Genomic DNA, 56,770 nt, shown 5'->3' on the forward strand with positions numbered 1-56,770 from the left:
CATTTACTTAAGGGCGTGATCTTGTATATTTTAGTTATGATATCTATACCCATTCTTCTGACGGAGAGTCTTTTCCTCTTAATCCCTATTAAGATAAAACTTTGAAATAATCTTCTTCTGCTAAGCTTCTACTACTTTTAACAAGTCCTGTTGATCTAGTTTATATACAACTAGATATATGTCTGAAATTCTTCTTAAGTCTGCATTATCCCCTCTCATCATTACACTTATTAAGCTTGAGTTAGAGTCCCTTAATGATCTTCTTACAGTTGTCTCGGCAATTTTATCTTCTCCGTCAGTCAGTATGATAACTTCACTAGCTCCTTTTACATGTCCGTCCTTTATGTCCTCACAAGCTGAAATAACAGATCTGCTTATGTCTGTTCCACCACCTCCTCTAATTTTCCCTATATACTCAATCATCTTTATTACATCCTTGCTTTTGGCATTCTTTATAACCTTTATTAACGGATAGGGTATATTGTCAAAGAATCTGAGGTAGAAATCTCTATTCTCCCTCCTAGCTCTACTGTAAAGTGCAAGGGCTACTGCTTTTGCCCAAAGAATTTTCTCTCCATCCATACTACCAGACTTATCTAGTAACAAATATATAGGACCTAAGCTTTCTTTAATTTGCTTCTGATAGAGAAGAAGCTGACTTTCGGCCAACTTCACGTCAAATAGTTCCTCTGGCATGGCTAGTTCTGAAGGAACTAGTCTTTCTAAATCTGAACCCTCTTCATATCCGAAAAGCTCTCCTCTAGAATAACGTGTAGTTTTCTTCTTTGTAAAACTTCCTAATTTCGGGATCCCACTCAGAAATTCTAGAATTTTCTTTATTTCTGTGTTTCTAGCTAACCTTAGAACCTCATGTATATCGCCTTCAAAATTTAATGAACTTCCTATTCCAGCACCATTTCCTCCAACTATTCTTTGCATACTCCTTACTGAGTTAGCATCCTCTTCAGCTTTAGATAGGGCTTTTTCGTGAACTTGTTTCATCATTTTCTGCAGATTTTGACTTTGTTGCGAGTTCTGTTTTTGTTCGTTATTGCCTTCTTTTCCAGAGTTTCCTTTCATTAAACCATTAAGAATCTGTTCTGCCGCTTCCCTTTCTTCGGCAGATTGAGAGGTTCTCTTAATTTTCTCAAGCTCTTCGATTAGGTTTTGGACATAACTAACAGATAATGCCATACTTACAGCTGAGTTAGCTATAGAGTAATTCCTATTTCTTAGGACAATGTCGGAAGAGAGCATCATATTTAGGAGAGAGTGCTTTATCATGTCTTCCTTGTTAAGATCTGATTTTGACTTCAGTATAGGTAAAGGAAGATAATGTGTATAATATGTGTCTACTAGGAAATCTGAATCCATGTTCAATTCTTTTCCTGAAATTCTCTTTATTGTATAGAGAATTCTATCCCCTCTATACTTGGTTATAGGATCCTCATAATCTATTCCAATAAGATAACCTGTCATGAAAAAATCCCCAGCTTTCTAGCAACTTTATCCAAGAGTTTATCTATCTCGTTATTTACTTCCTTTGAGAACTCCTCTACTTTCTCATCTCCACTCTCTTTACCTAAGGCTGAAACTCTATCCTTAGTAGCCTTTAAACTTCTTATTATATCAACCAGTCTTGGATCTGACTCGTTTGCTGCATCAACATATTTACCTGCCTCTTTTATATTACTATATATTTCGTTTAGCTCTCTCATATACTTTATTGGTGTCTTCAGTTCTTCAGATAGAAGAGCTGAAACTTTCTCAAAGTCATCAATCTCTCTCGGTGCAATGTACTTCAATACGATCAAGTCTTCCTCAGTCGCCTTTAACCTCGCATTTAAAAGCGCGTGAGCAGCGACTATTTTTAATACCTTACCCTTTCTTCTATCGCTTAAGTGAATTCCTTTCTCTTCCAACATAGCATATAGCTTAAGTAGCTTGTTCTTTACTTGAGAAAGATCAACCTCTGTAAGATAACTATAAATTGCTTCCAGATCACTTACGCTCATAATAGGAGAGCTTACCTTCCATTTATTTGAAAATTCTAGATCCCATGCAGAGTCAATTAAGTTTCTCCACATCTCTTCTCCTACTGGTCTAGCGTAATGTCTTAGAAGCAATCTATCGTATAATGCCTCAAGTTCAGGTTCGTCTGGCACTCTATTGCTGGCACTTATTAACGTCTTTAGAGGGACATCTATTACGTTATATCCATCATAGATAACTCTTTCGTTAAGTAATGAGAGTAATGCGTTAAGTATAGCGCTATTTGCGTTGAATATTTCATCTAAGAAAGCTAACTCACTTTCTGGAAGTCTATCCTTAGTTATTCTTTTGTAAATACCTTGTTTAAGCGCACCAATATCCAAAGCTCCAAATAATTCTGCGGGTTCTGTATACTTAGTTAGCAAGTACATGAAAAACTTTGCATGCAATAGATCAGCAGCTCTCCTAGCTAGTGCAGACTTAGCTGTACCAGGCTCTCCTATCAATACTACGTGCTCTTTTGTTAGAAGCGCAAGAGTAATTACTTTAGCCTCCTCTTCCCTTCCCACAAATGGCATCCAAAGGGCTTCAAGGAATTTTCTGGGGAGTTCAAGTACTTTATTATCCACTATTGCTCCCATATAACTTATAGTTTGCATAGCTTATAAAGAAAGGTTAAGTTATAATCTAACGAAAGTTATGAATAGCTTACGAAGTTTAGTGTAGACTAAAAATTTTTCCATACATGTTTATGTTTAGAATTGACACAAATTTATGAAGAGAATTACTAACTAATGTGTTATGGAGCAAGTGCGATTTTTTATTCAGTATACTACTTTCTTTTTATAATTCTTAGTGAAAGGGAATAAAAGAGTTCTAAGCTAAACATCAATTATTCTAGAGATCTTTAGATTTGTTCCGCAACACAAAGCATAAACAAGATTTAAATATGTGATTTGCCTTAATTATTTAACAAATAACGTGAGTTCGGGAGTTATGGATGAAAAAATAGGTAACCTAAAGGCAGGAATAGAAAATGTAAATGTAACCGCACGTATTCTTCAAGTAGGAGATGAGAGATCCATTCAGACGAGGAATGGACCAAGAACTATAAGAGAAATAATGGTAGGGGACGAAACTGGTAGAGTAAAGCTGACTGTTTGGGGATCAAGAGAAGAGGAATTAAAAGAAGGCCAAGTAATAAAGATAGAAAATGGATGGACAACCGCATTTAAAGGTCAGGTCCAATTAAACGCTGGTAGTAAGTCAAAGATCTCTGAGGTAGAAGATGGACAAATACCAGAAGCTGATGAAATCCCTGAAAATATACCAACCGATAATTCACCACCACCTAGGAGAAGTTTTAGAGGAAGAGGAGGCGGTGGTTTTAGAGGAAGAAGACCTAGAGATGAGGAAGAATGAATTTTCTAGATGTAAAGGATAGAAAACCACAAAAATCAGGAGAATTTATAGATAAGGCTGAAGAAGGAGATAATTATATAATTAAATTATCGGAGGATAAGGTATACGAGGTAGCTCCGATAGCTTACTATATATGGGCAATGTGTGATGGAGAAAAGACTGTGAATGATATAGTTGAAGAAGTAAGTAAAGAGGCAAATATAGAGTTCGACCAGTTAAAGGATCCCATAGTTCAAGTATTAGAACAGCTTCAGCAGGCTACGCTTATAACGTTATAAGGTATTTTTACATTTAATTTTTTTATGAGAGCTATTCTTCCGGATAATTCCTTATTGTCAGTTGAGGAAGCTCTATCCAAGTTTGTTCAAGAGATGCCTCCAAAAAGGGAAATTATTGAGGTTAAAATTGATAATGCGTTAGGGTTGGTAGCTGCTGAAGATATTTGGTCGAATATAGATTTACCTCCTTTCTCTAGGTCTACTGTTGATGGATTTGCCGTTAAATCTTCTGATACACCAGGTAGTTTCAAGATTATTGGAAAGATAGGAATAGGTGAAGCTAAGGAATTAAGAATTGAAAAAGGAGTTGCCGTAGAAGTGGATACTGGGTCAATTTTACCATATGGTGCAGATGCTGTAGTAAAAATAGAGGATACAAGAGTTAACAATAATATTTTTTTTATAGATAAAAAAATTCCATTTGGTCTAAACGTAGCTTGGGTTGGTAGTGATATAAATAGGAATAGCATTATAGTTAGGGAAGGAAATAAAATAACTCCTGAAATAATATCGCTCCTTGCCTCAACTGGAATTTCAGAAATAAAGGTCTTTCGCCCTCCAAAAATCTATATTGTGAGTACTGGAAATGAGTTAATTAGCTCTGGTGAAGAGTTATCCATAGGTAAAATCTTTGAAAGCAATTCATATTATTTGTCAGCAGTTTTAAGAAAAGACGGTTTCATTCCAGTAGGAAGGGAAGTAGTTAAGGATTCCAAGATCGAAATATGGGATGCCATAAATAGAGGATTAGAGAAAGCAGACGTTGTTCTAATTACGGGAGGTACAAGTGCGGGTGAAAAGGATTACGTTCATCAGATAATAAGGGAAAAAGGTAAAATCGTAGTTCATGGTTTGCGGATTAAGCCTGGCAAACCGGCTATTCTAGGTATAATTGAAGGTAAACCGGTATTTGGAATTCCAGGTAATGCAGTAGCAACTATAATGATTTATGGTAAATTAATAAGAAACTACTTAAGTCAGATGGTAGGCGAGAGAACTTATGAGGAAGAATCAACTATAGCCAGACTTTTATTGCCAGTTAAAGCGGACTCGAAACGATTTACATATATACCAGTGTTTCTTGTAGACGGTTACGCTATTCCAGTAAGATTTGAGAGTTATATGATAGGAACATTTACTTTAGCTGATGGATATATAGCTCTTAATCCCGGAGAGGAAAAAGCAGAAGATGAGGAGGTTAAAGTTATATTAAACTCTAAGGAAAAGGATCCAGTGATCTTAGGGGAAGAAGATCCAAGGTTAATGAATTTACCATTTAGGAAAATTCTATTAGGTTCATATCCGGCATGTAAAGCTTTAGAGAAGGGGATAGGGGATATTCTAGTTATAAGCTCTTTTACGTGTAATCCAGAAAAGTATAATTTTTCTATATCTAGAAAAATAGTATCGAATGGAACAGGGGATGAGATAGGTTATGATGATTGGATCGGCATTAGCAAAATAGTAAAAAATCCTTCTGTTAAATTAAAATCACCATCAACTGCTCCATACTTTTTAGGTAGAGCTAAAGTGATAGCCCCTGAAGGATATATAACAGGAGAAGAAATAAATACAGAGACATTATACATTATAGTGAAAAAGGGTAAGGAAAAATTCTTGGAAGGAATTTTTAGATAAGACTTCTGCAAGGTAATCTTAATATTATATTAAGAGAACTCTGACTATGTCCATACTTAGTAGAGCCTTTTCAAGTTCTGCGAATTTAGGTTCTGGATTTGACATTCTATCTGTTGCACACAATGCATTCTTTGATGAGGTAATCGCGGAAACGTCAGAAAAAAAAGGAGTAACAATAGAATCAAATTCAGGAGTTCCCCTTTCAGTAGAAGAAAATTCGGCCGGATATGCCGTCAAAACGTTACTTGAAGAGTTAGAACTCAAAGAAGGGATAAAACTAAAGATAAGGAAAGGCATTCCATATTCTCTAGGTTTAGGAAGTAGCGGAGCGTCAGCAGCAGCTGCTGTAGCGTCTGTTAATGAGTTACTTGAACTTGGTCTTTCAAAGGAGAACTTAGTTAAATATGCGATGGCAGGAGAAATAGCGAGCTCTGGTTCGCCTCACCCAGATAATGTAGCAGCAAGCATATTTGGTGGCGTGGTAGCTGTAACCTCAACTAATCCGATCTCAGTAATAGAGGTTCCAGCTAATATTCATGTTAAATTTCTCCTAGTTATACCATCAGTAAAAGTGGAAGAAAAAACTAAAAAAGGCAAGGGAAATGCTTCCTCGAGAGATTCCTCTAAAGTCCTACGTTTCTAATTCTAGATACTTATCGTCTCTCCTTTTAGGTTTCTTTAAAGGAGATAGAAATCTTATAAGACAAGGTTTAAACGACGATATAGTAGAAAAATCTAGGGAACCTCTTTTTCCTCACTATAGAAAAATAAAAGATATAGCATTAAAGTTAGACGCAGTGGGTAGTTGTGTAAGTGGTGCAGGTCCTTCGATTCTTGTAGTTTACGATGAAAAAACCAGGATAGATGAAATTGAAAAGAAATCCATAGATATATGTAAAGAATTTAATTTACAATGTACTCTAAAGAGGGCTGAAATAGCCGGAGGTGTAAACGTTGAAAGAAGGAACTAATATAGTAAGGGAAGATATTGATGAAGAGACCGGAGCTATAACTACACCTATTTATCAAACAACTGCCTATTCATTTCCCCAAGGAGAAAAATATAGGTACTCTAGGGAACTTAATCCAACAGTTTTGGAATTGGGAAAGAAGATAGCAACATTAGAAGAAGCAGAAATGGGAATTGCATTTTCTTCAGGGATGGGAGCAATCTCTACGACATTACTAACTATTCTAAAACCTGGATCTTCTTTGCTTGTAACTATGGACATGTTTGGAAGATCTTTGCGCTTCTCATCAGATTTTCTTAGGTCTTGGGGAGTTAACGTTGAGGTATCTAAGCCTGGAAATGAGAACCTGTTAGAAATAGCTAAATCTGGAAAATGGAATGCAATATTCGTTGAGAGTATAACAAATCCATTGCTAAGAGTGGTAGACTTGGATTCTCTTTCTAAAATATCTAAAGAAAAAGGAAGCGTATTAATAGTAGATTCAACTTTTGCTACTCCGGTAAATCAGAAACCACTTGAATTTGGAGCAGATATAGTTGTCCATAGCGCATCAAAATTTATTTCAGGTCATAATGATGTAATTGCAGGTTTAGCTGCTGGAAAGGCTGACATATTATCAAAGGTTGATTTAATGAGAAGAACGTTAGGGACATCTCTAGAGCCTTCACCAGCATATCTAGTTATAAGAGGAATGAAGACATTAAAAGTTAGAATGGATGTAATAAATAAAAATGCCGAAATAATAGCGGAATTCCTATCTGATCATTCGAAAGTAAATAAAGTGTATTATCCAGGTTTAAAAAGTCATCCAGACCATGAGATAGCTGTCAAAATGTTAAAAGGTTTTGGAGGAGTTGTCAGTTTTGAAGTGAAAGGAGGAAAAGATGAAGCTATTAAACTTATGAAATCTACAAAGATTATAATACCGGCCCAAAGTTTAGGAGGAGTTAACTCTCTAATTTCTCATCCAGTTACGATGAGCCATAGAACTCTTACACTTGATGAGAAGAAGACTGTTGGCATTACTGATTCCTTACTCAGATTATCAGTTGGAATAGAAGATGTTAATGACTTAATAGATGACTTAGATAGATCATTAAATAGCTTAAGCTAAATAATAGCCTTTATTTCTCTTTTTATCTCATCTTCTAACATAGCCTTTATTTCTTGCCTGTGAAGTCTTGTTAAATGAAGGAAAAGTCCTCTCTTTGTAAAAGGTCCCTTATTACAAAGTTTACAATAAAGCAAGTGGTTATTCTCATATGAGAGCCAAAATGAAACCTTATCAATTACCCTTTCCGCCATACTCTTAGAGGAAAAACCTACAGCTTTTACTACTTCATCATCCTTTAACTTTATCAATGAAGCCTTTTTTGCCGTTATATCAATTAGCTTTTCCGCCGTTATTGCAATTCCGCTGTCCATTTTTTCCTCACTGCCGCAATACCTATTGTTAAAACCAGTAAGCTTAGTAAGTTATTTACTTTTTCTCCGAAGTTATTTGTCTCTAGGTAATTAGAGAAATAATTTATATCTACGCCCAAAGATCTTAATACTCGTTCTATTCTTACTTCTAAGTCTGCATAGTCATATATTATTTCTCCATGTTCGATGGAGTTTTTAACCTCTATAGCTTCATCTAGAGTTGTTCCAAGTTCATTTTCACTGATTTCAGGGAAAATTCCTGTTAATTTCTTTTTTATCTTGGAACCTAAGACTTCAGCTAGTCCGGGCTTATAATTTATAGGAAGCATCTCATTTATCCATGCATCAACGTATTTTATCACTGTTAGATCAACATCTTCTGATTCACCTTCTAATTCCTCAACTATAGATGCTGCAGCAACGATATGGGATAAGGCACTACCAACCCTCATATCTTGAGGGAATGTCTGTTTAACTCCTGTATCAATGCTCAACTTTTCCACTATTTTTCAATCTGTACATTTGTCTGTTTAAAGGCGAAGTTCATATAATACATTCTAATGAATCGGCTTATTTCCAAGAACTGGCATGAGAATACCTTAAGTATAGATGGCAAAACCTTTTAAAGTAATAGAAGTTTTCCTCTTTTTCTTTGGCATCTCTCACAAGATCTGAAGTCTTCTGCCCTTTGTATCATATTTAACTTGATACATGTTCAAGTTGTAAATTTCTCTCTCTTTGATAGAATATAATCTTCCAAAATACAGCATTACAAAACATTTTTATTTTATGGCAATAACTCTATTTCGTGGATTCCCTTAAGCTTCTAAAGGAGGAATATGGAATATCCGATGATGAATTAGATTTCGCTATAGGAAGAGCAAAGGGAATTGTACTTGGTTTTGCTATGGAATTTAGGGCAAGAAAAATTCTTGAAGATATGAATTTTGTTAATGTTAAGTCTGTTGATCTTCCTACGCATGATATAGAGGCTGAAAAGGATGGAGAAAAATTTTTCATAGAGGTAAAGGCAAGCAAGAAATCGCCTACTAAGGAATATAGCGCGTATAAAATAGCAATGATAGCAAAGCTTAATGGAACGCATCTTACTCTTTTAATGAGACCAAATCCAAACCTTCTTTATACTAAAGATATATTAAGCGAGCCTAAGAGAATTTTATTAGAATTCTTTAAATTATTATTTTCTAGTGATTATGAAGATTTAGAGCTATTTCTAGAGGACTACAAGAAAAGAAGTATTGTGGCATCATACGGTAAAGTAATTCAACACTATGTTCAGGAAATGAAGTTAGGTTCACTTGAGGTCCTTAAACCTGTTCTTTGAAAACGCTATTAACTCGGCTTCAGCCTTATCAAGATATTTGTAAACAGTTGAGTGTTCCTTCCCATCTATTAACATTTCAATAGCCCTTCTAGCTATTGGTACTTGCTCTACTAAACCTAAAATAGCTATGCTATGCTTACTTATGGAAATATTGCACCCTGTGTATTCTTGAATTATTTTCTTTGCCTTACCATTCTCTCCTATGACTCTTCCTTTTATTCTTCTTATGACTGAGGGATTATTCCCAAAGCTCTTCTTCAAATCTATGATATCGAGGTAATATTCATCTGCCAATAATTTTAGAGCTTCATCTAGAGTAAAATCCAGATCTATCGCGTTAAATACGGATACCACTTTAATTGCTTCATATGCATTACCCTTTGGATTTACATTGAAAGTCTTCAATCTATCATCATATATTATTTCTATATCAGTCATCTGTTCAAGCTTGGTCGCGATATTCCTAGCCTCATTAAGCTTCTCGTCTGAAACAGTTACAAACATTTTTCCTCATGTAGATATCCATACACGCTTTAAAATTTCTTCAGAATCATCAACCTCTACTCCACAGCTTTCAAAAAATCTATTTATATTATCTATATCTCTTTTTAGTAACAGTTGAGAATTTTCATGGTCTATTGTTACACTCTGGCTAACATCTATAATGTACTCTTTATTATTCCATATCATTACGTTATATTCACTCAGATCTCCATGCACTAAACCAGCCTTTTTAACCATCAGTTCAACTTGAAGCAAAATGTTATCGTAAAGCTCACGTGAAACTTCATCCTTAGATATCTCCTTAAGAAGAGGTGCCCTTATTCCATTATCGCCTATAAATTCCATAATAAGAATATTTTCTCTTACACCTATAGGTTTAGGAACTATTATCCCGTTATCATGCATTATACTGAGATTCTTGAATTCCTTTTTTGCCCAAATGGATATTATCTTCCTTGTATTTGATGTTTTTAAATTTGAGAATCGTCTATCTGAGAAAGCATATCTCTCAATTGCTCTTTTTGAGGCCGATGTTGTTGTATAATAAATTTTAACTGCGTAAAAATTTCCATTGTAAGTTTTTGCAGGATATACTCTAGCTTCCTTACCTGAAGATACGGCTCCCCAATATTCTTCTATTTCATATTTTCTTGCTAAATCTTGAAGAATAAGAAAAGTTTTTGCATCAATTGTAGAATCAACTACTTTAAAAAGATCTTTATCCTTTAATCTCTTTTCCTCTTTTCTTTTTTCCAAGCATTCTAGCCTCTTAATTGATCTATTATATCCCTTGTAACAACCTTTTCTTCAATTAGCCTTTTTAACTCATCGTTCATATATCTATAGGTTATATCTCCTTTATCAGACTGAAAATCCCATGGTGCTACTAGAACTACATCTCCTTCCCTTATCCATACTTTCTTTCTCATTCTTCCAGGTATCCTAGCAGTTCTTTGCTTTCCATCTACACAAAGTACAACTATATGCTCAGCACCAAGCATTTTTTTCACTACGCAAATTACTTCTCCTTCCGAAGGCTTTACCACTTCTCTGACTGGCGTTGGTTGTTCTTTTTTAGGCAATTAATTGACCACCATCTTAATAACAGTTAACACGAATAAAAAACTTACAGAGTTGCTACTTAGCCCTAAAAAGGGCTATTTGTTCTTACTCTTATTTTTATTCCTACGATCTAAGCAGTTTAACTCAAGCCGGGAATGTGGCGTACCAAATCTAAAGATCATTGAATAAATTGACGCTGGTTCAGAATTCTTTTTATCTCTATGGAGGTCAAAGGCAACGGTAGTTCACAACATGTTAATTATTATAGTTGATAATAAATATTTTTATACATTATTTAGGATGGTTATAAATAGTAAATTTTCAATTTATTATTATTAACCTTTACTAAATGAAAATAGCGAGACATTTATACCTCTTTTCTATATAAATTAAATGATATGGCCTTTAAGTTAAGGAAAACAGCCAGTAATAGGCAAGAGAAGTCAACTAAAACCTCTATTTCTCTTTATCTCTCGTTCTATAATCTTGGTATTGTTAAGTCTATAGCTAAAGGAATTCAGGGAAAGCTTCTAAAGGCTGGGATTAGCGAAGATCCTCAGCTATATGCAGCTAAACTATTCTTCTTTTTGCTATTGTCGATAGTAATGGCTGTCTTTCTTACTGCAATTGGTATATTTATTTTTGTAAAATTCTATCTTCTATTTAGGCTAGCTAAATATCTAGTTTTATCCATGATGATGATAATGTTTGGTATAATAATTCCGCCTACAGCGTATTTGGCAATAACAGCGAATATTTCTCAAACTATTGAAAATAGGAGAATCGGCTATGATGCGGAGGTAGCTCCTTTCTCTTCTGTGTTTATAATATTCTTGAAGGCAGGACTTGCTCCAAGAATAATGTTTGAAAAATTATCTAAATCATCAGCGTTCAATTTCGTCACTCAATATTCAACCTATCTTACTAAAAGAATGAGATATCTTGGCGAAGGTGTAGAAGATGCCATAGCAAACTCGGTAAAGACTTCTCCTTCTAAGTTATTAACTGATTTCCTAATGACATACGTTACTGCAGTGAGGACAGGTGCACCAGTAATTGAGACAATGGAGTCAAAGGCAAAGGATATCTTAGAACAGTTAAAGCTAAAGGCTAGTTTAGCTTCTGATAAGCTTTCTGGAATAGCGGAAGTATACGTAATTTGGTTATCTTCAGGATTTATAATGTTCTTCCTGACAATTATTCTTCAAGGGGTATTTCCTCAACTTCACTTTATTCCAGACTCGATCCTTGGAGTCTTAGCTGTAGTTGTTCTTCCCTTGATCAACTTGATCTTTGTTTATGAAGTGGAACAAATCCAGCTAAGATTTCCTGATAAGAAAGTTAACTATAGAATATTTTACATTTCATTCGCATCTGGAATCGTAGTAATGCTTGCTATATTAGCAGCTGAACATCAGCTCGTAGAGTTCTTTACCTTATCAGGGGGTCTTGCTGATGTAATTCCTGTTTCTGTAGCGATTACTATAGGATTACTAGTTGCTTCTTTACCTCCAGCTATTATATTAACGAGAAAACTAAGGGCTGGAACGGGTTATGATCCATATGTTGTAGGTTTTCTGAGGGCCATTTCAGAAGGTGTAAGAGCAGGCCTACCTCCTGAGACTGTAATTAGGAATATAAAGGATGCCGCAGAGATGGGAAAGTTGAGAACTATTTTACAGGAAATATATGGATATATGAGACTTGGATATCCATTAAAAGATGCATTTAAAAAAGGTTCAGAAAAAATTATGGACTTCTCCTCGAAAATCGCATTAGTGTCCTTAGCAGACATGATTGAAATAGGTAGTATGACTCCAGAGACGGTTGAAAGTATAGCCGATCAAATAGATGCTCAGATCAAAATAAAAAGGGAATATGATGAGAAAGTGAAAATTCTCCTAGCGACACCGTATGTCGGAATAGTGTTAGCCTTAATAGCCTCCCTCATTTTAGGTTCAGCAATACTCGGATTAATAAGTGGTAATTCCGCACTTACATTTAGTTATGGGCCTTTGGCTTCCGCATCTGTATATCTACCTAAGGCAATATTTATCACAGCTATTTCATCTATATTTAATTCATTCTTTGCTGGATTTCTAGTGGGTAAACTTTCCTCGGGTAAAATAGCTTATGGTTTCCTTCACTCTGCTATATTAGTAGCAATAACTCTAGTGATGCTGATTGTTCTAGTTCACGTTCATTTCAACTTTATGTCATCATCACCTGCAAGCCTATAACTTATATAGAAGTAAAACAACTCTTTTTTTATGGATATTAAATTTCCAAAGGTATTTAATTCTGGTAAGGCTTCTTCTACAAGTGTCAAAGTGAAAAAATCGTTATTTAGAGATACTAAGCTTCCAATTACTTTAGTTCCATTATCTGCTCCAATTGAGGAATTAACGGAAATAATTTCCGATTATGAAATTGATATTCTAAATTTTTTACCAGAGGATATTAGGAAGTCATTTGAAAGATCTAGTATTGAACTGGCAATCGCTAAGCCTCATGTATTTATTACATATGATCAAGAGAAGGGAACATATAAATATGTATTAGTTGAACCACCTATAGATATACAAACGTTTGATCTTTACACTTTTTTGATCACAGAGATAGAGAGATCGCTTCTAGATAGATCTGATATAATAGATCTAGGAAAAATTATCCTTGAATCGGATATAAAAAGAAAAGATCTCAAGATAATTGAGGGAGAAAGAGGTGGAATAAAGTTACTTAGTACTAGAGCAAAAGTAGGAACTTACTATCTTTTGAGGAATATGTTTGGCTATAATATTTTGACTCCGCTTTTAGCGGATTATAAAATAGAGGACATCTCTTCCTCCGGATTAGATCTACCGCTTTTTGTATATCATAGAGACTTCGAATATGTTCCTACTAACATTACAATAAGGGAAAAAATGGGAATAGTTGACTTAGAGGTTAACGGAAGAGAACTAATGGATGAACTTGTTTTAAGGCTAATATCGTTAGCTGGAAAAACAATATCAATAGCTAATCCAATCGGCGATGGAATACTTCCAAAAGGAGATAGAATCGCAGCAACGTTTAGGACTGAGGTTAGTGCTAGGGGTTCATCTTTTGTAATCAGAAGATTTAACGATAGGCCTATAACGATTCTAGACTTGATAAATTCTGGAGTTTTATCGCCACAGGTAGCTGCATACTTATGGTACGGAATTGACTTAAGGATGTCTTTCATGGTTATAGGAGTAACTGGAGCTGGAAAGACAACAATGATGACTTCAATCCTTAACCTAGTTAAAGATTCAATGAAGATAGTTTCAATAGAAGATATTCCAGAGATAAAATTAGCTCAAGATAATTGGGTTCAACTATATGCGAGAGAGAGTTTTGGTACAGGTAAAGAGGTTAGTTTGATGGATCTATTGAAATTATCTCTACGATATAGACCAGACATGATTGTCGTAGGAGAGATAAGAGGTGCTGAAGCATACGTTCTATTTCAAGCTTTATCTACTGGACACGGAGGGGCTACAACATTCCATGCATACGATACAGATAGCGCCATAAAGAGGTTAATGAACGAACCACTAAACATACCGAAGGAATGGGTTCCAATGATGAATATGGTAATAAGTGTTAGGAGGCTACCAGTATTTATAGGGGATAAACTTGTCCTTAGGAGAAGAGTTGTTGGTATAGATGAAGTAGTGACGTGGAGTGATTATAGAAGGGTAGTTAATTGGGATAGTAAGCTAGACAGTCACATCCTTGATCTAGATAGCGCTAAGGTATTCAGGACAAGGTTAGAAGAGTTAGGAAAGGGCTTAGATGAGGTAAAGGCAGAAATAGAGAGAAGATCAATGTACCTTAAGTTGCTTGCATCTTCTAAAGATATAGTTCAAAGTCCAGATAGCTATAGACTTGTGAAGAAATATATTGTCAAGTATAGCATAAGGCCAGACGAGGCATTTTCGGAAGCTATGAGAATGTCATCAATTAAGGCTATTACTCCATGATGAATATGGATATAGATAAAAGAAAAAGCATGATACCTTGAAGTAAAGAACCTAAGTAAATATCAATAAAAGAAAATAAAATGAGTAAATATTGGAAGATGTATAATAGAAAAGGTTTTACATCTTTTCGTTTATCTTTAGGAGTAACTTTCCAATCGCTTTTAATTCTGATCAAACCTTGAATATAGCCAAAGAACGAACCCCATATAGTTGCAGTAGCTGTTCGAAAATCACCTTTTGCTTTAAGTATTAATGAATATATGCCAATAGATATAGAGTATAGAATAATAGTAACTAAGAGTATAAGATCTGGTATTTTGACAATTGGATCTATAGTTGAAGTTAAAATAAGCATAAAAAGGAAAAACGAATAAATTCCCCATTGATTAACATAGATTATTCCTTCAATTCCCTTTAATCCAAATTTTGCTAATCTAAGAGATGAAAAAAGTAGTTCACCTGACCCATATGCCCATCTCTTTATTTGTTCATACAAGTCAAAGATACCAAGAGGAGAAAGAGTTGACACTTCTATATCATGTATATAATCTATTTTTATACCGTGCATTACACATCTGATTCCAAGATCCAAATCCTCAGTCATTAGACCTTCTCTCCACATTAATTTTTTCATTGCGTCTCTTTTAATTGCTAATGCAGATCCATTAGGAAAAATAAATAGACCCTTTTCCCATCTTGAAAGAAACATTGATTTCATCGAAAAATCTGTTGTTTTTGCGTAAGCCATTCCTAAAGGAGAATTTAGATTTCTAACGCTAAGTTTTAGTGCAATTGCCTCTCTGTCTTTTAGCATTACAGCTATTTTTGATAAAAAATACCTATCAACTCTAGCTTCTGCATCGAGGAAAACTAGATATTCTCCTGAGGCTTTGCTTATCCCAAAATTTAACGCTCCTGCTTTTCTTCCTTTTCTCTCATCTCTTCTAAATAAGTGTATTTTATTTCCCTTAACTTCAAGGAGAATTCTCCTGAAGTAATCTTCGTCATCGTCACTGATAACTATTACTTCGTAGTTTTCATAATCTAAGCTAGACAAATTCTCAAAAAGTTCTTCGATTATATCAATGGGTTCGTTCTTAATTGCAACTATTATTGATATTTTAGGACTCCTATTCAGAGATTGATATTTATATAGAATTTCCTTTACGCTCTTATAATAATATACCTGCAGAAGGAACCAAGACGATGAAAGAATGGAAGATATAATGAGCAGAGTAGAAAATAGCAAAGATAAAATTAAAAAACCCATTATTTATTTATCCTCTCCAGGCCTGACTTAATCTCGTTAATAGCTTGTTGGTAAGTTCCCCATCCTGAAATTTTAACCCATTTACCGGGCTCAAGTTCTTTGTAATGCTCAAAGAAGTGAATTAGCCTGTTCTTCACCGCTTCAGGTAAATCATTTATATCCTTTATTTGTGAAAATGTTGGATCTACTTTCTCTTTAGGTACAGCCACGATTTTTCTATCTATCCCTTCCTCATCTTGCATAAATATCATACCTACTGGTCTAGCCTCTATAACAGTTCCTGGAAAGAATGGGTAATTACTAATAACTAGAACGTCCAATGGATCGCCATCTTCGCTTAATGTACCAGGAATAAATCCATAGTTGAACGGGTAAACCATGGAAGTGTAAAGAATTCTATCAACTTTAATTATGTCCTCCTCCTCATCATACTCGTATTTTATGTTCGAACCCATTGGTATCTCTATAAAAACATTGACTAAACCTGGCGCTTTTGAACCAGCTGTTACTTTCATGAGGATTATAGTGAAATCCAATAGTTTAAAATTTATCTTAGTAAGTGTCAAGTAGGAGAAAGACTTCAATCGATGAAGATTAGATAGATTAATTATAGAAGATATATATAAAAACTCCTTTTATAAAAATATTCTTTTTTTCGCTATAAGATCAGTTTTGACTAATGTTCAAGCGAAATGGAACATTACTCATGCAACAATGAAGTTACAACTGAAAGCCTCGCTCTTCAGAGCGGGGAGGAGGTCAGATGGTGGATCTCTGTTCAAGTGTTATGTGTGCCCCAATCTTGAGATGATGTTAGAAGATCGATCAAAAGGCTGGAGTTAGTTCACAGAATGTTCAGCCCGTTTTTTCATTTTGTAAAAAATTATACACACCAATGCTCTTCCATAGATCTCCTAGTAAGATAAAAGGTTCTGAGTTTAAAAAATTTCTAATTTCTACAGCATAGCTATCACCAATCTCAGAGACATCATATCCTTTCTTTGAATATCGTTTCGTCTGCAGATAAGTAGATAACCTGTCAGAAAGTCTAGCTATCTTTCCTTCTAAAGTTATTGTTTTTTTATATTCTATAAAGAGGTCTTCTCCAATTCCTAAACTTTTAAAGGCGTCTAATTCTGCACTATATTTATCAATCCTTTCTGAAGCCCATTTAGGGAAATCCCCCAGTAAACTTTCTCCCGCATCATGAAAGAGCGCTATAGTTGATGCTCTTTCAGGATTAACTTGGATCCCCTTTTCCTTAAGTTTTAATCCAATAACATAAGCTAGAACGGCACTTTCAAAGCAGTGTTCTGCAACAGTTTCACCTTCACTTCCTGGAATTCCTTTTTGCATCCATCCGGTTCTAACTAAGTTTTTAAGTGCTATAAGCATCTTCTCGATTTCCATACTTAGATGTTATTGCATACAAGTTTTAAGCTATCCATCATCTCTTCAATATCTGAAGTCCAAAACCTTATCATAGCTTCTTTACCCTTCATTCCTCTATCGAAGATTATCTGAGGGACTCGTCCGTAATTCTCTTTAATATATTGAATAATCCATTGCATCGTTTTACCTTCACCATGTTGAGGTTCTTTTTCTCTATTAATTTCAATAGTTTCATATCCAATATCTTTAAATATCTTTAAGATATTTTCATCAAATCTTAAGTTAATAAGTGAATTTGCATTCTCTTTAAAATTTATAATAGATAAAAGCATTCTGGCTGTATGTGTCGGATTTCCAAAGACTGCTGGAAAACCTACTTTTACTTTATTGTTCCAACTCTTACTAATCCGACCTCTGTAAGTTGCTATATCGTTAATTCCGTCTACGTATTGAGGGGGTATAGAGTGTGCAAAGTTTGATTGAACCTCGGGTATTAGCGTCCAAAAGCGTTGAAGTCCTTCTATAAAGTCTCCAAACTTTATCATTTCTTCAATAACTGAAAATTTAAATGATTTCTTTTCTAGGGATACTAAAGGATCTATTGGGCCTATTCCTTTACCTATATTTAAGCCGTGTAAAATAGCATCTTGAAGAACTCTTCTGGCCTCAAAGAAGGCATTTTCAACGCTCTTACCTTTAGCTATTTCTGCAGCAATAACTGTAGAAAATACACTACCCGTCCCATGAGTATCCTTAACATTAAGTCTTGGATATCCAGCCTTTACCACTTCCTTTCCATTACAGAGCACGTCAAAACTATAATCTGAACTAATATGTCCTCCTTTAACTATTACATACTCTATTCCAAACTCATCTCTAATCTTTTTACACGCATGTAAAGCGTCCTCTAATGAACTAATGTTCATTCTGGAGAGAAAAGATGCCTCAATAGCATTTGGAGTCAAAACAGTGGCTTTTTTTAAAATTATTCTCTTATAATCATCAAGATCATTAATCAGTTGAGTTCCATCTTTAGCGTGAATTACTGGGTCAACTACTATATTACTCGATACTTTGTCCTCTATTACCTTAAATTGATGGCTATTATATACCATTCCTATTTTTGTTATTTTAACCTCAAAATCTTGGAAAATAATTTCTATCTCCTTAGATAGAAATAGTGGATCAACGGGTATTATGCCAAAGATTCCCATAGTGTTTTGTGCCGTAATTGCTGTTGGTGCGAGTACTCCATGTACACCTCTAGACTCAAAAGTCTTCACATCAGTCTCAGATCCTGCTCCATTACCTGTGTCTATTCCAGCTATTGAGAGACCTACTGGCTTATTCACCCCTTTTCACCCTTGTATTACCCGCGACCACCCAAAAGTCTCCATCATCTCTAACCTCTAGTTTCCATATACCAGTAGTATGTTTTACTAATTCAATTCCTTCTTCTATAGCACGTATTGCGTCCTTCCTTCCCTTGCCTAAACACATAATTAATATAACGTCATCCCCAGGTTTCATATTAGATATCGCGTGGATTATTTTAACCTTAATTAAGTCTGGATATTTTTTAAGTAAGCTTTCCTCAATCTCCATCAATCTTTTTATTGTATAATCTTCATAGCTTTCATATCTAAGCTCATATACTTCATGATTATCAACCTTTCCTTTTACAAAACCTAGATAAGTTACCATAGATCCGGCTTCAGGAGGCGCTTGAGATCTAAAATCCTTTATTTCTTTTAAAAAATCGAATTTTCCTTTAATTAATTCACCTCCTGCAGGTGGGGGTAAAATCGCTATTTCATCTCCATCAGCTATTTCTTGTGAAATCGATCCGTTGACTAGAACTGCGATATTTGTTCCTGCAATACCTTTTTCTAAAATTTCTTCCATTTTCTTTCCATATTTGTTGATTAGTTGTTTTTTTAAGCAAACAATATCTTTACATTGGGTTTCAATGATCTCTTCATTTTTCCCAGTAATATCCTTTATAAATGCAAAGTACTTAATTCTTATCTTCATATTACTCTCTATCCTTTTTTCCGTTGAAAATATAAATGAACTCCTCTGAGGATGACAAGATTTTGAACCTGTTAGGCACAAGTAGTTCAAATAGTTTATATCGAAAATTGGATGAAATAGAAAATATGCTTAGAATAGCATTAAACGAAAAAAAATCTAGAGAAAGGACAATTTGCGAAGAAATTCTTGATAAAGGATTCATAGTAGTTGAAAGAGTGAATAAAAATGTTCATCCAAATCTTAAGATAATAGAGCTGGATGGAAAGTATCTGGTTACATTTTTGGATACTATTCAGATTCTAGATCTATTTTTTGAGAAGGGAGGAGCAAATCCTGAAGATATTATACCAAAGAGATTACATCCCTTCCTTAGTTATCTAAAGAGAAATGGGTTAATATATTATGATGGAAAGAGACAAAAATATGTTTTTATAACTTAAAACTAATTTATTTTTTAAAATCTAAGTAAACTTTTATGTTGATGTATATTTCATGATATGAAAATCAACAGTTATACTCATTATCTAGCCAAAAATAATAAAATCCCTTTGTCACGATATAGGCGAGTTTAAAATATGGTAATTATATAATTAAACTAGTTAATCAAGGTTCAATGAAACTCTCAATATATATGATATACATATTCCATTTTCAGAATTAAAAATAATAATTTAATATTTCTTAGATTAACTATCTTATTCATTAAATAAGGGCTAATCTAACTTTGAGAAAGGTAAAGCATTATTGTCAAGAAATGGTTAGTTCGTCTATCTATATAAGAGATATTTATCTCAACTTTGTGGGTAAGCCTTTCTCATCCTAAGTGTAGCCTATTCTTATAAATATATCCTGAATTGCGTTTTCTGTTGGAACCTTTTTTATCGCTTCTAGTATACCCTTTTTAAATTCTTCTTGACTTACCAAGTTTCTTGCTTCATAATCTAGTTTTGGCGAATTAAGTATAGAAGGAATCAACGAATTTATAGTCTCAGATAAATCTATGGAAACTAAATAATCGACGACTCTCCTTACTTTTTCCTTAAGTAAAATGTTATCGTTTAAAAGGCTCTTAAAGTAACTCTTCAAAGAGAAGTCCTTATTTACGTTATCGCTTAAAATAGATAAGAATCTTTTCCTAATTATTGGAATTATAATTAATATAAAGTAATTTTTTCCTCCCATATTCCAATCAATTACCCTTTCAGCAATATCATCAGCTGATGATATAATTCCTTCTATAAGAGATTGTCTAGCCAGTTCAACTATTTCTTGATCTTGCACCTGAATATTTTGAAGTGTCATAGTAGTACTTGTATTCTTTAAAAACTGAGAGTATACTGAATTTGTTGAGAACTTCCAAGTGGAAAATGGACATATAGTCAACACGTCCTTTTTAGGTGTATTAACTTGTTTCCCCATGTATGTTGTTATAGAAAGTCCTGCACACTCCTTGTCATCCCCTTCTATTCCTAGCTTTCTTGCCCAACATCCTGCATGAACTTTACCCTTAATGTGGGGTTTTATAACTTCATAAGCGAGTATTCCTTGATCTCCCGATAGCCTATTATATACATAAAGGCCTTCAGGACATAGAAAGTAAACTCTTACAGCGTTTAATTTTTCTTTCTTATCTAATATGGATAAAACCTCTCTTTTTGCCCCCTCAATATCACCTGAGTTATACTTGTCAAATCCACAACACCCCTCTACGATTTTTATTCTAGGGGAATATTGAGAGCTTAGTTCATTGCCATTACTTAACAGAAAGTCCATAAAACCTTCAAGGCCTATTGGATCATATTTAGCTGCACAACCTACAAAAAGAATAAAAATAGGCTTATTTTTGTAAGTTGCTTCCAGCATATTTTCTAATTCCTTAATTTTATGAGAAACACTAGTTGGTTCAATAGAAAACGCCATTCTATTTTTTCCTAATCTAGGCAAAGCCTCTGTAAGCTGCGAAATGTTTATCTTTTCTGGGCATATATCTTCATCATTTTTACAGCCAAAACAGTACTCGAATTCAGTTTCAGCGGATATTAATCTCATTATTTTGCCTACAGGAGAGAGGTAAATATCCTTCGTAGTTCTATACGCAAGGCATGAGTCGAGGCATAAACCACAGTTAATACATTTTAACGCATCATTATACAAGCTAGAGAATTTTAAGTCTGAAAAGTTTGCCTTCTCAAAGACTTTCGGAATTTCTGGTTTTTTCTTAAACTTTGACATGATTGTTTTATGCACTTCATTATAGTTACTGTTGGAAGGAAATGGAAGTACTGATGGATTCTTATTTAAAAATCCAAGAAAAGCCTCTATTTCATTAAAACTAATTGTACCGAAAGTTACGAAATATTTTGACGGTGAATTAAAATTTATTATATACCCAAATTTCTTTTCCATAGGAGCCTTGTTGATTTCATCGAGGCTTATTGCTCTAACAGCTACTGGTATCTTCCCTTGAATAAACAAATTGCTAGAAAGAGCAAACAGGTCTTTTATTACTTGAATTGAGGGAATTGGAGTACCTTCGCTTCCATTAACAAAAGGGGAATAAAGTGAGGGAACGTAGTACTTTGTAGTTACTTTTTCTCCCTCGTAGAGTAGAATGGCAGACCAGGCAAAACGATTTTCGCTTTCTACTTCTAGCAGCTCTTGATAGTTAACTACTCCTATCTCAGATATACCGTTCTCTTTTATAGTTCCTAGTTCTTTTTTACCCTTGATAAAACCAAACTTATAACTTCCAAAACCAGATCCATTTGTGTGTATAAAACCTCCTACAGTTCCCTTGTCATACAATGGGAACAAAGATGGTAAAACTCCATATCTTTCCATAATTGATATCAATTTTCCGTATTCTATTCCAGACGGTACTTCAGCAAAGCTTATTCCATTCCTTTTTTCTACAAGTTTGAAATAAGTTCCATCAGGAAGAATTTCTGGAGCTCTTATTAATTTAGGCTTTTTATATTGAACAAGTTCTCCTGACATTGATGTAAGGTTTCCTATAACTATATCTTTTTCATCTTCTATATAGTACTTTTTAATAATATCAGGACCATTGTAGGTCAATGCCCTGCTGAAGATAGAAGCGTCAAGAATCAACTCTGATCTCCTCTCTCTTTACTAAAATATAATAACTTTTTGCCTAAAAAGGTCATTGTGACATCGATATTTGTACCAATAAGTATTTCTGGCATTTGGTACCCAGTTTTATCAAAAAATCCAATAGAATCAGGTTCCATAGGTATCGGTCTCGTTTTAGATCCATATATAGAGGCTAAAGTAATCAGAGGGGATCCTGAAATAATACTAAATGGAGAAAAGATTTATTTTCCTAACGTTTACATTTTGAAGACTTTAGGAGGAGTTAAGGTAGAGATATCGACTAATATTCCTCTGGGTTATGGTTATGGGATGAGTGCGGTTCTAAGCTTAGCTTATGCATTAGGAGCGTCAAATCTTTATAACGTAAAAGAGGAGAAAGCGATAAGAACAGCTCATATAAGTGAAGTGATAAATGGAAATGGACTTGGTGATATTGAAGCTGAATACATTGGAGGCGGACTTATTTATAGAGAAGTTCCAGGATTTCCAGGAAAAATCAGAAAAATTGACGTTGAATTCAATAGGCAACAGATATGTTCTAAACCAATTGAAAGAATGGAAACCAAGGGGATAATAAAGAATAATCCTAAAGCTCTTCAGTACATTGATGAATTTCTAAGTAATCCAAGCATTGAGAACTTCTTCAATCAGGCAAGAAAATTTACAGAAGATCTAGGCATGTTCTCTCCTTATCCCAATTCTTTTCGAAAGAAAGGATTAATAATTAGAATGGGAGAATGTAAGTCTCAAGGATGGATAGTCCACAATCTAGCGAAAATTGGGGCTCATCAGGAATAATTCCTGCTAATCATCCTAGAAGAGAATCTCTTCTCATTAGAGAAAAACTAGTAGAAGCGTTAAGGGAAAACATTCTAACAGAACACGGTCTAATTGCTCATGGGAGGGGAGAGTGCTTTGACTACCTTATAGGCGAAACAACAACTCCTTTTGCTAAAAGATCAATTGAGATCTCTGCTTCCTTATTGTTATTAGCTAAGAAACCAGTTATTTCAGTTAATGGTAACATGGCAGCATTAGTTCCAGAAGAGTTGGTAAAACTGGCTAATGAAATTCCAGCAAAGCTTGAAGTAAATCTTTTTTATAGGAATGAAAAAAGACTTAAATCAATCAAGGAAAAACTACAAAGAGCAGGAGCTACTGAGGTTCTAGGAGTTGAGGATGAACAAGTAACAATTCCAGAACTCTTTAGTGAGAGAAGAAGGGTAAGTAAGGAAGGAATATTCTCTTCAGATGTCGTTCTCTTAGCGTTAGAGGATGGAGATAGAACAGAAGCGTTAGTTAAAATGGGGAAGAAAGTTATATCCATAGATCTTAATCCGCTTTCTAGAACTTCCATTTTCTCTACAGTAACTATAGTTGATAACGTTACAAGGGCTATCCCTCTACTATTAAGTAAAGTTAAGGAAATGAAGACCTGGGATAGAGAAAGTCTTGTTAATTTATCAAAAAATTTCAACAATAGGGAAAATATAGCTATAGCCCTTTCATATATCTCAGAAAGAATTACTGCATTATCTGCTGACTTTAAGGGAAAAGGAAAGAGTATATAATAAAAACTATGTTTATATTTATTCCTTATAATTTTCTTTAAACGGGAATTTTCCGGTTTTTACATCTTCTGTAAAACTTTTAACTGCACTCAATATTTGCTCCTTCAAATTTAGATAAGGCTTTGCGAAGTATGGGATAAATTCTCCTAATCCTAACACGTCATGTATGACAAGGACTTGTCCATCACAGTGTGGTCCTGATCCGATGCATATCGTTGGTATTTTTATTGTATCTGTGATTTTCTTAGCTATATGGGACAAAGTGTTCTCAATTACTATAGAAAAAGCTCCTGCGTCCTCCAACGCTTTCGCATCAGATACTAGTTTATCTTCGTCCTTCATAATCCTATATCCACCTATTCTTAGGACTCTTTGAGGGGTCAAACCAATGTGCCCCATCACAGGTATCCCTGCCTCAACAATTTTACTTACTTTTTCCTCTATTTCAGATCCTCCCTCTAATTTAACTGCATGTGCACCTTCCCTTGCCATTTTCCCTGCGTTATATATTGCTTTTTCAACAGATTGCTCATAACTCATGAATGGCATATCAGCAACAATCAATTGCTTTATTCCAGCCCTTGCTACAGCCCTCACGTGACTAACCATATCTGTCATAGTTACTTGAAGTGTAGTAGGATAACCTAAAACATTCATTCCTAGCGAGTCTCCTACTAATACAGCATCCAAATCACTTCTTGATAGGATTTTCGCCATCGAAAAGTCGTATACTGTCAACATCACTATCTTTTCCTTTCCCTTTTTCTTTATGAAATCCCGTATTGGACTTGACATTTATCCTAGAGGAGACCTTATATGAGAGAGTTAAAATTCTTTTTACTCTTAAAGCTATACTGTATGTTTCCTCATATTGTGATGCTCTCTTATATAGGTTCACTAAGTCTACTAGATCTTCGAAAGCGATCCTCTTTATCGCTATCTTATCTACATCTGATAAAGAAGGCTTTGTAAGTAAGAAATTAAGTTTTTTCTCTAATTCATCCATATTAAGACTGTTGGCCTGAACTCTTATTAGGGTTATCTCAGGATCTTCCTCCGGTTCCAATGTCTTGGAGATTTCATCAATCTCAATAAATTTCCACCAGTGTTGGTTGGAGGACTTATATGTAGTCTCTATTATTCCATAGTCCTTTTCAAATGCTCGTAAAATCATCTTTGGATCTCCATCAAAGCCTAGCTGTTGGAGCTTGATTACAACTGATTTATAGTCAAAATCTCCTAACTCTGAATTTCCGTTTTCTCTAGCTACCTCTAAAGCAGCCTTCAATACATACTTGCCTCTATCGCCGAATCTTAGTAAAGCTTCTGTAGTTCTATCTGCAACTCCTCCAACCATAAACATTATGTTATAAGGAAGAAATATATTATATTCAATCAAATATCAATCATGGTATGATTAATGACAACACCATAGTTAATGTTACTGGCTTAAGGAAATCCTTTGGTAATAGAAGCATTATTGAAGGGCTTACTTTTTCTGCGGAAAGGAATAAGGTCTTTGGCATTATAGGGCCAAACGGAGCTGGGAAAACTACAACGCTGAGAATTCTTTCAGGTATTATCAGACATTACGATGGAGATGTAAAAATTTTAGATCTTACACCCGATGAAGCTAGAAAACAAGGTTATATTTCATACATGCCAGAAGACTCTTTCCCATATGATAGGCTAACCGGAATAGAAAACCTAGAATTTTATGCCAATATATATGCGAAATCTCATAAGCAAGCTAGAGAGTTCGTAGAAAGAGGAATTAAGATAGCAGATCTTGGGGATAGAATATACGATAAAACCTCAGAGTATAGCAGAGGAATGAAAAGAAGGCTAATAATAGCTAGGACTCTTATGGTTTCCCCAAAAATAGCTATTTTGGACGAACCAACGTCATCCCTTGACGTCGAGTCAGCCGTGATGGTTAGAAATACTATAAGTTCTATGAAAAATGAGACTACAATAATTCTTTCTTCTCATAATATGCTTGAAGTGGAATATTTATGTGATTATATTCTTCTCTTAGATAAAGGGAAGGCTCTAAGGTTTGGAAAGCCTTCAGATATAATAAGGGAAATGGATGTGAGAAATTTAGAGGAAGCATTTCTACTTCTTACAGGTGAGGGAAAGTGATCCTAAACCTTCTTAGAAAGGAATGGATAGATATCAAGAGAGATAAAAAACTCGTCCTAGGTTCTGTAGTTCTTCCACTGTTGCTATTACCTTTAATTGGGATAATTATATTTGCTGCGACTGTCTCACAACCCCCCACTGTTGATATTATAAATAATAGCCCGCTCAATGAACCATACGTAATTAACTTGGAAAAATATATCAAAAGCAATGGAGGAATAGTGTATACAAATTCCTCTGTTCCTAGCGATGTTCAGATAATATTCCCTAAAGGATTTTATGAGAATATAACATCAATAAATAGGACGGCCGTTGTTTATATATCATATGTGATTTCATCTAGCTCTAACGCTTTATCCTTAGTTGAGAATGGGTTATATAACATCTTGTATAACGTTTCAATTCATAGGATACAATATTTAGCTAACAGGTCTGACATAAATATATCACCTTCAATAGTAAGGGATCCAATTGTTGTGTCTTTGCTATATAAGTTACCTACTGGGGGTAAGGCTTCAGCTTCAGAAAATCAATTTGCTCAGTTAGCTAGGATCGTAGCTATAATTCTATTTCCTGCATCTACTCCTGTCATATTTTTTGTTACTGATAGCATTATGGGTGAAAAGGAAAGAAGAACGTTGGAGTCATTATTAGCTTCACCTATATCTGCAAGGTCATTCCTTGGTTCGAAGCTTGCAATTTCTATGTTACTCGGTATTATATCTTCCATAGGTGATTTAGCTGGATTAGTTATCTTCTCATTATTTGCACCCTATATTGTTGGAGAAAGCGTTACCTTTTCTTTAACCTTCGCTGGAATAATAATCGCAGTATATATGGTAATGATTTTACTTACGGCATCTTTAAGCATGTTTATTCTCTTAATTTTAGGCGGATCAGTTAGGAATATACAAATAGTAAACTTTATTATAACTACTTTCGGAATGCTTGCCTCTTTCTCATCATTATTCTTAAATTTTGGTGACCTGTCTTTTCCTCTTGTTTCAATTCTAGGTATTCCATATGTTCAGTTGGTAGCGTCCATTATGTTCTATGTATTTGGCTTGATACAAGAATCCATATTCTCTTTGCTTGGAACGTTAGGAGTGGCAATCCTGTTGTTATTACTATCATCAAAATTCCTCGATTCAGAAAGACTGTTACTAAAGTAAAATTTTAATCTAAGTCTGATTTTTATATTATCATGGCGAATGTAAAAGCCTATATCCTTCTTATAACATCAATAGGGAAGGAAATGGATGTAGTAAATGACGTAAAGAAGATAGATGGAGTAAAGGATTCTACAGCTGTATATGGAGAATATGATGTGGTTGTAGAAGTTGAAGCTAAAGCATTAGATGAGTTAAACAAGACTATAAATCAAATAAGAAGGAATCCATCTATTATAAGAACTGTAACGTTAATTTCTATGTAAATTAAGTTATTTCTTTTTGTCAGCTTTTTCAGTTTCCTCACGATTCAGGACGTCCCTGTCACATCATAAGAAGAAGAATTGGGACCCACCTATGATCACTTAATCCTCGGGACACGAGGATATTATCACATAGGTCCTTAAATGATAATCATCTAACTCTCTTTTATTTCTACTTCTTCGTCCTCCTCGTCCTCTTCCTTCAACCTTTTCATAACTTCCCCTAGAAGAGCATCTAGTTGTGCAACTTTAGCTTCTAGGAATGTAATACTTTCTTCTACTTGCGTAGAGTCCTTTTGCTGAGATTTTGTTTCTCCTTCTATTCCTTCCTTTATATAAAACTTTACTAAGTCGGTAACCTGTATTCCCATATCTTCAGCCTTCCTTTTCAATTCGTCATACATCCACTCTGGTATAGATAAGTGAATAGTTGGCACTGTATTTTCCTCTCAATAAAAATATAGGTTGAAGTGGTATATTAGTCTTCCTCTTATGGTATTCCTCTTGTGATAGGAAGAGAGTCTTATCGCTCCAGAAAATACTTAAACCATAGATAAGAGAATATATGTATTAGGTGTATGATGAGAGTAATAACATTCAAGGCGGAAGAAGATTTGTTAGAACTCCTAGATAGATACGCTATAAGATATGGGTTAAATAGATCAGAAGCTATAAGGAAAGCTATAGAGAACCTAGTTAAAGATGAAATAAATAAGGAGACCGTTCCAGTAGCTAAAGTACAGAAGATTAGGCTGTAATGAAATATACCGCTTTCTCTAAGTTATTTTCATCTAAAGATTTTTTAACTTCTATAATTTTTTGTCCTATCTTGCTAAGGAATTGATCAGGTGGATCAAGAGGCAATAAAGATCCTTTAACCCAATAATGAATTGGAATTATGGCTTTAGGTTCAAGATCCTTTGCTAGACTTATCGCTTCCTCACTATTAATTGTAATTAGCCCACCTATAGGCAAAAAAAGGATATCAGGATTTGAGATCTCCTTCATAATATTTTCTTTTGGGAACTCTCCTATATCGCCCAAGTGAACAAGAACGTGGTTATTCCAAGATACTTTATATATAGCTGTTTCTCCTCTTCTTTTTCCTTTTACTTTATCATGATAAGCCTTATATCCAGAGATTTTATATCCTAAGTACTCAAAGTTGCCATAAAAGGATAGTTTAGCTTCTTTATGCTCAATTAACTCATAAGCATTATGATCATAGTGGTTATGCGTCATTAAGATTAAGTTACAGGACGAGATTTCAGGTCTTTTAAGTCCAATACTTCCTCCATCATGAGGATCTATCACTATTTCATCATTTATTGAAACCATGGAATGACCGAAGTAGTTAATCATATTTAAAAAATAGCTTAGTTATTCATAAGCTTTAGAGCTAAGCTCTTAGCCAATTCAGGAGTTATTTTTTCTCCAGTATCTGCTCTCTTTTTAATTTCTCTTAATAATTCCTTTAGTTTTCCTTCATCGTTAATCTCAATTCCTTGATCTTTCAAGACTCTTCTAAGTCCATGTATTCCACTATGCTTTCCTAAAGCTAATCTTCTAAAGTTTCCAACTTCTTCTGGAGACATAGGTTCATATGTGAGTGGATTCTCTATAACGCCGTGTACATGTATTCCGGCTTCATGCCCAAACGCGTTCTCACCTACTATAGCTTTAAAGTATGGAACAGGAATTCCAGAAAGTTCGGATACTAGTTTGCTTGTCTCATAAAGTAACCAAGGTTTAATGTTTACTTCATATCCCATAAGCTTTTTCAGAGCCATAACAACTTCTTCTAAAGACGCATTGCCTGCCCTCTCTCCTATACCATTAACAGTTACGTGAACTTGCCTTGCTCCTGCTGCTACACCCGCAATGGAATTAGCAGTTGCTAAGCCAAAATCATTATGACAATGAACGCTTATTGTTTTATCTTTTGTAACCGTAGTTAATTTCTTTATTAAATCATAGAATGTGAATGGTGTCATGACCCCAACAGTATCAGGAACGTTAATTCTATCTGCGCCCGCATCTATTGCAGTTCTAACGGCAGTCATTAGAAAGTCCTCTTCACTTCTTGTAGCATCTTCAGGACTAAATTCAACCGTAAGACCGTGAGATTTAGCGTAGCTTACATTTTCGTAGATAGTGTTAAGGACTTCCTCTCTACTCATCTTTAGCTTATATTTCATATGAATTTCTGACGTTGCTATAAACACATGTATACTTGACAGGCCGGCATCTATACCTCTTTCTATATCACGTCTATTTGCCCTAGCTAAACCTAAAACCTCAACTTGATCTCCCACTTCATCCAGGATCTTTTTTGTAGCCTGAAATTCACCATCAGAAGAGGCTGGAAAACCGGCTTCAATAACATCTACTCCTAACTTTGCTAGTTGTCTTGCAATAGTTATTTTCTGATCTAATGTAAAATCAATTCCTGGAGCTTGTTCTCCATCTCTTAAGGTTGTATCTAAAACTCTTACCTTACCAACTAAGAATACTCATCCCTAGAGGCACCGATTATTAGAAAGATATAAAGATTATAAATCTTGCTGGAAAACCTCATCAACGATCTGCTTTGCTATTTTAAGTTTTTGTGCTTTTATCCATGAAATAGGGATATTCGAGGTAAAATACGGTTTTGAAAATCTTCCAATCATATTAGAATCAAAATCCATAGAATAAAGTAATATTTTAGAGGCTTGGAAAAGTTTAGCCAAAATAACAGATCTATCTCCATCAGTAAATCCACCATAAAGCTTAAGCTTACCGAATGGCCTAACTTGAGTAGTTCCAATAACTCTCTTCATTTCATACACTTTCCTGAGAAGGCTAATATTATCTCCGTGAGCTAATACGACATAGAGGGAGTCCATGGGCTTGGTTATACCATCTAGATCAGTAACAACTATATCAGGAATTATACCAATTGTCTTCAAGTAATTCGACGCACCATCAGCTGCAATTATAAGATCCGCATCTATATCCTTTAAGTATTGTAAGCTTGGTCCAGCACCAACTATTGCGACTTTTTTTCCTTTAATCTCCTCAAGGCTATACGAATAATCTTCCTTAATAATTGAGTTAAGCAAAACCGCAGATTTGTAGTCCATTTCTTCTGAATATCTAAGCCATTCTCTTACTTTAGAATAAAAAGCTAACCATTTATCGTTCTGAAGTATATTCTATCTCCCTCCTTTTTCTTTATTTCGATAGTAAAAAGTTTAGTTATTTCGTTATAATAAGGATTATTAAGTGAAATTACAAATAATACATTATTATTCTTAAGATACATTACTGCCTCAATAGGATCGGAACCGCATGTAAAGGAATCAAGGTCAACCATGGAAGTCGTCAAATATTCCCTCCACTCTTTCAAACAGTTTTGAAAGTTCATCCAATGCTACCTTCATATCATTATGTCTTGCAAGCACGCTAGGAGACTTTAATGAAGATTCATCTATTATATTAATACTAACGAGAGAATTATATAGTTTCTGTAGATCCCTAATTGTCATCTTTACATTATCTTGAAGATCTCTAGTTTCCAATAGATAGTCCAATTGTGTTATAGGATTTCCGCTAACTGAATATATACCATAAATTGTTAGAATTACAGTAGATAAATTCTCAATAGTTTCTAGAACTCTTTTTCCCGTATAAAACAGATCTCCCTCATTAAATGCGTTGGACGCTTCCTTAAGAGTTCTAGTAGCTCTTAACATAAATTCCGAAGCTAGGGAACTGTTGTTCAAACATCAACCACCTCTCCTTTCTTTACCTTTGCAAAATCAATAATTTTTCCCTCTTTATACTCCTTTATGTGAACATTGAACTTACTCTTCTCTTTTTCTAGAATTTTTTCTGGATCAAATAGGATATATCCATTATTTAACATCAGAACAGTAATAGGTATATGATAAGCGATTTCATTTGGCGAGAGAATTACGCCAAAAATTTCAGGTCCTCTCTTTTTTTGCTTAACAAAGTTCCTAAACTCGGCTGTTCTAGTTGTTCTCTCTAAAAAGAAGTTCCAAATCTCTCCTCTCGCTACGAAGGATATCATATCTACGTTATCTAAAACTATCAATAGATATGCCTTTTCCTTCTCTAAATAAATAAGAAAACCCTTAACTTTTTCTTGATACCAGTCTAGAATATCTTCCATTATATTATCTATAATATCGAGCAACAATATCACCCTTTAATAAAAGTTATTACATAATTAAAGTTGTGGAAGTTAAGGAAGATTTTCTCAAATCTAGACCGACTTGTTACGTAAAATTACTTAATATACCAATACCGTGTGGTTCAGCTTACATAGCTAGTTCAAAGTTTAAGGATCTACTTAACAATGAGAACTTCAGATCTCAAGTAGAAGTCATTGATAGTCTGATGAGTCTTATCGACGTGCAAGTGGATACCCTTGTTCAGATTTTAAAGGATCAGTTTTCAGATGCTGAAGTAGATATCAATAGTTTGGCTTATTCTATCTATTACATAATAGAGGAAGGAGGTGAAATGGTTATAGGAGAGAAGTTAAGGTTTAGGGACAAGATAATTGCTCAGGGAAATTTCAGCTCGATATCTAGAATTGTTAGAAGAATAGAGAGTACTAGAAATGACCCCAATATAGTATCGCTATGTGATGAGATAAAACATTTAAGTGAATCCTTATGGACTCATTATGATAAGAACCTGAGGAGAAGTTTGAATGAAAGTTAGAGTAGGTATAGAAGGAATAGTTATTGACTCAGCTCACTACACTCTCTCATCACCACAAGACTCTCAACTACATGGGCATACTTACGTTGTAAATGTTGAAGTAGAAGGAGATATAAACACAAATACTGGTTTCGTTGTTGACTTCAACTTATTAAAGAAAAGCGTAGAGGAGGTAGCTAAAAAATGGGATCATAAGTTCATTGTACCCAAAAAAGATTTAGATAAAATAAGAATAGACGCCCCCTTCAAGAATGAGATAATTAGCATAGACGCTCCTTTCCCCACGGCTGAGTTTATAGGTTTAGAGATAGCTAAAAATCTTCATGAGAAGATAGGAATGAAGATTTATTTAAAGATATATGAAGGAAAGTATAGTTATGCAGTAATCGAATATCCGTGACGTTCTCACTCTATTAAGTGCATTCCGCTTGGAGTGGGGTTACGAGAAGCAGTTATACTATCTCATCACACCAAATTACGTCCTTTAAGGCATGATAGGTGGATCCTCCAGAAGCAGAATTTAAGAGTAGAAAGAGAGAAATACGTAGGCTATCTAGGATCTTCTGACTTTCCTCCATTTTTGTAAAACATCATTTCGTAGCTGAAATAGAAAAGAAAGAGAGTAATCTTTTCCTTCATTTTCACATTTTTGATCTTTATTCCTCTTCCTATATTTTTAGAAGTAATGTAGCGTTGTTATAAAAAATATTTGTAATTTATTACCTCTAAGTGATATTTTTAAAGCATTCTATTAAAAATTAAACTATGAAACGCATTCCAATATTGTCTATTAGGTAACAGTTATTCTCTTTCTTTTTCCTAAGACAAAAGGTAGAACTCTGGCTTGAGAAGCAACACTCTTCTTCTTTAGATAAAGAAGATATTAACTGGTTTATGTTTTCTTCTTCTCCCTTTCTTTGTTCAGCACATAGAAATCCATTAAATTCATACCGTGCAATAGGTATTCTTTTCCTGAAAATAAAAATTCCTCCCAATATAGAAGGATAACATTGTAATTTATCGTCACAGGAGCTTATTTTCATTGTTGATATTTTTTTAACTACTTCCCCTTCTTGTATTAGAGGTAAAGTAGGTATAGCTATCGTATAATCACTTAACTCATAAAATATAACCTTAGGTACCGCTATTCTCATCATTAATCCTCCTAAATAATGGTTTGTCCTGTAGGTAATTCTTATCTAGGTCTCTTGCAATTTCAGCTTTAGCTAACTCATAACCTAAGTAAAGGGCATGCTCTGGTGTAATCTTGATCCTTCTAACCAGTTCTCTGCCCACAGATAGTGCTTCCTTTCCTTTTAGCGCTAATTTATCCTTCCCATAAAAGGAGAGAATTATTTCTTTCTCTGTTTTATAGATCTTTGCAAATCCGGAATCCATGTTAGGCTCGTTATGGCCAACATTTATAGCATCTACTTGTAATTTTTCTATTACCTTTTTCTTATCTTTCAATAATAGAAGATCTATTCCTACATCCTTTGGAGGTCTCTTTTCTAAGATCGAAATTCCCACCATTTTAGATGCCTCTTTCAACTCCCAGGAACTCCATCTTGTTTTCCCCTTTTCCATTGTAAGTACCGAAGAAATACCCAATTCTCCAGCAATTGCAAGGAGCAATGCGTTGATTCCATGACTGTCAGCATCTATTAATTCTGTAACGTTAAGAGTACCCATCATCATGGGGAAATCCGGTAATGCATTCCTCACTTTTGAAAAATCCACAATACTACTAACTAGCCCTTGAAGAGGAGGAGAAAGCACTGGATCAACAATTATTTTCTCAAATCCCATTTCTCTCATCTTCTTTGCTAAGCCTATTGTTATTTCTGATCTGTCCTTGACAGAAAAAGGAGCCACTATTAGACCCGCATTTTTTACTTCTACTAATTTTTGATAGTTTATCTCATTAGCATTGAATACAAAGTCAGCCCCAGCTTTTACTCCTTCTATTAATTCCTTAGTGGATTCACTGTCAATTCCAACTATAACTCCAAGATCCCTTATCATCTTAATCCTTGACTTCACTTCGTCAATGTTATCATGTCCAACTGGGAATCCTAAAACATATACATCAACATTTCCTCTCGTTCTCTCAACAATGTTTTCAATCATATTCGGTCCCCATTTTGGATCTAATTCGAGAAATATTTTGAATGGTGGGGGTCTAAGAGGAATTTTTATTCCGCTTTCAAATGCTACTATTTGATTCTCTTCTATAGTCTTTAGTTCCTCCATCATTCTTTTTGTTTTTTCTCCTTGAAGTATTACGTCGGCTGGAAGAGAAGTAGAGAAGTTTATTCCATTTTTAATGCCTTCAAGAACAAGGGGGATATCCCATGCGTTTTCAGTTCCTTTGATAGTTTTTATGCCTAGTTCTCTCTCTATTATGTTTGAATCCCCAAAAACTAGACCGGGTAAAATAATGGTCTCTATTCCAGTTAAATTATCCTTTTTTAGATTTTCAAGGATATACTTTACGCTCATAAGGGCTGCTACTGGGTAATCTAAAACCTTAACGTAAACGTCTGGAACGTTTTTAACCACTTCGTTAACAATCGGAGCTGCTAATCTTCCCGTGATTAGTAAAATTGCCACAAAAAGCCATTAACAGCCGAAAGTAATATTTATTTTCTCATAAACCACTGGCAGTTCTTCTTTTTATTGAAAAAAGTGAATCAACCTTTATATCCTTTTAACATAAAATCAATAGTATGAGTCTATTACCCAAATCTGCTAAAGTCGATCCTAATGAAATTTTTGACGTAATAATAATAGGATTAGGCCCAGCAGCTTACTCTGCAGCTCTTTATGCCGGCAGATATGTTATGAAAGCCCTTGTAATAGGAGAAACGCCAGGAGGTCAACTGACAGAAGCAGGAGAAGTTGATGATTACCTCGGGTTAATAAAGGTAAACGCTCAAGACATGATTAGAATATTTAACTCTCATATTGAAGAGTATAACCTTCCTGTAATTCTAGATACAGTTGAAAAGTATGAAAAGCACGGAGATTTGTTCGTGGTAAAGACTAAGAGAAAGGGTGAATTCAAGTCCAAAACTATTATAGTAGCTGTTGGGGTTAAAAGAAGGAAATTAAATGTTCCAGGAGAGGATCAATTTACTGGAAGAGGAGTATCTTACTGTTCTGTATGCGATGCACCTCTCTTTAAGAATAGAGAGGTCGTAATAGTAGGAGGAGGAGATTCAGCGCTTGAAGGAGCAGAACTTCTCTCAAGATATGCAACAAAGGTTTACTTAGTTCACAGAAGGGATGTATTTAAAGGACAACCTTACTACGTAGAGATAGTTAAGCAGAAGAAGAATGTAGAGTTTATACTTAATTCAACAGTAACTGAAATAATTGGTGAAAAGCTAGTTAAGGCTGTTAAAGTAAAGAATCTTAAGACTGGAGAGGAGAAAACATTAAATGTTAATGGAATATTTATCGAAATAGGATTTGAGCCTCCTGTAGAGTTTGCAAAGGTTAACGGTATAGAAACTGATAGTAACGGATATATAAAGGTAGACGAATGGATGAGAACTAGTACTGAAGGTGTATTTGCTGCAGGTGATTGCACTTCTACCTGGCTTGGATTTAGACAAATAATAACTGCCGTTGCGCAAGGATCAGTTGCAGCGAGGAGTGCGTACACTTTTCTAAATGAAAGACAGGGGAAAACGAATTGAGAGAAACTATAGTAAAAGTAGGAATAGAGGCATCAAAATACGTTAGAGAAATGTGGGAAAAGAAAGGAGTAGATAAAGTAATAGGGTATCATGATCAGGACACCACTCGAGTTGTAGATAAGTTATCAGAAGAGTATATATTCGACTTGCTAGAACACAGTGGATTTTCATTTTCCTTTGTCTCAGAAGAGTCAGGAAGAGTATTCAAGGGAAATTATGATTATGTTGTAGTTATAGATCCGTTAGATGGAAGTAGTAACTTTATATCGGGTATCCCCTGGTCGTCTGTTTCAATAGCCGTTTTTAGAAAAGACGAAAAAGATTTTTTGAATTCAATTTCTGGAGTTATTGCTGAGATTTTTAGGGATAGAATTTACTCTTATGATGAGAAATCATCATATCTTAATGAAAAATTAGTCGAAAGAAAAGAAGAAGTGAAATCTAGGATAGTTTTGGCGTATTATGATAAGGAAAGTATGGACGATGCAACCAAAATTTTCTCCAAAATTAAGGGTGGTTTCAAGATTAGAACACTCGGTTCTGCATCTCTGGACATGGTTCTAGTCTGTACAGGTAAAGCCTTGTTTTATTTTGATATAAAGGGAAAATTAAGGAATGTGGATATTGCGGCATCAAGTAATTTCTGTAGTAGACTAGGTATAGATACAGTAGATATAAAAGGAAAAAGGTTGAACGTAAGCATTTCTGACGTAGAAAAAGTAGGTAACGTTATGCTTTCTTCGGATCCAGCTTTGATATCCCAACTTTCCTCTTAGATTTCTTGGTAGAAGGTTTAACTTTCTCTAGAGCCTCAACTAGGTCCTGAGTAGTTAAAGTTCTATCTGTATTTCCCTTAATTACCTCCTTCAGAACTGTTATTTTAGCTTCCCTAGTTAATGCTGCAAGATCAGCCCCAGTATACCCCTCAGTTTTTTGTGCTATATCTTGACAACTCACTCTTTCACATACATCATTACCTAAATATTTTTCAAGTATATCTAATCTTTCCTCGGCATTTGGTAAAGACATATGAACAACTATATCAAACCTTCCAGGTCTTAGCAAGGCTGAGTCTATTACACTTATTCTGTTGGTCGTTCCAATAACAACTACTTCCTTTAAGTTCCTTATTCCATCCATTTCCGTGAGAAGTTGATTAACTACTTTTGATGCATCCGATCCATGTCTATCAGACCTTTTGGACGCTATAGCATCTAATTCATCAAGGAGCACTATGGACGGTTTGTTTTCCCTAGCCCTATTGAAAACTTCCTTCAGAATTGAAACAGCACCTTCGTATCCTTTATACATTATTTCTGCAACACTCAAGGAGATTAACTTTACGTCAAGAGTTTTAGCTAAAGCTTTAGCCATCATTGTCTTTCCTACACCTGGTGGTCCATATAGTAATATTCCCCTTATTGGAGTAACTCTCATTTTTTCCATAAGGTCAGAATGTTTTAGTTGCAGCTCAAGAAGTTCCTTTAGCTCTGTTTTAACGCTTTCATATCCTCCTATGTCATTTAACGTGATCTTATCTCCAATTTCAGACTCTATGTCATCTCCTTTTCTTGATCTCCTTTCAAAGTCTAGTCTAAACTTTTCAAAATCCTCAAGCATCTGCAAGCTTATACTAGGCTTATATTTCTGTATAATGTCTGTGAAATCCTTCATTGTTATCTTTCTTTCCTGTCCACTTTCAGATGCTTCTACTGCAGCTTTTCTGGCAACTTCTTGACAAATATTGGCCAAGTCAGCCCCACTATATCTTTCCGTTATATCGGCTATTTTATCTAGGCTAACATCGTCAGCTAGAGGCTTTCCACTACAATGAATCTTAAGTATTTCCTTTCTAGCCTCCTTATTTGGAGGACCTATGTAAATTAGTTTATCAAATCTTCCAGCCCTTAAAAGAGCCTTATCTAAGAGCTGTGGAACGTTAGTTGAGCCTACAATTATTATTCCTTCGTCGCTATGAAGACCATCTATTTCTGATAACATTAATGATAATAATCTAGGAGTTACTGAATCTCCTGAATGACTTTCTCTTTTGGTCCCAATAGTATCTATCTCGTCAAAGAATAGTATACAAGGCGCATTTTTTCTTGCGTTTGCAAATAGTTCTCTTAATCTAGCCTCACTTTCACCATACCACTTACTCATTATATCGCTCACATTTACGTATATGAAGTTTAATTTTGCGTCACTTGCTAAAGCCCTCATCATAAGAGTCTTTCCACAACCTGGAGGACCGAAAAGAAGTATACCTTTAGGGGGTTTAAGACCATACTTTAGTGCAATACCCCTATTCTTGAGAGGAAATTCAATATATTCGCCTATCTCCTTCTTAACGTCTTCATATCCTCCAATATCGCGCCAACTAATCTTTCTATCATCTTCTTCTTTTTTCTTTGAGTTTTTCAACTGTAATTGTGATGCTTTGTCACTAGTCATAAAGTTGGTAGTAAATCTTTTAAATAAACCCATAAGTAAGATCCCTATCGCTGAAAGAGATATAAAAAGTATAATGAGTGTTAACAAGTACTCGCTCATTTCTAACGATTTATTATTTGCGTTTCACGTATTTAAAGGTATGAAAACAATTTTTTAAAGCATTAACGTATGAACGATTAAAAATACCCGAAATGTATAATGAAGATAAGATTTAATTTGAAAAACATTATTTAAATCATTCTGCAATTTGCTAACAAATTTTCATATGGATCAAATATCTTAATTAAAACCTTTGGTTATCAAGTTATTAAATTACCCTTCCAAAATATCTTAGAATATATTTTAACTTGAGTAAAAATCATAGAAATTCAAAATATTAACTTTCAACCCTTAAGTCACTTATTACTCTCATAGCTGCATTATATCCAGGTGCTCCAGTGACTCCTCCACCCGGATGAGTACCTGATCCACAAAGATAAAGTCCTTTTATTGGAGTTCTATAATTGCTCATAGAGTAAGTAGGTCTAAACAGGTAAATCTGGTCCGGCGTCATATCTAGATGAAATATATTACCTTCCCAAATTCCAAATCTTCTTTCTATATCAAGAGGAGTTAAGACTTCATATTTTTCCAGTTTAAAGTTTGGGGCAAATTCCCTTATTTTTTCAAATGTTATTTCGGCTATTTTATCCTTTATATCATCTAATTTTCTAGTATATGGCAAATACTGACCAAAAATTGAAATAGAAAATTTTCCTTTAGGAGCTACAGTAGGATCGACTGAAGATTGTATGTTAATTGAAAGCCAAGGTTCTCTTGAATAACCTAGCACTTTGGCGTCAGTATATGCTTTTTCTATATAGTCCATATTTGGCATTATTAACTCTGAAGCTATATGCTCTGGTCTTAAACTAGTTCCCCAACCGAAGTCTGGAAGGGATGATGAATAGCCGACAATCTTGAACGACACGCCCTTAGACTTTAGAGAGGAAATTTTCCTGATTAACTCACTATCTACTTCCGCATTTCTAAGAAACTTAAGGAATGTGGTTTTAGGATCAGCGTTAGACAAAACTATATTGCTTTCAAAAATTTTTCCATCCGTCAATTTTACACCATAGGTCTTTCCTCTTCTAACTAGGATCTCGTCGACCTCTGCCGAGGTTATAACTTTTACTCCTAATGCTTCAGCCGATCTCCTCATTGCAACAGTTACTCCTCCCATACCCCCTTCTACGTACCCCCAAGATCCTTTTACCCCATTAACTTCTCCTAAGATATGATGTGCTAATACATAAGCAGTACCAGGAGAGCTAGGAGATGCATAAGTTCCGACCACGGAATCTTCGACTAGAGCAGATTTTACTTCATCTGATTCAAAGTAGTTATCAAGCATAGATCTTCCGTCGGTGAGAAAAGCTCTACTAAGCTCCGAGAGAGCTTCTTCATCAATTGAAACTCCTTTCATTAACTGAAGTAACTGATCAACTTCAGAGATTCTGGGAGGCTCTGAAAGCATAAAGAGGTCAGCTAACTGATACATTGGATCCCATAATTTTAGCCATTTTTCATAGTTTTTGGCGTCAACCTTCGAGAACTTTTCTATTTCCTTTTGAGTTTTCTTAACATCAGACCAAAAGAATAATCCCTTTCCTCTGCCTGTAGGAAGAAACAAACCAGGATCCTTTAGGTAAACCTTTAGGCCAAAATCCCTAAGCCTTAAATCTCGAATTATTTTTTCCCTTAATAGGCTTAACACATAAGCTCCTGTAGATACCTTTATTCCAGGCCAAAGCTCTTCTGTAACGGAAGCTCCTCCTACTACTTCTCTTTTCTCTAAGACTAAAACTTTTAATCCATTCATTGCCAAATAAGAGGCTGATACTAAACCATTATGGCCTCCACCTATAACTATTACATCAAACATCAATTATTTCCTCCCAAGCCATATAATTATGGATAGAATTCCTCCTAATATGGATATACCTATAGCTGTATACGCAAAGATTGTCAGAACTTGAGTTATTGGCATACCAATCGTTTTATAACTGGAATTTAAAGATTATTCACTATGTTCATTGAAGAACCTAACTACGGAAGGAATATATACTCCCTAGCATGTGGAATTGCAGAATTCCTAGGCGTCGAAAGAAAATGTGCAAGTAGAATAGAAATTCCAAAAACTAAGAAATTAGCTTTAGTTCTGTTAGATGGATTTGGCTGGAATATAATGGAGAGTTCCGGATCTACTAAAGAAGAGGCTGAAAAAATACAAACAGTTTTCCCATCAACTACTTCAACAGTAATAACTACTCTCTTTACGGCATTAACACCTGGGGAACATGGAGTCCTAGGATACAACACTTTCGTTAAAAAAGCTGGAGGGATAATAAATACGCTAAAGTTCACTCATCCCGCAGTGAGTGATAGGGACTCTTTACAAGACTCAATGAGTTTTTCTTCGGTTTTTCCTGGGGTAAAGAGCTACCTTTCTGAGGTTAATGGAGTTAAATCTATGGAAATAATTCCAAGAGGATTGGAAAACACCGAGTTTAGCAAGGCAACACATGGTAAGACAACTGAAACAAAAACTTTTGTGGATCTATGGGACGCTCTATACCTTTTTTCTCAAGCTTTGAATTCGGACTACAACTTTATTTATCTTTACCTGTCTGATATCGACTCCTTAGCCCATAAATATGGACCTTATGCAGAGCCAACTCTAAATGCTGCAAAGGTTATCTTTGAATCCATCTATAACACTGCTAAAAGATTCTCTAATCAAGCTACAACCGTAATAACAGCGGATCATGGTCATGTTGAGGTAGGAAGTAATGTTGATATTAAGAGCGATCAGCAGTTCATGTCCATGGTAGAGGTTCCTCCTTATGGTGATTCTAGAGCGTTATTCCTTAGGAGCAGGTATGATATGAAAACCTATATGTTAGATAAATATAATGTAAAAGTTTATACAAAGGAGGAATTACCTAGATTACTAGGAGGAGTGGGGTATGCGGATCTTCCTGATTTTGTGGCAGTTCCTAAGGATAATACAGCCTACATCTACGATTATAAGGAAGGAGGAGATTACGGAAAGCTTAAAGGTCATCACGGTGGATTACTTTCAGAAGAGTTTGAAATACCTTTGGTGATTATATAATGCCGGAGTACTTTATTCCATCATGGGATGAAATAGAAAATGATATATTTTCTATAGCTGAAAAATTAATTTCAGAAAGTTTTTATCCCAACGCAATCGTAGCAATCCTTACAGGCGGAGTTATTCCAGCTAAGCTTTTCTCTGATATACTCGGAGTAAAGAATCTAAAATACGTAGATATAAAGTTCTATAGAGGAGTAAATAGTAGAGAATCAAAGCCAGTAATAAGAGCAATTTACGCTAATGACCTTGAAGGGAAGAACGTTCTGATAGTCGATGACGTTTCTGATACTGGAGAAACCCTTGAAGCCGTAACTAACGTAGTTACTATGTTTAGTCCGATAAAAGTTAAGACTGCAACAATTTATGTTAAACCGTGGTCTAAGAGATTTCCAGATTATTATAGTAAGGAAGTAAATAAGTGGATAATTTTCCCTTGGGATAAGTGGGACATAGTGAGGGAAAACGAGGACGTTCCAGTTCAAAATAAAGATAGATTTATCAAACTGATGAAATCTGGTAAAGGCTAAATTAAAAGATTATAGCTTCTCTATATTCTCCCCAAACTTCCCTTAACGTTCCACTTATCTCGCCAACAGTTGATCCAGATTTAATTGAAGCTAAAACGTATGGTAGTAAGTTTTCATTTCCTTCAGCGGCTCTTCTAAGGGAATTGAGAGAATCCCTTACTTTCATTTGATCTCTATTTTCTTTATATGATTTAAGTCTCTGTATTATTCTCTCCCTAACACTCGGATTAACTCTAAATACTTCAGTTGTACCTATCCAGTCAGGCTCGTAGGACATATTTACTCCAATTTTCACCATATCTCCTTCTTCTATTCTTTTTTGAATTCTATATGCGCTTTCAGCTATTTCTGCCTGAGGATACCCCCTATCAATTGCCTTCATCATACCTCCCATACTTTCAATTCTATCTATCACTTTCCAAGCTCTTTCCTCTATCTCGTCAGTTAGCCATTCTATATAGTATGAACCACCTAGTGGATCGACTGTCTCTGTAACTCCACTCTCATGTGCTATTATTTGTTGTACTCTTATAGCTATTTTTGCAGCCTTCTCGCTGGGTAAAGCTAGAGCTTCATCGTAGGAATTAACATGAAGACTTTGTGTTCCTCCCAATACAGCTGCTAGAGCTTGTAGCGTTGTTCTGATTATGTTTATTTCAGGCTGTTGGGCTGTTAGTTCAGCTCCTCCTGTTTGGGTGTGAAACTTAAGACTCATTGAATCAGCCTTTTTAGCGTTAAACATTTCCTTCATTATTTTAGCCCACATTCTTCTAGCAGCCCTAAATTTTGCCACTTCTTCAAAAACGTTTGTATATCCTGCAAAGAAGAATGAAAGAGTAGGTGCAAAGTCATCTACTGGAATTCCTCTTTCTGCAGTTTTTCTTACATACTCTATTCCATCAGCTAAAGTAAACGCAACCTCAAGAACAGCATCCGCTCCAGCTTCTCTTATGTGATAACCACTTATACTTATCGGGTGCCATTTAGGCACATTCTTGTAAGAGTATTCTATTAGATCTATTGCGTACCTCATAGAAGATTCAGGAGGATAGATGTAGTTCTTTCTCGCTATGTACTCTTTTAAGATATCATTTTGAACTGTACCGTCCAATACTTTCTTATCAATGCCTCTACTTTCGGCTGTAGCTATATACATTGATAAAAGTTCTTGAGCAGTTGCATTGATTGTCATAGATGTACTTACTTTATCTAAAGGAATAGAGTTCATTACAATATCCATTTCCTTCCAATGAAACATAGAAACTCCTACTACTCCAACCTCAGTATACGCTAACTCCTGGTCAGGATCAAGACCAAGCTGTGTTGGTAAATCAAAAGCCATGCTTAGCCCGGTTTGACCTGCCTCAAGCAACCTCCTAAATCGGTTATTAGTGTCCTCTGAGGAACCGAAACCTGCGTATTGTCTGATAGTCCATATTCTTCCTCTGTACATATTTGGATAAATTCCTCGAGTAAAAGGATATTCTCCTGGGAATCCAACACTGTCAAAATCCTTTACATCTAATGGAGTATATAGTGGTCTAACTTCAATATCCGATGGGGTAACAAATTTTGCCTTTCTTTCCTTTCTCTTTGAAATCCACTTATTGTAAACGTTCTCATCCCACTCCTTAATTTTTTCATCTAAATCCAATCGCAATACCCGTATTTCATTATGTTTAAACAGTATATAACCTTTGCTTTTTAATCAAATTTATAAGTTAAAAGGTATAATCTCTAATATGCAAACAGAAAATATAGACCACATAGGTATAGCCGTAGAAAACCTAGACGAGGCAATAAAATTTTACACGGAGAAGTTTGGTATGAGGCTTGTTCATAGGGAGAACCTTCAAGAAAGAGGTCTTAAAATTGCTTTTATGGCTGGAAACGACGAGAAGACCAGTTTAGAGTTAATGGAACCAATAAGTCATGATGATCAAAATAATACGGTAGCCAAGTTTTTGAAAACGAAAGGGCAAGGGATGCACCACCTAGCAGTTAAGGTAGAAGATATTGGAAAATCGTTAGAAGAATTATCCTCAAAAGGGATTGTCCTAATAGATAAGGAACCAAGAAAAGGCGCTAGAGGGCATTTAGTTGCCTTCATCCATCCTAAGAGTTCTATGGGAGTTCTTATAGAGCTAGTCCAAGAAAAGACCAACTAGAGTTTATAAAGTCAGTCAAGATAAAACTTTAAATTTTTGCTAGGAGATAATATTTCGATCAAGTATGCCAGGGAAGAAGAAATATTCAGATATATTTGATTATTTTGATGAGTGGATTAATGAAATAGAAAGAGAATTTGAGGAAACTGAGAAGAGATTACTAAGCGAAGCCCAGAAAGGTGATAAGAATGGACCTTATGTGTATGGCTTTAGTGTAACTATTGGACCAGATGGAAAGCCCGTTGTAGAAGAATTTGGAAATATAAAGAGGGCTGGGAATAGACCATTAATATCAGAGGAAAGAGAACCTCTTGTAGATGTAATTGAGAAAGGGGAAGAGGTAAGACTCATAGCAGAAATGCCTGGAGTTGATAAGGAAAATATAAAAGTTAAGGTAAACGATAACGTAATAGTTCTCTCGGCTCAACAAGGAGACAAAAAGTACTATAAGGAAGTTGAACTTCCTTCACCTGTAGATGAGAGTTCAGCAAAGGCGAATTATAAGAACGGAGTATTAGAAATAGTCTTTAAGAAGAAGGCTGCAGTTCAGGGGAAAGAGATAAAAGTTGAGTAATTTTTGTTTTTTACTTTTTATAAAGCTTGTTCCTGAAGTATCTTCTATAATTAAGGTGAATTTTTTCTTTCCGTCCTTAGCGTTTTTAATATCTTGACATCTTCCATTATCGCATAGAGAACCTAGATTTTCTAGAATTTCATCTAGAATTCCTTCAACTGTAGTAAAACTTCCTTGTGATACATCTTTTGAAATCACCTCAATACTAAGCTCTGGAATTATCAGGTTACCAAAGGGAGATCTATATACTATAATATTGAGATCCTCCTCATTTTCAACAGAAAGTTCGAGCCTTTTAGGATGAGAGTGTTCATAAGGCTTCACATCTCTATATCTATAATGACAATTTTCACACTCCCAGTTGGAGAGAACCATTTCTCCTACCTCGCCAGCATCATAAAGGTAGTCCTTAGCTAGAAGGGTGTCCATCCCACAAATCGGACATTTTAGCCTTTGATCAAAAATTAGTTTAGGTTCCATACTCTCAACCAAAGCTTATTTGGTAGTATTGATAATATTTTACTCAAAAAGTGATGAAATGAAGTATCCACGAGAGAATGATGTGGGGAAAATAGAATATAAACTTATCTTATCAAACGTTACAGAACAGAGACTTCAAGAATTAGCCTCTCAAATGAAATTTAGATTAGAGGAGGGCGGAGGAGAAGCAATATACGTTGTTGGAGTAAGTGATGATGGGGAAGTAATAGGCCTAGATATACAGTCTCTTAACAATACTATTACGTCTTTAGAGAAGATAGCATCTATGATAAATGCGGTAATAGCTCACAAAAGAGTTGTTGAAGTAAAGAAAACCAGATATGTTGGCGAAGTTCTAGTTAGGCTTCATAAGGCTGAAGTTCCCTTGGAAATTAATCTTGCTGTGATGGGTCACGTTAATGCGGGAAAAAGTACAGTTACTGGTTCGTTAATTCTAGGAAAGTTAGATGATGGTAATGGATCTCTCAGGTCCATGATTGCTAGATATCTCCATGAAGTAATAAGTGGTAGGACTTCGTCCATAACAATGAGAATCTTGGGATTTAATGACAAAGGAGAGATAACCAATCATCAATGTAGAGATCCTATGGATGAAGCGGAAGTTACGATAAGGAGTAGCAAGGTATTAAGATTAATAGACTTGGGAGGACATGAAAGGTATTTAAGGACCACGCTTAAGGGTTTGATGGGATATGAGACAGATTATGTTATGCTCGTAGTTGGAGGAGATGACGGATTAAGTATTATGGGTAGAGAGCATTTAGCTGTTGCATCAGTTCTAAAATATCCTATTTTTATTGTTATAACAAAAGTGGATAAATATCCTAAAGAAAAAATTAATGCAATTGAAGAAGATATTAAGAACGTTATGAAGATTCCAGGAATAAACAGGTTAGTTATGGAGGTTCAGGACGACAACGATTTACTCACTGCAATTTTAGGCTTAAAAACTGGGAGAGTTGTGCCTATATTTAAGATATCGAATGTGAGTGGGATGAACGTAGATCTTCTAACTAGATTCCTTTACCTTTTACCTCCAAGAAAATCATACGGTAGATCCGGAGAACCATTAGTTTACATTGATGAAGTTTATAATGTAACAGGAACGGGACCTGTTGTTTTAGGTTCCGTAATAAGAGGAGTAATGAAGGAGAACGATATTGTTTACCTTGGTCCATTAAACGACGGTAATTTCATCCAGGTAAGGGTAAAGAGCATACAGGTAAATAGAGTTTTCGTCGATAAGGTAAGGGAAGGGAGCATAGCTACTTTTGCAGTTCAAGGCGTTCAGAAAGAGATAATTAGGAAAGGTATGATATTGATTAAGGATAAAAAACCTAAAGCAGTGAACGAGTTTAAGGCAAAGGTAATTGTTCTTCATCACCCCACGACAATAAGAGAAGGCTATGTTGCTACTCTCCACATGTATACAATTAGACAAGCTGTACGATTTGAGAGAATACAAAATAAGTTTCTTAGATCCGGAGAAAGTTCAGAGGTCGAGATGAGGTTTCTATATAAACCAGAATATATAGAAAATGGACAAATATTCGTATTCAGAGAAGGAAGAACAAGAGGGCTAGGAATTGTTAGCTCTATCGATTCCAGCAATAGTGCATGATATTATTTTCTTTGTGATATCCTCTGCTTGAGACGAGATTGTTTTTTCTAGAGCCTTCGATAAAGAACCAGAAATCTCGTATTCCGCTGTCCATTTTATTTCCTTCTCTTCTACTTTAACGTTTGTTGTAAGGTTGACTTTTATCCCAGGTCCTAATATTTCCATTTTATTAATTACATTATCATCGGCAATACTATGTTCCTTTACTGTTCCTTCAAGTTCTACCTTTAGAGGTCCTATGCTTGCATGAACTGTAAAGTTTTTTCCATTTATTTCCTCAATTCCTGGAGTACACTTTAGAAGATTTACATAATTACTAAAGAACTGTAAAGCTTTTTCTTTGTTAGCTGGATTTTTTTCAGTACCGGATAATTTAGACATGTTTCTCTACCTTAGACTTGATGCATTCAAATAATTCTCCTATCATCTTATTTAGAGCTGGTTCCATAAGCCTAGCACCTACTGATGCGAGTACTCCTGAAACTTTAACTTCAGCGTCATACGAGATCTTCTTATCTTCTACTTGAACTTTAGCTTCCACATCAACATTGCTGTTCATACCGTTTCCTTTAGCAGATATCTGAAAACCGTTTTCCGTTACATTAATGAACTTTAGAGATGCCTTATACTCTCCTTTTATAAAACCAATACCAGCTGAACCAACTACTTTGTAGCTATCCCCTTCCTTAGACACATTTTTTATCCCTGGAAAGCAATAAACTACTTCCTCAAAATTGTTTACTAAGCTCATTATTTCCTTTTTTGAGGAGTTTACTTCTACTGAACCCTGATATCTCATAATTCATTATAGTATGTCTCAAAAATATATTTGATGAAAATAGGCGCAGTCATTTTAGCTGCAGGAGAAGGAAAAAGGTTTGGAAGTAATAAGTTGCTAGCTAACATAAAGGGTAAGGTAGTCGTACAATATGTTCTTGATGCAGTGAATATGGAAAGAGTTATAGTTGTAGGTAAATACGCAAAGGATCTCGTTGAAGTAATAAAAAATGATGTAGTTATATATAACCCAAGATGGAGCGAAGGAATTAGCACATCACTAAAATTGGGAATTAGATTTTTCCTTGATTACGATGGTGTGTTAGTAGCTTTAGGAGATATGCCTTTCATAACAAGGGAAACAGTGAATAGTATTACATCAAAATTTAGTAATGAATGCGAAGCGGTAGTGCCTACTTATCGCGGGATGTGGGGAAATCCAGTTATTCTCAGTAAAAGCCTTTTTCCTGATGTAATGAAGATTGAGGGTGATATAGGCGCTAAAGTAGTGTTAAGGCAAAGGGAAAAAATATGTAAAGTTGAACTTGGAGAAGAGGTAGTAAAGGACATCGACACTATTTCGGATTTGCCTTCATCTTAGTGGATGCTTCTTTAATTGCCTCAACTATATTTTGATAACCAGTACATCTACATAGATTACCTGATATTCCTTCTCTTATTTCTTCTTCTGTCGGATTAGGATTTTGTGAGAGGAACCAAAGTGATTCCATTATCATTCCTGGAGTGCAATAACCACATTGAAGTGCATGTTTTTCCCAGAAAGCTTCCTGAATTGGATGAAGTTTTCCATCCTTAGCTAGCCCTTCAATAGTTAAGATTTCTGATCCATCGGCCTCAACTCCTAGAACTGTACATGATTTCACTGACTTTCCGTTCATTATAATTGTACACGCGCCACAGTTGCTTGTATCGCATCCGATGTGAACACCAGTAAATCCCAGATCCCTTAAAACATGAACAAGAAGTCTTCTTGGTTCAACCTCTGTTTCGTAATCCTTTCCGTTTATCTTAAGGTGAATTTTTGTCTTTTGATCAGGTTCTATAACTTTCATCTAAATCACCTTTTGAGAGCCTCTAGAATAGCTCTCTTCGCCATAACTTTTGTTACCTTCTTTTTATATTCTGCTGAACCTCTAATATCGGATACTGGATTCGCGTAATCCATAACTTTAGCTGAAGCTTTTTCGATAATTTCTTCAGAGATCCTAGTATCTTTTAGCATGTTTTCAGCTTCTGTAGCTCTAACTGCTGTATTGTTTACAGCTGTTAGACCTATTCTTACGTCCTTAATCGACTCTCCATCAGTCTTAAGAAGGACAGCTACTCCTACTATAGCGTAATCTCCGGCCTTCCTTTCTAACTTTTGATATGAGAATTTATAGTCCTTAAATGCTGGAACAATTATTTCAGTAACTAGCTCTCCTGGATTAAGATCTGGAGTGAACATATCCTTTGCGAAGTCCTTAAATGAGACAGTTCTCTCAGTCTTTCCTTTGACTTTTACTTTTGCATCCATAGCTATAAGTGATGCTGGATAGTCTGCTGATGGATCAAGTTGAGAAATTACTCCCCCTATAGTCCCCATATTTCTGACTTGGGGATCTGCTATCTTGGTTGCAGTTTCACTGAGTAAAGGAATATTTGCTTTACTTATCTCATAATGAGTGCTGAGAGAACCTATTCTAATCTCATCACTTCCAGGAGAAATAAAATGTAAATTGCTTATCCTTCTAATGTCAACGAGATATGACGGTCTTATAATTCTAAGCTTCAGCATAGGAATTAAGCTATGCCCTCCAGCTAGAGCCTTAGCATCTTCGTGTTTTTCTAAGAAATCAGTAGCCTCTTCTAAGTTTTCGGCTATTACATATCCCAATTTTGGCGGGTACATAAGGAAGAGTCTCCCCATAAATTAAATATTTATTTCTTGTTTGCGTACTTCTCGGGATTCTTTTTAAATTCGGCCATACACATTGGGCTACAAAAGTAGAACGTATTTCCCTTATAGGTATACTTATACGTAGTATCCTTTACTTCATCTCCACAAACAGGATCCTTCATAATTTTTTATGAGATCTTCCATAATTTATTTCTTAGTTCTATCACTTCACCTACAAGTATGATCGCAGGAGGTCTAATGTCGTTATCTTTTGCTGTAATGTGTAGTCTATCAAGGGTTGATATAAACACTCTTTGAGATTTTGTTGTTCCATTTTCTATTATAGCTACTGGAACATCTCCCGATCTAACTTTAAGTAGTTCTTTTCTAATCTCGTCTATTCTTTCAACCCCCATCAAAATTATAAGCGTTCCTTTCTTGGGAACATAGTCTAAATTTATTGGGCTTCCTTCTGCTCTTGTTCCCGTAATCACGGTAAAACCTGAGGAAAACCATCTACTCGTAACGGGGATCCCTGCATATGCAGGTACAGCTATGGCACTTGTTATTCCCGGGATCACTTCACATTCTATTCCATGTTCAGCCGCATATACGCATTCCTCTTCCCCTCTTCCAAAAACATATGGATCTCCGCCCTTTAGTCTGGTCACTATTTCCTTTTCTTTCGCTTTTCTAACTAGAAGTTCATTTATTTTGTCTTGAAGACTTGCATCTCCTATGCCCTTTCCGTAATAGATAAGTTCCGCATCACCTTTACAGTAGCTTAAAATTTCTTTAGGAATTAGTTTATCGTAAATCACTACGTCAGATTTCCTTAAGATCTCAATACCCTTAACTGTAATTAGTCCTGGATCACCAGGACCTGATCCTACCAAGTAAATCTTACCCATTAAATAGCATTTACTTTTTTGATAATATAAAATGCAAATAGTATTCCTTCTAAGAATTTTACGCTATAGATGTATACTAAGATATCGTTCAGTAAAACTCCTTGTTGGACATGAAAAAGAACTGAAAAGATATAGATTAACATGATGAGAAAAATATCGGCCGCAAATCCAAGGCTAAATATTATGACTTTTTCTACAAACTTAAGAGAAGGAATAAAATAACCGGCAATAAATCCCCCAATGAATTCTGATAAGAACGCAAGAAAATAGATCACGGGATAGTGCAATGTTATGGAATATGCAAATGGAGTCAACCAAGGAATTATAAGCAATGCTGAAACAAGAAAGCCTATCCAAGCCTTTCTCCTCATGGCTAGAGACATTATGGGTATTTCAGCATCATCGAATGTTACCATCTTTTCCTTTGGCGTTGATGTGTAAATAGTATACCAACCTAAAAGTCCTCCTCCTAAAATTGGCCCTTGATAGGAAAGAAACCTACTTAGGGGATCTCCTATAACGTAAACAATTCCGGTTAACGTTAATATTATTATAGAAGTGTATAAGGCAACCGAAGTTTTTCTCATGGTAGAAATATCTCATATATTATCTTATTTCCTTTTAAGGTCTTGTTAAGTATTTTTACACCCTTTTCTTGCATTGCTGCAGCCCACATTTCTACTTGATCTGCCTGAACTCCTTCCTGGGCTATTACGCTAACCTTTTGGTTTCCTCCCACTTCAAGCCAAAACTTCATTAGAGTAAGGGCAGGAGAATTTGAACCACATCCGCCTGACTGGTTGCTCAAGTCTAGATCTGTCATATTGATCAATATATCATCTTAGAGCTTAAGTCTAATATTTTTTTATCAGATAAAAAGAATGGTTTCTCGAGTCTTTCCTTTTTTGCAGTCTCAATTATAGCCTTTATTATGAATTTTGCGTTACAGAATGCGCCCATGCAAGGTGTTAAGTGGACTTCAGTAAAATCAATTCCTTCTGAGAGATCCCTTTCTCTTTTATCTCCACTTGATAAAATGAATATTTGTCTTTTTCTTGTAGAAAAAATAGGAGAATGGCAAAATTGTTCTAATCTCTCGTAATTTGATGATCTTCCAAAAATCTCTGCTAATTTGAGATAAGCGAAGTAAGCTATTCCATAATTCTCGTTACTTCCCACAAAGAAAGGTGAGGAATCTAATGTAACTACTCCATCAGGCTCTTCTTCATCCTCTTCTTCTCCAGCTAATGAATATAGAGCACTTAATGAAAGTAAAAAGGAAAGAGAACCAGGTAAGGTAATACTTGATCTATAGGGCAAGTCAATAGTCTCATCTGCTAGTGTTGCTAGTTGTGACGAACGATTAGCGGTAATTGCAATTATTTTTGTCCTTCCCTTAAATTTTTTTACTAACTCTATGTTAGTTTTAGGCTTTCCTGATACTGATAAAACTATTAAAGGCATATTAAGTTGGGCTTTCATTGCCTCATATGGATCTATGGCGATAAATCTTCCGTTAGTCTTTCCTTGTATGCTTAGAGCTGCGGCATAGGAATCCCCTGCTCCTGTTACATACGCTTTCTCGACTCTACTTGGTGTAGAAACCTTAGAATAACTATTTAGTTCTTTTTCCATCAATCTTGCTAACTCCATATCCCTAAGTTATAAAATCCCAAAATCGGATTTAAGTTGAATTGAAGGTTCTTATTAAGTCTGGTTTGGCTTTTGTAGAAGGATCTCCTATCAAAAACGTTAACATAGGAATTAACGAAGGAAGAATAGAGGTAATAAGCAGAAACCAGATCGAGGAATATAACGATGCAGAATTAGTGATAAGCGGTAATGATAGAATCGTCTCTCCCGGTTTCATTGTAGCTCAATCCTTTATTCAGTTCTATCCGCTTAGATATAGAATATTTTCTGGAAAGATTAATATTAATGAATTAATATCAAGTATGGATTCTAATATAGCATATCATTTTTCGTTGTTAGGAGCATACCATCTATTGAAGTCTGGAGTAACAACCGTTCTAGTTACTGGTCCGTTTGTCGATAGTGCGGCTAGAGCTGTAAAACAGGTAGGACTGAAACCAATAGTAGCTGTCGGTGTAGGTTGTTATTGGGATAAAGGAGATTGGAAGAAGAATTTTATTTCCATGAAAGAGAGATGGGGAAATAGTGATAGCCAAGGAGTTGTATTAAAGCTTTGTGATGAAAATTATGTAGAAGAAGTGTTTCATGTTGCAAAGGAGTTTAACTCTATTGTACTTCTAGACAGGACTGTAGACCTAAGAGGAATAAAAGCGGAAAATTATCCTAGACTTGTCGGTTTGGGAGGGGGATCAAGAAAAGACCTGGAGGTAATTAAAAACGCTAGAGGGAGTATATCGTTCATTCCAAGTTTTGAGGTGTCTAGATTCCCGTTAGGTAGCTTTAAGCCCTCAATTTCTATAGATCTTGTTCCAAGTTTTGACATTAGATCTGAAATGATGAGCGCTACAACTAGGTTATTATTAACTGCTGAAGAAGCGTTTAAGGCTAGTACTGAATGGGGTTATTTGCAACTAGGCATTGAGGGAGGTATCCTCTCAGTGGGAAAGAGTTCAGACATAATTATTTTCCAGGCAAACGAACCACCTGCATACCCAATGGATATACGATCTCCTTATGAAACGTTAATTTTTTCGTCAGATAACTTAGAGACTGTGATTAGGGATGGAGAGGCAATATTGGATGGCGGAGTTTCCCTAAACATTGGAAGTAAAGACATTGACGAGGCATCGGAAAAGGTAGAGGAAATTGACAAAAGAGTGGAAAAGGATTGAGATATTAGGAGATATAGCTATTATTGGAATACCTTTCAATGCTAACTATGATTTACTTTACAGCAAAGCTAATGAGGTGATGAAAAATAACAAGTATGTTAAATCGGTATGGGGAAGGTTCAGGGATACCAAGGGAGATTTTAGACTACCGACCTACACCCATATAGCCGGCGAGAAGAGAAGTGAAACAATTTTTAGAGAAAATGGTTGTATTTACTTTCTTGATATAACTAAGGTATTTTATTCATCCAAGTTATCATATGAACATCTAAGGATAGCTAGCCAGGTAAAACGGGGAGAGAAGATAATTAACATGTTTTCAGGATATGGGCCGTTTTCAATTCTTTCGGCTAAGATCGGATCTCCTGCAGTTGTGTACTCTTTTGATATTAATCCATATGCATATTATTATATGATGGCTAACGTGGGACTAAATAAGACATGGTCAGTAATTCCAATTTACGGTGACGCGTTCAAAAAAATTTACTCTGTAGATGACGTTGATAGAGTAATATGTCCTTTACCTGAAAAGAGTAGGGAAGCATATGAGGTCGCTAAGCAAAAAGTAAAGCCTGGAGGGATAATTCACTTGTTTACTGAAGTTGAAGTTGCAAAAGGTGAGGATCCTGTTAAAAAGGCGCTAAACGAATATAAGGGAGCATACTTTGGTAGGATAGTAAGGAGCGTTAAACCATATCTCTATCATGTCATTCTTGATATAAAGGTAGATTAATATCATATAATATAAAATTTGGATCCATGAAAATTAGGTTAAGACGCTAATTTATAACTTGGAAAGACAATTCTAATTTGTTGGACATTCAAATAATGAGCTTAGGATATACAGTTTCACAGAAAAAGAAAGTAGTAATAGGAAACCATGTTATAACATTTAAGAGAAGGAAAAGGGGAGAGGAATATTTGTACATTGTTGAGGAATACTTCATGGGAAAACTGACCAGAAGGGGTATATTTTCAGAGTACAGTAACGCAGTAATGTATGCAGGGAATATAATTTACGCTTTGCTTTAAGTTTTTTATTTCCGGAGTAACTTTGCTTTAAGGTTTGAAATTGTCAAAGGATGAATTACTTGAAGCGCTAAAATCTGGAAGGATAGACTACATAAGGGTAGAATTTATAGATCTACTAGGAAACGTTAGAGGTAGATCTCTAAGGAGAGCTGAATTTGAGACAATAACTCAGAGAGATTCAGGTATATCATATCCAGAGTCCCTTGCATTACTTGACTATAAGGATCAGCCCATAAAGGACAAGTACGAAGACATTTTGGCTATACCCGATCCGTCAACTTTTGTCGCGATACCGTACTTAGAAAGGACAGCTAGAGTTCTATCATTCCTTTTTTATCCTGACTTCACTCCTTCTCCCTATTGTAGCAGAGGTATACTAAGGAAAGCTATACATAAATTGGAAGAAAAGGGATACTCACTCCAAATAGCTTTAGAACCGACCTTTTACCTGATAAAGGAAAATGAAGAAAAACTGTTACCAGCAGATGAATCGAGGGCATTTTCTCCAGAAGGACTAATGGAGGAGCAAAACTTCCTAAAAGATCTCATAAAGGATCTCGAAAGTGTCGGAATTCAAGTAAAAACTATAAATAAGCATTATGGCCCTGCTCAATACGAGATAGGATTTGAGGAGAAAGAAGCTTTATCTGCTGCAGACTCCTTAACTACAAGTAGGGAGATAATTAGAGATGTAGCTAGGATATACAACATGTACGCTACATTTATGCCTAAGCCATTTTCTGACATGCCAGGTAGTAGTATGGACGTATACTTCAAATTGCTTAGAAAGGACGAAAAGGAAACTATGACTGATCCAAATGATCCTAAAGGATATGGAATAAGCAGAGTCGCATATAGTTTTGTAGCCGGTATTCTCGATCATCTAGGTGGAATAATGGCATTTGCTTCTCCTACGATAAATTCATACAAAAGATTCAGGGAAATTATTACTCCCGCGCTAGGGGGAATGGGTAGTGAAAGGCATTTCGTAGTAAGAATTCCAAGTAATTTTAGGGAAATAAAGTCCCTTGAATTTCGTCTTGCAGATCCATTAGCTAACTCTTACCTTATGCTATCGTCTATTATATTCGCTGGAATAGATGGAATAGAAAAAGACCTGGACCAGGAAATAGATGTAGCTACAGTTAATATCCCAAAAAGCTTACAGGAATCTTTAAAGAGGTTGGATGAGGATAACGTACTCAAGTTTTCTTTGGGAACAGATCTGGTATCTGCTTTCATTGATCTGAAGAAGAGAGAAATAGAAAGCTATGAGAGTTATGTGAGTGATTGGGAAGTGTCCTCATATCTTAAGGCTGGTTGGTAATGAAAGCAGCTGTATTTAACGACATCGGTAAACCACTTAGTTTTGAGAATGTTCAAGACCCTGAACCAAAGGATGGAGAAGTTCTTCTGAAAGTTTTGGGAACTGGTTTATGTCATGGTGACGTCCATATAATTATGGGCGATTGGTTGGGAGACATCTCTATAAAATCTCCTCTCATATTGGGCCATGAAATAGTTGGAGAAGTCATTAAAGGTGGAGAAAGGGTAAAGGAAGGTGACGTAGTGGCTGTATATAACGCATTTGGTTGCGGAAAGTGTAAAGCATGTCTTAAAGGCTATCCACAGTATTGTGAGAAAGTAAAGGTTCTTGGAGTTGAACAAAACGGAGGCTTTGCGCAATATGTAGTAATTCCTTCAGAAGAAAACCTTTTTAAGATTCGTGGAAATCCTTTAGAAATCGTTCCTTTAGCTGACGCTGGTGTTACTGCTTACAATTCAGTTAAAGGGATTGAGAAGGGGGATAAAGTAGCTATTATAGGAACAGGAGCTGTAAGCATGTTAGGTATTCAGATCCTTAAAACTAGAGGAGCAGAGGTAACTGTAGTCGGTAGAAATAGAATAAAGCTTAATAAAATGAGCGAATTGGGCGCCGATGAAGTGGTTGAATCTAAAGGCAATTATATTACAGATCTCTCTGCTAAGACTGAGAACAATAAGTTCGACTATGTAATAGATTATGTAGGAAATGACCAGTCGCTTATGGACTCGATGTGGTTACTCTCCAGGTTAGGAGAGTTAAGAATTGTTGGAGAATTTGGAGGTACTCTGAATGTTCATGAGCAACTGCTTGTGTTAAGAGGTCTTAATGTTAGGGGAATACTTTACGGCAGTAAGAATGATATGGCAGATGTAATTTCTCTTTATTACAATGGCAAAATAAAAACTTTGGTCGTTCCATATTCATTGCAAGAGATAAATCAGGCTATA

General features: G+C 35.3%; 65 protein-coding genes and 2 pseudogenes (1 of these 67 cut by a window edge). 30 read left to right on the top strand and 37 right to left on the bottom strand.

Translation table 11 applies throughout. The features are described from left to right. Window positions 1-120 precede the first annotated feature (120 nt). The gene (locus CM19_RS02590) at window positions 121-1,479 is read right to left on the bottom strand and encodes a vWA domain-containing protein (protein WP_048098896.1); all 1,359 of its coding nucleotides are present in this window, start codon (window positions 1,477-1,479) and stop codon (window positions 121-123) included. After that, complete coding sequence (locus CM19_RS02595; RefSeq protein ID WP_420804706.1) at window positions 1,476-2,633, bottom strand: AAA family ATPase; 1,158 nt, start codon at window positions 2,631-2,633, stop codon at window positions 1,476-1,478. Before CM19_RS02595 ends, CM19_RS02590 begins: the two co-directional genes overlap by 4 nt. Before the next feature lie 355 nt (window positions 2,634-2,988). On the opposite strand from CM19_RS02595, the gene CM19_RS02600 reads away from it, so the two are divergent. The 5 genes and pseudogenes from CM19_RS02600 (at window position 2,989) to CM19_RS02620 (ending at window position 7,415) form a co-directional block, all read left to right on the top strand. Further along, window positions 2,989-3,414 carry a single stranded DNA-binding domain-containing protein gene (locus CM19_RS02600; protein ID WP_048098992.1) on the top strand — a complete coding sequence of 142 codons (426 nt, stop codon included), beginning with the start codon at window positions 2,989-2,991 and terminating at the stop codon, window positions 3,412-3,414. Then, entirely contained in the window at window positions 3,411-3,692 is a 282-nt protein-coding gene (locus CM19_RS02605; RefSeq protein WP_048098897.1) for a PqqD family protein, read from the top strand. Before CM19_RS02600 ends, CM19_RS02605 begins: the two co-directional genes overlap by 4 nt. A 24-nt stretch (window positions 3,693-3,716) precedes the next feature. Next, window positions 3,717-5,330, top strand: a complete 1,614-nt coding sequence (locus CM19_RS02610; protein WP_048098898.1) for a molybdenum cofactor synthesis domain-containing protein — start codon at window positions 3,717-3,719, stop codon at window positions 5,328-5,330. A 46-nt stretch (window positions 5,331-5,376) separates the two neighbouring features. Beyond that, a pseudogene (locus CM19_RS02615) lies at window positions 5,377-6,301 on the top strand (homoserine kinase). Next, window positions 6,285-7,415 (top strand): aminotransferase class I/II-fold pyridoxal phosphate-dependent enzyme, encoded by a 1,131-nt coding sequence (locus tag CM19_RS02620; RefSeq protein ID WP_048098899.1) that lies wholly within the window; start codon window positions 6,285-6,287, stop codon window positions 7,413-7,415. Before CM19_RS02615 ends, CM19_RS02620 begins: the two are co-directional and overlap by 17 nt. Here CM19_RS02620 and CM19_RS02625 read toward each other — a convergent pair. Next, window positions 7,412-7,726 (bottom strand): hypothetical protein, encoded by a 315-nt coding sequence (locus CM19_RS02625; protein ID WP_048098900.1) that lies wholly within the window; start codon window positions 7,724-7,726, stop codon window positions 7,412-7,414. The genes CM19_RS02620 and CM19_RS02625 overlap by 4 nt on opposite strands. After that, window positions 7,705-8,229 carry a hypothetical protein gene (locus CM19_RS02630; protein ID WP_048098901.1) on the bottom strand — a complete coding sequence of 175 codons (525 nt, stop codon included), beginning with the start codon at window positions 8,227-8,229 and terminating at the stop codon, window positions 7,705-7,707. The genes CM19_RS02625 and CM19_RS02630 overlap by 22 nt, the downstream gene beginning before the upstream one ends. Window positions 8,230-8,534: 305 nt before the next feature. Between CM19_RS02630 and CM19_RS02635 the strand changes: the two genes are divergently transcribed. Continuing rightward, entirely contained in the window at window positions 8,535-9,071 is a 537-nt protein-coding gene (locus CM19_RS02635) for a hypothetical protein (RefSeq protein WP_048098902.1), read from the top strand. Here the strand turns inward: CM19_RS02635 and CM19_RS02640 are convergent. The 3 genes from CM19_RS02640 to CM19_RS02650 are packed head-to-tail and all read right to left on the bottom strand — an operon-like array spanning window position 9,042 to window position 10,657. Continuing rightward, on the bottom strand, window positions 9,042-9,575 hold the full coding sequence (locus CM19_RS02640) for a KH domain-containing protein (RefSeq protein ID WP_048098903.1): 534 nt from the start codon (window positions 9,573-9,575) through the stop codon (window positions 9,042-9,044). The two genes, CM19_RS02635 and CM19_RS02640, sit on opposite strands and share 30 nt — an antisense overlap. A gap of 6 nt (window positions 9,576-9,581) precedes the next feature. After that, complete coding sequence (locus CM19_RS02645; RefSeq protein WP_052349422.1) at window positions 9,582-10,331, bottom strand: serine protein kinase RIO; 750 nt, start codon at window positions 10,329-10,331, stop codon at window positions 9,582-9,584. A gap of 5 nt (window positions 10,332-10,336) precedes the next feature. Continuing rightward, the gene (locus CM19_RS02650; protein ID WP_048098905.1) at window positions 10,337-10,657 is read right to left on the bottom strand and encodes a translation initiation factor aIF-1A; all 321 of its coding nucleotides are present in this window, start codon (window positions 10,655-10,657) and stop codon (window positions 10,337-10,339) included. A 378-nt stretch (window positions 10,658-11,035) separates the two neighbouring features. Between CM19_RS02650 and CM19_RS02655 the strand changes: the two genes are divergently transcribed. Beyond that, window positions 11,036-12,877 carry a type II secretion system F family protein gene (locus CM19_RS02655; protein ID WP_048098906.1) on the top strand — a complete coding sequence of 614 codons (1,842 nt, stop codon included), beginning with the start codon at window positions 11,036-11,038 and terminating at the stop codon, window positions 12,875-12,877. Between the two features lie 30 nt (window positions 12,878-12,907). Next, window positions 12,908-14,644 carry a type II/IV secretion system ATPase subunit gene (locus CM19_RS02660; RefSeq protein ID WP_081801190.1) on the top strand — a complete coding sequence of 579 codons (1,737 nt, stop codon included), beginning with the start codon at window positions 12,908-12,910 and terminating at the stop codon, window positions 14,642-14,644. On the opposite strand, the gene CM19_RS02665 is transcribed toward CM19_RS02660, so the two are convergent. The 5 genes from CM19_RS02665 to CM19_RS02685 form a co-directional block, all read right to left on the bottom strand. Further along, a complete protein-coding gene (locus CM19_RS02665; RefSeq protein ID WP_052349423.1) occupies window positions 14,634-15,914 on the bottom strand; it encodes a glycosyltransferase family 2 protein in 1,281 nt (426 codons plus the stop codon). The genes CM19_RS02660 and CM19_RS02665 overlap by 11 nt on opposite strands. Then, window positions 15,914-16,429, bottom strand: coding sequence for an inorganic diphosphatase (gene ppa, locus CM19_RS02670; protein ID WP_048098907.1), 516 nt, complete (start codon window positions 16,427-16,429; stop codon window positions 15,914-15,916). Before ppa ends, CM19_RS02665 begins: the two co-directional genes overlap by 1 nt. 340 nt (window positions 16,430-16,769) lie before the next feature. Next, the gene (locus CM19_RS02675; protein WP_048098908.1) at window positions 16,770-17,324 is read right to left on the bottom strand and encodes an HD domain-containing protein; all 555 of its coding nucleotides are present in this window, start codon (window positions 17,322-17,324) and stop codon (window positions 16,770-16,772) included. 2 nt (window positions 17,325-17,326) lie between these two features. Further along, on the bottom strand, window positions 17,327-18,658 hold the full coding sequence (thiD, locus tag CM19_RS02680; RefSeq protein WP_048098909.1) for a bifunctional hydroxymethylpyrimidine kinase/phosphomethylpyrimidine kinase: 1,332 nt from the start codon (window positions 18,656-18,658) through the stop codon (window positions 17,327-17,329). Further along, on the bottom strand, window positions 18,651-19,340 hold the full coding sequence (locus CM19_RS02685; protein ID WP_048098910.1) for a MoaD family protein: 690 nt from the start codon (window positions 19,338-19,340) through the stop codon (window positions 18,651-18,653). Before CM19_RS02685 ends, thiD begins: the two co-directional genes overlap by 8 nt. Window positions 19,341-19,447: 107 nt before the next feature. Between CM19_RS02685 and CM19_RS02690 the strand changes: the two genes are divergently transcribed. Next, the gene (locus CM19_RS02690) at window positions 19,448-19,780 is read left to right on the top strand and encodes a hypothetical protein (RefSeq protein WP_048098911.1); all 333 of its coding nucleotides are present in this window, start codon (window positions 19,448-19,450) and stop codon (window positions 19,778-19,780) included. A 379-nt stretch (window positions 19,781-20,159) separates the two neighbouring features. Here CM19_RS02690 and CM19_RS02695 read toward each other — a convergent pair whose 3' ends face one another. Next, the gene (locus CM19_RS02695) at window positions 20,160-22,451 is read right to left on the bottom strand and encodes a 4Fe-4S dicluster domain-containing protein (protein ID WP_048098912.1); all 2,292 of its coding nucleotides are present in this window, start codon (window positions 22,449-22,451) and stop codon (window positions 20,160-20,162) included. Window positions 22,452-22,508: 57 nt separating this feature from the next. Here CM19_RS02695 and CM19_RS02700 point away from each other — a divergent pair, with 57 nt between their 5' ends. After that, a complete protein-coding gene (locus CM19_RS02700; RefSeq protein WP_235185602.1) occupies window positions 22,509-23,252 on the top strand; it encodes a GHMP family kinase ATP-binding protein in 744 nt (247 codons plus the stop codon). After that, complete coding sequence (locus CM19_RS02705; protein ID WP_048098913.1) at window positions 23,207-24,025, top strand: 4-phosphopantoate--beta-alanine ligase; 819 nt, start codon at window positions 23,207-23,209, stop codon at window positions 24,023-24,025. The genes CM19_RS02700 and CM19_RS02705 overlap by 46 nt, the downstream gene beginning before the upstream one ends. 18 nt (window positions 24,026-24,043) lie before the next feature. Here CM19_RS02705 and panB read toward each other — a convergent pair whose 3' ends face one another. After that, window positions 24,044-24,820, bottom strand: coding sequence for a 3-methyl-2-oxobutanoate hydroxymethyltransferase (gene panB / locus CM19_RS02710; RefSeq protein WP_048098914.1), 777 nt, complete (start codon window positions 24,818-24,820; stop codon window positions 24,044-24,046). Then, window positions 24,717-25,382: a hypothetical protein gene (locus CM19_RS02715; RefSeq protein WP_048098996.1), complete on the bottom strand. Its 666-nt coding sequence runs from the start codon at window positions 25,380-25,382 to the stop codon at window positions 24,717-24,719. Before CM19_RS02715 ends, panB begins: the two co-directional genes overlap by 104 nt. A 56-nt stretch (window positions 25,383-25,438) precedes the next feature. On the opposite strand from CM19_RS02715, the gene CM19_RS02720 reads away from it, so the two are divergent. The 3 genes from CM19_RS02720 to CM19_RS02730 are packed head-to-tail and all read left to right on the top strand — an operon-like array spanning window position 25,439 to window position 27,605. Then, complete coding sequence (locus CM19_RS02720; RefSeq protein WP_048098915.1) at window positions 25,439-26,170, top strand: ABC transporter ATP-binding protein; 732 nt, start codon at window positions 25,439-25,441, stop codon at window positions 26,168-26,170. After that, window positions 26,167-27,342, top strand: a complete 1,176-nt coding sequence (locus CM19_RS02725) for an ABC transporter permease (protein WP_048098916.1) — start codon at window positions 26,167-26,169, stop codon at window positions 27,340-27,342. The genes CM19_RS02720 and CM19_RS02725 overlap by 4 nt, the downstream gene beginning before the upstream one ends. Window positions 27,343-27,374: 32 nt before the next feature. Next, the gene (locus CM19_RS02730; RefSeq protein ID WP_048098917.1) at window positions 27,375-27,605 is read left to right on the top strand and encodes an Lrp/AsnC ligand binding domain-containing protein; all 231 of its coding nucleotides are present in this window, start codon (window positions 27,375-27,377) and stop codon (window positions 27,603-27,605) included. 152 nt (window positions 27,606-27,757) lie between these two features. Here the strand turns inward: CM19_RS02730 and CM19_RS02735 are convergent, their stop codons facing one another. Continuing rightward, window positions 27,758-28,039, bottom strand: coding sequence for a hypothetical protein (locus CM19_RS02735; RefSeq protein WP_048098918.1), 282 nt, complete (start codon window positions 28,037-28,039; stop codon window positions 27,758-27,760). Window positions 28,040-28,183: 144 nt separating this feature from the next. Between CM19_RS02735 and CM19_RS02740 the strand changes: the two genes are divergently transcribed. Further along, entirely contained in the window at window positions 28,184-28,360 is a 177-nt protein-coding gene (locus CM19_RS02740) for an aCcr1 family cell cycle regulator (protein ID WP_048098997.1), read from the top strand. Here CM19_RS02740 and CM19_RS02745 read toward each other — a convergent pair. From CM19_RS02745 to CM19_RS02770, 6 genes and pseudogenes are all read right to left on the bottom strand, one after another. Then, a complete protein-coding gene (locus CM19_RS02745; protein WP_048098919.1) occupies window positions 28,350-28,964 on the bottom strand; it encodes an MBL fold metallo-hydrolase in 615 nt (204 codons plus the stop codon). The two genes, CM19_RS02740 and CM19_RS02745, sit on opposite strands and share 11 nt — an antisense overlap. A gap of 14 nt (window positions 28,965-28,978) precedes the next feature. Continuing rightward, a pseudogene (locus CM19_RS02750) lies at window positions 28,979-30,085 on the bottom strand (isopropylmalate synthase); the annotation flags it as partial. Between the two features lie 69 nt (window positions 30,086-30,154). Further along, entirely contained in the window at window positions 30,155-30,727 is a 573-nt protein-coding gene (locus tag CM19_RS02755) for a 6-hydroxymethylpterin diphosphokinase MptE-like protein (RefSeq protein WP_048098921.1), read from the bottom strand. A gap of 44 nt (window positions 30,728-30,771) precedes the next feature. Then, on the bottom strand, window positions 30,772-30,972 hold the full coding sequence (locus tag CM19_RS02760) for a hypothetical protein (RefSeq protein ID WP_081801191.1): 201 nt from the start codon (window positions 30,970-30,972) through the stop codon (window positions 30,772-30,774). Next, the gene (locus CM19_RS02765; RefSeq protein WP_048098923.1) at window positions 30,953-31,369 is read right to left on the bottom strand and encodes a hypothetical protein; all 417 of its coding nucleotides are present in this window, start codon (window positions 31,367-31,369) and stop codon (window positions 30,953-30,955) included. The genes CM19_RS02760 and CM19_RS02765 overlap by 20 nt, the downstream gene beginning before the upstream one ends. Further along, window positions 31,366-31,806, bottom strand: a complete 441-nt coding sequence (locus CM19_RS02770) for a hypothetical protein (RefSeq protein ID WP_150111361.1) — start codon at window positions 31,804-31,806, stop codon at window positions 31,366-31,368. Before CM19_RS02770 ends, CM19_RS02765 begins: the two co-directional genes overlap by 4 nt. A gap of 41 nt (window positions 31,807-31,847) precedes the next feature. On the opposite strand from CM19_RS02770, the gene CM19_RS02775 reads away from it, so the two are divergent. Next, window positions 31,848-32,339, top strand: a complete 492-nt coding sequence (locus CM19_RS02775) for a hypothetical protein (protein WP_081801192.1) — start codon at window positions 31,848-31,850, stop codon at window positions 32,337-32,339. Beyond that, window positions 32,329-32,739 (top strand): 6-pyruvoyl trahydropterin synthase family protein, encoded by a 411-nt coding sequence (locus CM19_RS02780; RefSeq protein WP_048098926.1) that lies wholly within the window; start codon window positions 32,329-32,331, stop codon window positions 32,737-32,739. The genes CM19_RS02775 and CM19_RS02780 overlap by 11 nt, the downstream gene beginning before the upstream one ends. A gap of 358 nt (window positions 32,740-33,097) precedes the next feature. Here CM19_RS02780 and CM19_RS02785 read toward each other — a convergent pair whose 3' ends face one another. Together CM19_RS02785 and CM19_RS02790 are read right to left on the bottom strand one after the other, a co-directional pair. Further along, a complete protein-coding gene (locus CM19_RS02785; protein WP_052349425.1) occupies window positions 33,098-33,496 on the bottom strand; it encodes a hypothetical protein in 399 nt (132 codons plus the stop codon). Further along, entirely contained in the window at window positions 33,474-34,952 is a 1,479-nt protein-coding gene (locus tag CM19_RS02790) for a dihydropteroate synthase-like protein (protein ID WP_048098927.1), read from the bottom strand. Before CM19_RS02790 ends, CM19_RS02785 begins: the two co-directional genes overlap by 23 nt. A gap of 116 nt (window positions 34,953-35,068) precedes the next feature. Between CM19_RS02790 and trxB the strand changes: the two genes are divergently transcribed. Both trxB and CM19_RS02800 read left to right on the top strand, forming a co-directional pair. Beyond that, a complete protein-coding gene (gene trxB / locus CM19_RS02795; protein ID WP_048098928.1) occupies window positions 35,069-36,043 on the top strand; it encodes a thioredoxin-disulfide reductase in 975 nt (324 codons plus the stop codon). Then, entirely contained in the window at window positions 36,040-36,819 is a 780-nt protein-coding gene (locus CM19_RS02800) for an inositol monophosphatase family protein (protein WP_052349426.1), read from the top strand. Before trxB ends, CM19_RS02800 begins: the two co-directional genes overlap by 4 nt. Here the strand turns inward: CM19_RS02800 and CM19_RS02805 are convergent. Together CM19_RS02805 and CM19_RS02810 are read right to left on the bottom strand one after the other, a co-directional pair. Next, on the bottom strand, window positions 36,773-38,596 hold the full coding sequence (locus CM19_RS02805; RefSeq protein WP_048098929.1) for an AAA family ATPase: 1,824 nt from the start codon (window positions 38,594-38,596) through the stop codon (window positions 36,773-36,775). The two genes, CM19_RS02800 and CM19_RS02805, sit on opposite strands and share 47 nt — an antisense overlap. Window positions 38,597-38,873: 277 nt before the next feature. Beyond that, the gene (locus CM19_RS02810) at window positions 38,874-40,424 is read right to left on the bottom strand and encodes a phytoene desaturase family protein (protein WP_048098930.1); all 1,551 of its coding nucleotides are present in this window, start codon (window positions 40,422-40,424) and stop codon (window positions 38,874-38,876) included. Window positions 40,425-40,568: 144 nt separating this feature from the next. On the opposite strand from CM19_RS02810, the gene CM19_RS02815 reads away from it, so the two are divergent. Both CM19_RS02815 and CM19_RS02820 read left to right on the top strand, forming a co-directional pair. Beyond that, the gene (locus CM19_RS02815) at window positions 40,569-41,657 is read left to right on the top strand and encodes an alkaline phosphatase family protein (protein WP_048098931.1); all 1,089 of its coding nucleotides are present in this window, start codon (window positions 40,569-40,571) and stop codon (window positions 41,655-41,657) included. Continuing rightward, on the top strand, window positions 41,657-42,187 hold the full coding sequence (locus tag CM19_RS02820) for a phosphoribosyltransferase (RefSeq protein ID WP_048098932.1): 531 nt from the start codon (window positions 41,657-41,659) through the stop codon (window positions 42,185-42,187). The genes CM19_RS02815 and CM19_RS02820 overlap by 1 nt, the downstream gene beginning before the upstream one ends. A 1-nt stretch (window position 42,188) precedes the next feature. Here the strand turns inward: CM19_RS02820 and CM19_RS02825 are convergent, their stop codons facing one another. Beyond that, window positions 42,189-43,841 carry an acyl-CoA mutase large subunit family protein gene (locus CM19_RS02825; protein ID WP_048098933.1) on the bottom strand — a complete coding sequence of 551 codons (1,653 nt, stop codon included), beginning with the start codon at window positions 43,839-43,841 and terminating at the stop codon, window positions 42,189-42,191. Between the two features lie 88 nt (window positions 43,842-43,929). Here CM19_RS02825 and mce point away from each other — a divergent pair, with 88 nt between their 5' ends. Next, window positions 43,930-44,355, top strand: coding sequence for a methylmalonyl-CoA epimerase (mce, locus tag CM19_RS02830; RefSeq protein WP_048098934.1), 426 nt, complete (start codon window positions 43,930-43,932; stop codon window positions 44,353-44,355). Between the two features lie 64 nt (window positions 44,356-44,419). Further along, window positions 44,420-44,929, top strand: coding sequence for an archaeal heat shock protein Hsp20 (hsp20, locus tag CM19_RS02835; RefSeq protein WP_048098935.1), 510 nt, complete (start codon window positions 44,420-44,422; stop codon window positions 44,927-44,929). Here hsp20 and CM19_RS02840 read toward each other — a convergent pair. After that, entirely contained in the window at window positions 44,870-45,409 is a 540-nt protein-coding gene (locus CM19_RS02840) for a ZPR1 zinc finger domain-containing protein (protein ID WP_048098936.1), read from the bottom strand. The two genes, hsp20 and CM19_RS02840, sit on opposite strands and share 60 nt — an antisense overlap. A gap of 58 nt (window positions 45,410-45,467) precedes the next feature. Here CM19_RS02840 and CM19_RS02845 point away from each other — a divergent pair, with 58 nt between their 5' ends. Then, complete coding sequence (locus CM19_RS02845; protein WP_048099000.1) at window positions 45,468-47,051, top strand: GTP-binding protein; 1,584 nt, start codon at window positions 45,468-45,470, stop codon at window positions 47,049-47,051. On the opposite strand, the gene CM19_RS02850 is transcribed toward CM19_RS02845, so the two are convergent. Further along, window positions 47,010-47,432 carry an SRPBCC domain-containing protein gene (locus tag CM19_RS02850; protein ID WP_048098937.1) on the bottom strand — a complete coding sequence of 141 codons (423 nt, stop codon included), beginning with the start codon at window positions 47,430-47,432 and terminating at the stop codon, window positions 47,010-47,012. The genes CM19_RS02845 and CM19_RS02850 overlap by 42 nt on opposite strands. Then, entirely contained in the window at window positions 47,425-47,850 is a 426-nt protein-coding gene (locus tag CM19_RS02855; protein ID WP_048098938.1) for an SRPBCC domain-containing protein, read from the bottom strand. The genes CM19_RS02850 and CM19_RS02855 overlap by 8 nt, the downstream gene beginning before the upstream one ends. Window positions 47,851-47,883: 33 nt before the next feature. Here CM19_RS02855 and CM19_RS02860 point away from each other — a divergent pair, with 33 nt between their 5' ends. Then, a complete protein-coding gene (locus tag CM19_RS02860; RefSeq protein ID WP_048098939.1) occupies window positions 47,884-48,429 on the top strand; it encodes a nucleotidyltransferase family protein in 546 nt (181 codons plus the stop codon). Here the strand turns inward: CM19_RS02860 and cutC are convergent. Genes cutC through CM19_RS02895 form a run of 7 tightly spaced genes read right to left on the bottom strand, consistent with a single transcriptional unit; the run spans window position 48,404 to window position 52,292 of the window. Continuing rightward, on the bottom strand, window positions 48,404-48,901 hold the full coding sequence (cutC, locus tag CM19_RS02865; protein ID WP_048098940.1) for a glyceraldehyde dehydrogenase subunit gamma: 498 nt from the start codon (window positions 48,899-48,901) through the stop codon (window positions 48,404-48,406). The genes CM19_RS02860 and cutC overlap by 26 nt on opposite strands. A gap of 5 nt (window positions 48,902-48,906) precedes the next feature. Next, window positions 48,907-49,740 carry a glyceraldehyde dehydrogenase subunit beta gene (cutB, locus tag CM19_RS02870; protein WP_048099001.1) on the bottom strand — a complete coding sequence of 278 codons (834 nt, stop codon included), beginning with the start codon at window positions 49,738-49,740 and terminating at the stop codon, window positions 48,907-48,909. A 29-nt stretch (window positions 49,741-49,769) separates the two neighbouring features. Next, window positions 49,770-49,910: a YHS domain-containing protein gene (locus CM19_RS02875; protein ID WP_048098941.1), complete on the bottom strand. Its 141-nt coding sequence runs from the start codon at window positions 49,908-49,910 to the stop codon at window positions 49,770-49,772. 6 nt (window positions 49,911-49,916) lie between these two features. Next, window positions 49,917-50,639: a uroporphyrinogen-III C-methyltransferase gene (gene cobA, locus CM19_RS02880; protein ID WP_048098942.1), complete on the bottom strand. Its 723-nt coding sequence runs from the start codon at window positions 50,637-50,639 to the stop codon at window positions 49,917-49,919. Then, window positions 50,639-51,226 (bottom strand): hypothetical protein, encoded by a 588-nt coding sequence (locus CM19_RS02885; RefSeq protein WP_048098943.1) that lies wholly within the window; start codon window positions 51,224-51,226, stop codon window positions 50,639-50,641. Before CM19_RS02885 ends, cobA begins: the two co-directional genes overlap by 1 nt. Further along, complete coding sequence (locus CM19_RS02890; RefSeq protein WP_048098944.1) at window positions 51,223-51,462, bottom strand: hypothetical protein; 240 nt, start codon at window positions 51,460-51,462, stop codon at window positions 51,223-51,225. Before CM19_RS02890 ends, CM19_RS02885 begins: the two co-directional genes overlap by 4 nt. Before the next feature lie 5 nt (window positions 51,463-51,467). Next, window positions 51,468-52,292 (bottom strand): SIS domain-containing protein, encoded by an 825-nt coding sequence (locus CM19_RS02895; protein WP_048098945.1) that lies wholly within the window; start codon window positions 52,290-52,292, stop codon window positions 51,468-51,470. Between the two features lie 41 nt (window positions 52,293-52,333). Here CM19_RS02895 and CM19_RS02900 point away from each other — a divergent pair, with 41 nt between their 5' ends. The 5 genes from CM19_RS02900 to CM19_RS02920 all read left to right on the top strand — a co-directional run. Then, window positions 52,334-53,464 carry an amidohydrolase family protein gene (locus CM19_RS02900; RefSeq protein ID WP_048098946.1) on the top strand — a complete coding sequence of 377 codons (1,131 nt, stop codon included), beginning with the start codon at window positions 52,334-52,336 and terminating at the stop codon, window positions 53,462-53,464. Then, complete coding sequence (gene taw21, locus CM19_RS02905; protein WP_048098947.1) at window positions 53,439-54,197, top strand: tRNA 4-demethylwyosine(37)-methyltransferase Taw21; 759 nt, start codon at window positions 53,439-53,441, stop codon at window positions 54,195-54,197. Before CM19_RS02900 ends, taw21 begins: the two co-directional genes overlap by 26 nt. A gap of 80 nt (window positions 54,198-54,277) precedes the next feature. Beyond that, complete coding sequence (locus tag CM19_RS02910) at window positions 54,278-54,496, top strand: hypothetical protein (protein ID WP_048098948.1); 219 nt, start codon at window positions 54,278-54,280, stop codon at window positions 54,494-54,496. Between the two features lie 40 nt (window positions 54,497-54,536). After that, window positions 54,537-55,823: a glutamine synthetase family protein gene (locus CM19_RS02915; protein WP_048098949.1), complete on the top strand. Its 1,287-nt coding sequence runs from the start codon at window positions 54,537-54,539 to the stop codon at window positions 55,821-55,823. Further along, window positions 55,823-56,770, top strand: partial view of an alcohol dehydrogenase catalytic domain-containing protein gene (locus tag CM19_RS02920; protein ID WP_048098950.1) — the 5' portion only. The gene runs 54 nt beyond the window's last position; the window shows 948 of its 1,002 coding nt (coding positions 1-948); it begins with the start codon at window positions 55,823-55,825; its stop codon lies off the right edge, out of view. The genes CM19_RS02915 and CM19_RS02920 overlap by 1 nt, the downstream gene beginning before the upstream one ends.

This window comes from Candidatus Acidianus copahuensis (genome assembly GCF_000632495.1).
In the GTDB taxonomy this organism is placed as follows: Archaea; Thermoproteota; Thermoprotei_A; order Sulfolobales; family Sulfolobaceae; genus Acidianus; species Acidianus copahuensis.

What these genes read in the sequence shown, in the direction of transcription:
- CM19_RS02590 (WP_048098896.1), bottom strand. Translation starts at nt 1,479, where the DNA reads ATGACAGGTTATCTTATTGGAATAGATTATGAGGATCCTATAACCAAG.
- CM19_RS02595 (WP_420804706.1), bottom strand. Translation starts at nt 2,633, where the DNA reads ATGGGAGCAATAGTGGATAATAAAGTACTTGAACTCCCCAGAAAATTC.
- CM19_RS02600 (WP_048098992.1), top strand. Translation starts at nt 2,989, where the DNA reads ATGGATGAAAAAATAGGTAACCTAAAGGCAGGAATAGAAAATGTAAAT.
- CM19_RS02605 (WP_048098897.1), top strand. Translation starts at nt 3,411, where the DNA reads ATGAATTTTCTAGATGTAAAGGATAGAAAACCACAAAAATCAGGAGAA.
- CM19_RS02610 (WP_048098898.1), top strand. Translation starts at nt 3,717, where the DNA reads ATGAGAGCTATTCTTCCGGATAATTCCTTATTGTCAGTTGAGGAAGCT.
- CM19_RS02625 (WP_048098900.1), bottom strand. Translation starts at nt 7,726, where the DNA reads ATGGACAGCGGAATTGCAATAACGGCGGAAAAGCTAATTGATATAACG.
- CM19_RS02640 (WP_048098903.1), bottom strand. Translation starts at nt 9,575, where the DNA reads ATGTTTGTAACTGTTTCAGACGAGAAGCTTAATGAGGCTAGGAATATC.
- CM19_RS02655 (WP_048098906.1), top strand. Translation starts at nt 11,036, where the DNA reads ATGGCCTTTAAGTTAAGGAAAACAGCCAGTAATAGGCAAGAGAAGTCA.
- CM19_RS02660 (WP_081801190.1), top strand. Translation starts at nt 12,908, where the DNA reads ATGGATATTAAATTTCCAAAGGTATTTAATTCTGGTAAGGCTTCTTCT.
- CM19_RS02665 (WP_052349423.1), bottom strand. Translation starts at nt 15,914, where the DNA reads ATGGGTTTTTTAATTTTATCTTTGCTATTTTCTACTCTGCTCATTATA.
- ppa (WP_048098907.1), bottom strand. Translation starts at nt 16,429, where the DNA reads ATGAAAGTAACAGCTGGTTCAAAAGCGCCAGGTTTAGTCAATGTTTTT.
- CM19_RS02675 (WP_048098908.1), bottom strand. Translation starts at nt 17,324, where the DNA reads ATGGAAATCGAGAAGATGCTTATAGCACTTAAAAACTTAGTTAGAACC.
- CM19_RS02685 (WP_048098910.1), bottom strand. Translation starts at nt 19,340, where the DNA reads ATGAAGATAAGAATTAAGTACTTTGCATTTATAAAGGATATTACTGGG.
- CM19_RS02705 (WP_048098913.1), top strand. Translation starts at nt 23,207, where the DNA reads ATGGATAGTCCACAATCTAGCGAAAATTGGGGCTCATCAGGAATAATT.
- panB (WP_048098914.1), bottom strand. Translation starts at nt 24,820, where the DNA reads ATGTCAAGTCCAATACGGGATTTCATAAAGAAAAAGGGAAAGGAAAAG.
- CM19_RS02715 (WP_048098996.1), bottom strand. Translation starts at nt 25,382, where the DNA reads ATGGTTGGAGGAGTTGCAGATAGAACTACAGAAGCTTTACTAAGATTC.
- CM19_RS02720 (WP_048098915.1), top strand. Translation starts at nt 25,439, where the DNA reads ATGATTAATGACAACACCATAGTTAATGTTACTGGCTTAAGGAAATCC.
- CM19_RS02730 (WP_048098917.1), top strand. Translation starts at nt 27,375, where the DNA reads ATGGCGAATGTAAAAGCCTATATCCTTCTTATAACATCAATAGGGAAG.
- CM19_RS02740 (WP_048098997.1), top strand. Translation starts at nt 28,184, where the DNA reads ATGAGAGTAATAACATTCAAGGCGGAAGAAGATTTGTTAGAACTCCTA.
- CM19_RS02745 (WP_048098919.1), bottom strand. Translation starts at nt 28,964, where the DNA reads ATGATTAACTACTTCGGTCATTCCATGGTTTCAATAAATGATGAAATA.
- CM19_RS02755 (WP_048098921.1), bottom strand. Translation starts at nt 30,727, where the DNA reads ATGGACTACAAATCTGCGGTTTTGCTTAACTCAATTATTAAGGAAGAT.
- CM19_RS02780 (WP_048098926.1), top strand. Translation starts at nt 32,329, where the DNA reads ATGAAAGTTAGAGTAGGTATAGAAGGAATAGTTATTGACTCAGCTCAC.
- CM19_RS02785 (WP_052349425.1), bottom strand. Translation starts at nt 33,496, where the DNA reads ATGATGAGAATAGCGGTACCTAAGGTTATATTTTATGAGTTAAGTGAT.
- trxB (WP_048098928.1), top strand. Translation starts at nt 35,069, where the DNA reads ATGAGTCTATTACCCAAATCTGCTAAAGTCGATCCTAATGAAATTTTT.
- CM19_RS02805 (WP_048098929.1), bottom strand. Translation starts at nt 38,596, where the DNA reads ATGAGCGAGTACTTGTTAACACTCATTATACTTTTTATATCTCTTTCA.
- CM19_RS02810 (WP_048098930.1), bottom strand. Translation starts at nt 40,424, where the DNA reads ATGTTTGATGTAATAGTTATAGGTGGAGGCCATAATGGTTTAGTATCA.
- CM19_RS02815 (WP_048098931.1), top strand. Translation starts at nt 40,569, where the DNA reads ATGTTCATTGAAGAACCTAACTACGGAAGGAATATATACTCCCTAGCA.
- CM19_RS02820 (WP_048098932.1), top strand. Translation starts at nt 41,657, where the DNA reads ATGCCGGAGTACTTTATTCCATCATGGGATGAAATAGAAAATGATATA.
- mce (WP_048098934.1), top strand. Translation starts at nt 43,930, where the DNA reads ATGCAAACAGAAAATATAGACCACATAGGTATAGCCGTAGAAAACCTA.
- hsp20 (WP_048098935.1), top strand. Translation starts at nt 44,420, where the DNA reads ATGCCAGGGAAGAAGAAATATTCAGATATATTTGATTATTTTGATGAG.
- CM19_RS02840 (WP_048098936.1), bottom strand. Translation starts at nt 45,409, where the DNA reads ATGGAACCTAAACTAATTTTTGATCAAAGGCTAAAATGTCCGATTTGT.
- CM19_RS02845 (WP_048099000.1), top strand. Translation starts at nt 45,468, where the DNA reads ATGAAGTATCCACGAGAGAATGATGTGGGGAAAATAGAATATAAACTT.
- CM19_RS02850 (WP_048098937.1), bottom strand. Translation starts at nt 47,432, where the DNA reads ATGTCTAAATTATCCGGTACTGAAAAAAATCCAGCTAACAAAGAAAAA.
- CM19_RS02855 (WP_048098938.1), bottom strand. Translation starts at nt 47,850, where the DNA reads ATGAGATATCAGGGTTCAGTAGAAGTAAACTCCTCAAAAAAGGAAATA.
- CM19_RS02860 (WP_048098939.1), top strand. Translation starts at nt 47,884, where the DNA reads ATGAAAATAGGCGCAGTCATTTTAGCTGCAGGAGAAGGAAAAAGGTTT.
- cutC (WP_048098940.1), bottom strand. Translation starts at nt 48,901, where the DNA reads ATGAAAGTTATAGAACCTGATCAAAAGACAAAAATTCACCTTAAGATA.
- cutB (WP_048099001.1), bottom strand. Translation starts at nt 49,740, where the DNA reads ATGTACCCGCCAAAATTGGGATATGTAATAGCCGAAAACTTAGAAGAG.
- CM19_RS02875 (WP_048098941.1), bottom strand. Translation starts at nt 49,910, where the DNA reads ATGAAGGATCCTGTTTGTGGAGATGAAGTAAAGGATACTACGTATAAG.
- cobA (WP_048098942.1), bottom strand. Translation starts at nt 50,639, where the DNA reads ATGGGTAAGATTTACTTGGTAGGATCAGGTCCTGGTGATCCAGGACTA.
- CM19_RS02885 (WP_048098943.1), bottom strand. Translation starts at nt 51,226, where the DNA reads ATGAGAAAAACTTCGGTTGCCTTATACACTTCTATAATAATATTAACG.
- CM19_RS02890 (WP_048098944.1), bottom strand. Translation starts at nt 51,462, where the DNA reads ATGACAGATCTAGACTTGAGCAACCAGTCAGGCGGATGTGGTTCAAAT.
- CM19_RS02895 (WP_048098945.1), bottom strand. Translation starts at nt 52,292, where the DNA reads ATGGAGTTAGCAAGATTGATGGAAAAAGAACTAAATAGTTATTCTAAG.